The organism is Belnapia mucosa, assembly GCF_016775475.1.
GTDB classification, from domain to species: domain Bacteria; phylum Pseudomonadota; class Alphaproteobacteria; order Acetobacterales; family Acetobacteraceae; genus Belnapia; species Belnapia mucosa.
This window is the reverse complement of record NZ_JAEUXJ010000001.1, coordinates 332,819-386,860: the sequence shown is the minus strand read 5'-3', so window position 1 is coordinate 386,860 and position 54,042 is coordinate 332,819. Positions and strand designations below refer to the sequence as shown.

Below are 54,042 nucleotides of genomic sequence, written 5' to 3'. Positions count from 1 at the left end.
ACCGCCTCCAGCACCGGCACCCTGGCGAAGCCGGTGACGGCGATGAGCGAGGACCAAGCGATCAGCGTCCCGCCCCCGGTCCAGACGGCGCCCATCTGCCCGACGGCGGCGAGCGTCGTCGGGTCGATCTTCGCCACCGGGCCAAGCGCCCCGGCCAGCGCGCCGGTCAGCGGCAAGCCGGCAAAGCCGGAGCCGTCGATGCCGGTGATCATGCCGACGACCATCACCGCGAAGGCGACGGCGGTCGGGCTCGGCGGGATGAGGTGCTGGGCGGCGCCGATCACCTCGAAGAGCAGGCCGGGGCCGGCCTGGCCAGACGGCAGGCCGAGGATGGCCCCCGAGGTCTCGGCGGCGCCAAGAAAGAAGAAGCCGGCAATCGGCAGCACCGTGCCCATCGCCCGGAAGGAGAAGACCAGCCCGTCGATGATATGGTCCGCCGCCGTGTGCATGGCGCGCGGCCCGTCGGCGGCGAAGCAGGCGACGAGCATCATCAGCGCCGCCGTACCGCCGACCAGCGAGGCGGCGTCGCCGCCCTTCAGCTCTGGCAAGCCGGTGATGAATTTCGGCGCCAGCATGACGAAGACGACGAGCAGGAAGACCAGCGGCGTCACCACCGCCAGCACGCCGCCCCAGCGCGCCACCGGGACCGCCGCGGCGAGGCTGCCGCCATCGGCCAGCGCCGGTTCGCCGGGCAGGCCTTCCGCCATGCGCAATGCGACGACCGCCTTGTCGGCGGCGCCCGTCTCCTCCTGTGGCGCGGCGGGGAGGCCGAGCGTCGCCCCGGCCTGCCACAGCGCCAGATGCTGCTCGCTCGGCGCGGCGATGTCGCGGCGGATGCGGAGATAGCCGAGGCCGAGCGCGATGAAGCCCGTCACCAGCGAGAGCAGCAGCGTCTTGTCGGCGACGATGGCGGCGCTGTCGGCCATGCCGGCGGCGCGGGCGCTGATCGCAGGCGCCACGCGGATGACGTAGTCGGAGGAGAGCGCCATTCCCTGCCCGGCGACCGCGATGGCGATGGCCGCGCCCATGGCCGGCAGCCCGGCGACGATCGCCGCCGGCAGCAGCGTTGCCGCCACCAGCGGCACCGCGGGCGTCGGCCAAAAGAAGAGCGAGATCACATAGGTCATCGCCGCCAGGACCAGGTAGGCGACATGGCCGTTGGTCATGATGCCGCGGAAGGGCCGCACCATGCGCTGGTCGGCGCCGAGGCTGCGCAGCGCGTTCAGCAGCGCGGTCATGAAGGCGATGACGAGGAAGATGCTGAACAGCTCCTTCGCCGCGACGAGCGAGCCGTTGAAGACCGAGATGGTGGCCGAGAGCAGGCTGCCGGAAAAGGTCGCGGCAACGGCGAAGGTGGCGACGATCGCGGGGACGACGACATTCGCCCGGAGGATCATCGAGAGCATGATGGCGACGACGCCGAAGAGGTAGACCGTGTGGACAGTGTCGAGCTGCACACCCATGGCGACCGGCACTCCTCCTCGTGTCTCGGCCATCGTTGTATACAGCGATCGGTCGCGTCAACGTAATTTCACCGCTTTATGCCGGTTTTTCGCGCATTTTCGCGATCTGCTGTATACGGTGACATTGGGGTAAAGCTCAGCGACCCCATGCATCAGGCCAGGATGAACAAGCCCACACCCAATCCCCGCCCCGACCCGGCCCCGCTCAGCCAGCCGCGCATGCCGCTTGGCCGCCGAGCGCTCGAGGCCTTGCGAGAGGCCATCCTCACCGGCCGCCTGGCCCCCGGCGAGCGGTTGATCGAGGAACGCCTATCGGCCGATCTCGGCATGTCCCGCGTCCCCATCCGCGAGGCGATCAAGCAGCTCCTCGCCGAGGGCCTCGCCGTTCCGATCGAAGGCGCCCGCGGCGTCCAGGTCGCAACGCCCAGTGCCGATTTCGTGGCTGAGCTCATCGAGGTTCGCGCGGTGCTGGAAGGGCTGAATGCGCGTCTTGCCGCCCGCAACTGCGCTCCCGGCGTGCTCATCCAGATTCAGGCGCTGCTGGAGCGGGGCGCCGCCCTCACCCAGGCCGGCCCGCCGGAGGAACTGGCCGCGCTGAACGGCACCTATCACCGCCTGCTGGACGAGGCCGGCACCAACCGGGCGCTGCGCGAACTCATGCGGCCGCTGCGCGAGCGCACGGAGCTGGTCTTCCGCCGCAACAGCGCGGAGCGAGCCGGCCCGGACTGGCAGGAGCATGCCTTGATCCTGACCGCCATCGCGGAGGGCGATGAGGAGCTGGCGGCGCTGCTGGCAAGCCGGCACGTGCATCGGGCGGCGAGAGCGCGCCTCAAGTAGCGAGTGCGGGACTGGCGCTCCTCAAGAGGGTCGACGACCGGCCCGCTCGGCCACCAGCCGCGCGAGATAAGGCCCCGCCAGCAGCACCGCCAGGAAGCGCGCGGTCTGCACGGCCATGACGAAGGGCAGGTCCACTGGGTTGGACGCCGCGATGATGGCGATGGAGTCCACCCCGCCCGGGCTGGTGGCGAGATAGGCCGTCAGCGGGTCGACCCCGGCCACGAATACCAAACCCGCGGCGAGGCCGCCGCAGGCGAGGAGCAAGGCCAGGATCGCGCAGAAGACCCGCACCAGCGCCCGCGCCGCATGCCGCAGGATGGGGCGGGTGAAGCGCAGGCCGACGCTCCAGCCCACGACCGCAAAGCAGGTCGCCAGCAGCCAGGGCGGCAACTCGATCCGCAGCACACCGATATCCTGCAGCAGAACACCCAGCACCATCGGCACCAGCAGCGGCCCAGCGGGCACCCGCAGCCGCTGCACCAGCAGCGATCCGCCTAAGGCCAGCACCAGGGTCGCCAGCAGCGACCCCCAGGCCACGGGCGGAAAGGCCGCCGCAAGCCAGGGCGTGTGTGGCGCCTGCATGACCGGGCTGGCCACGAGATGCGCGACGCCGGAAGCCAGCGCCGCGACCATCACCACGCGCAGATACTGCATGAAGGCGACGAGCCGGGCATCCGCGCCATAGGCATCGGCCATCAGGACCATGACGGAGGCGGCGCCCGGGAAGGAACCCCAGACGGCGGTGCTGCCCGGCAGCACCTGCCTGCGGGCGAGCAGCCAGCCCAGCAGCATGCTGGCTGCCACGACCGTCGGCACGGCGACCAGCAATATCGGCCAGGAATGGAGCATTGCGGCCAGGGTCGGCGTCGTCAGGCTCCGTGCGATCATGCAGCCGATGACGCCTTGGGACGCAATGAAGGCCGGCGGCGGCACTTTGACCGGGCCATCCATCGCAGCCAGCAGAACCGCGGCCAGCATCGGCCCGAGAAGCAGCGCCGCGGAAAGCTGCACCACTTCCAGAACGAGCACCAGCAGGACGGAGAGCGCGAGAAGCAGGACCCACCGGACGCCATGGCCGAGATTGTACAGGGACGGAAGGCCGGCTCGGCGAAGCATAGGGATGGGTCAGCTCCCGAGCGGTCAGATCACGCGCTTCGCCTCAATAGCCGATGCTGCGGTCCACGACTTCCCGGAGCGGCCGGCCGTCCAAGAAACGCCCGAGATTATCCACCAGCAGTCGCGCCACCACCGCATCCCGCCGCGGATGCATGCCGCCGATATGCGGCAGCACCTGGATCCCCTCCGTCGTCCAGAAGGGGTGGTCTGTGGGCAGCGGCTCCTGCCGGAACACGTCGAGCATGGCGCCGGCGATCCGCTTCTCCTGAATGGCGGCGATGAGGTCGGCATCCACGATCAGCTGCCCACGCCCGAAATTCAGCAGCCAGGCATTCGGCTTCATCCGGACCAGCCTGGCTGCGTCGATGAAATTCTCCGTCTCGGGCGTCGCCGGCAGAAGCAGCACCAGATAGTCGGCCTGGGCCAGCACCTCCTCCGTGCGCTCCGGCGGCAGCACCTCGGCGAGGTCTGGTAGGGCGGCGCCGCCCCGGCGCGTGCCGATGACCCGCATGCCCAGCGCGGTCGCCAGCCGCGCCAGTTCCTGACCGATAGCGCCAAGCCCGAGGATGCCGAGCGTCTGCCCGTTCAGCGGCGTCGCCACCCGCCGGACCCAGCGGCTCTGCTTCTGGTCCTCGGCGATGGCGGCATAGGGCTTAGTCAGGTGGAACAGGGCGCCGAGGATGTTCTCCGGCATGGACTCGCCATGCGTGCCCCGGGCGCAGGTCAGTGTCAGGCCGGATGGCAGGTCGGGCAGCGCCAGCCAGCCCTCGACGCCGGCGGTGAGGGACTGGATCCAACGCAGCTTCGGCATCCGTGGCAGCAGCCCGGGTGGTGCGCCCCAGCCGAGAATCGCCTCGGTCTCCGCGATTTGCTCGGGCGATGGCCTCTCCGCACGCGCCAGCGCCTCGACCGCGACCCGCCCGCCGAGGCCGGCAGCGGCGATCGCCTCCTCATAGGGCTTGGCGTTGTCGGTCCATAGCAGCAGGCGCGGCGGGTTCGGCATGGCTCGGTCCTCGGACAACCGGGGCCAGCCTATGGGAGGCTGGCGGATCGGCCAAATCGCGCATTCCGGCTCGACGGCAGCCCGCCATTGCCGATACGCTGCTGGCAACGGGGGCCACACCCGTGGGACGGAGACGGGCATGCAACCGATCATCGGGCGTCGCCAGGCCATGGGCCTGGCGGCCGGGATGTTGGCTGGGGCAGCGCTGCCGGCGCGGGCCATTCCCATGGCGGATGTCCCGCCACCCCGCATCGCGCCGGAAGCGGGCGCCCGGCTGCGGGTGCTGCGGCCGGCGAAATACATCGACCCCGATGAGGCCGTCTTCAATCAGAACACCCGCCGCTTCACCGAGCAGACCGGCATCGAGGTGCGGATCGACTATGTGAACTGGCCGGACATGCCGGTCCAGGTCGCCGTCGCCTTCAATACCGGCAAGGGCGCCGATGTGCTGATCGGCTTCGGTGCCGATGCGCATATCTATGCCGACAAGCTGCTGGAGGTCTCCGACCTCGCCGAGTATCTCGGCGCGAAATACGGCGGCTGGTACGACTTGGCGAAGGTCTATGGCCAGCGCTGGCAGAGCAGTGCCTGGCTCGGCCTGCCCATGGGCGGGACCACCGGCCCCGCCGTCTATCGCCGGTCCTGGGTCAAGGAGGCCGGCTTCGACGGCATTCCGAACGATCTCGGCGAGTTCCTTCGCCTTTGCCAGCAGCTGAAGCGTATCGGCCATCCCTGCGGCTTCCCGCTGAGCCATGCACCCGGCGATGCGCCGGGCTATGCGAACTGGCTGCTCTGGTCGCATGGCGGAAAGCTGGTGGATGAGGCGGGGAAGATCGCCCTCGACACGCCGGCGACGCTGCGGGCGCTGGAGTATGCCCGCGCCATGCAGGAGACGATGATCCCGGGGACCATGGGCTGGAGCGGGGTCAGCAACAACCGCGCCTTCATCGGCGGCGAGATCGGCCTCACCCAGAACGGCGTCTCCGTCTATTATTCGCTGAAGACCTCCACCGACCCGGCGCAGAACGCCATCGCCGCCGATACCGAGCATGCCGAGATGCCGCATGGCGCGGCTGGCAAGGCGCCGGAGACGGCCCTCACCCTGGTCGGCATGGTGCCGCGCTATACCGCCGTGCCGAATGCGGCCAAGGCCTATCTCCGCTTCATGATGGAAGCGGAGCAGTACGACCCCTGGCTGACCGGTTGCCTCGGCTACTGGTCGCAGCCGCTGAAGGCCTATGGCGAAAGCGCGGTCTGGGCGTCCGACCCGAAGCTCGCCGTCTACCGCAGTGCCATGGATACGCCCTTCTATGAGGGCTATGCGGGCCCGATCACCCCGGCCGCCGGGGCCGTGGCCGAGAATTGGGTGCTGGTCGACATGTTCGCCCGGGTCGCCACCGGCGAATCCCGCCCGGCCGATAGCCTGCGCGAAGCGGTGCGCGCCGCACGCCGCTGGTATCGTTGAGGGAGGAACCGATGCTCACGGATGCCCAGAAGCGCGAATATGACGAGGTCGGTGCCATCGTCGTGCCCGATATCCTCTCGCCGGAGGAAGTCGCCGAGCTGCGCCGCGTAACGGACAGCTTCGTCGAGCGTGCCCGCGACGTCAGCACGCATGACGCGATCTACGATCTGGAGGACAGCCACACCCCGGCCATGCCTCGCGTGCGGCGCATCAAGGCGCCACATCTGCATCATCCGGCCTATGCGGCCTTGGTGCGGCACCCGCGCATCATCGCCGTGCTGCAATCGCTCTGGGGGCCGGATATCCGCTTCGATACGGCGAAGCTGAACATGAAGTCGGCCGGCTTCGGCGCCGCGGTGGAATGGCACCAGGACTGGGCCTTCTATCCGCATACCAATGACGACCTCGCCGCCGTCGGCGTGATGATGGACGATATGGAGCCGGAGAACGGTCCGCTGCTGATCGTCCCCGGCAGCCATAAGGGGCCCGTCTTCGACCACCATGCGGAGGGGCGCTTCTGCGGCGCCATGGACCCGGCCAACCATGACGTGGACTATGCGAAGGCCGTGGCCCTGACCGGCAAGGCCGGCTCGATCACCGTGCATCATGTGCGGGCGGTGCATGGCTCGGCGCCGAACACCTCGAACAAGGAACGCCGGCTGCTGCTGTTCCAGTTCCGCGCCGCCGATGCCTGGCCGCTGCTGGGCTTCCCGGAGGGGATCGAGGCCTATGATGCGCTGATGGCGGCGGGCCGGTCGAGCCTTTCGCCGCGGCTCGCCGATGTCCCGGTCCGCCTGCCGTTGCCGCCGGCCGACAAGCAGGGCTCCATCTACGAGAACCAGAAGGGGCTGAAGCGGAAATTCTTCGAGGCGGCCGAGTAGCGCCGGCATACACCACCAGGATGCAAACCTATGACTATATCGTGGTCGGCGCCGGCTCCGCCGGCGCGGTCCTCGCCAACCGGCTTTCGGCCCATGCGGCGAACCGGGTGCTGCTGCTGGAAGCCGGTCCACCGGGCCATCCCTGGACGCATGTCCCGATCGGCTATGCCCGGATGATCACCAATCCGGCGGTGAACTGGCTCTATTCCTCGGAACCCGAGCCGACGACCAATGGCCGCCGCCTCCCCGTGCCGCGCGGCCGCATGCTGGGGGGATCGAGTGCGCTCAACGGCCTCGCCTTCGTGCGCGGGCAGGCCCAGGATTTCGACAGCTGGGCGCAGATGGGCAATCCGGGCTGGAGCTATGCGGATGTCCTGCCCTTCTTCAAGCGCATGGAGCGCTACGAGGGCGGCGGCGACGACAGCTTTCGTGGCCGGGATGGCCCGCTGCGCGTCACCAATCCGCGGCCCTGCGACCCGCTCTATGCCGCCCTGATCGCCGCGGCCGAGGAGGTCGGGATTCCGCACAATCCCGACTACAACGGCGCGACCCAGGACGGGATCGCGATGAGCCAGGCGACCATCGCCTCCGGCCGCCGGATGAGCACCGCCGCCTGCTACCTGGCACCGGCGCGCCGCCGCCCCAATCTGCATATCGAAACCGGCGCGTTGGCCGAGGCGCTGCTGCTGGAGGGCCAGCGCTGCATCGGTGTCCGCTACTCGGTCGGTGGTGCGGTGCGGGAGGCGCGTGCGGGGCGCGAGGTCGTGGTCAGTGCCGGCTCCATCAACTCGCCCCAGCTTCTCGAACTCTCCGGCATCGGCCAGCCCGACCGCCTGCGTGCCCTCGGTATCGAAACTCGTCACGCGCTGCCGGGTGTCGGCGAGAACCTGCGCGACCACTACGCGCCGCGCACCCGCTGGGCGGTCGGCGCGCGGGGCTATACCTTCAACGATCTCGGCCGCGGGATGGGCCTCGCGCGCCAGGCGCTGCGCTTCGCCCTGACGCGGGAGGGCATGCTGGGCATGGTCGGGGCGCCGATGCGCGCCTTTCTCCGCTCCCGCGAGGGGCTGGAGGCGCCGGACCTGCTGCTCGGCTGGGTGCCGATGCTGATGGAGCCGGGTCCCAAGGGGCCGCGGCTCTCGAGCCAATCCGGCATGACCTGCTACGCGCATCCGATGCGGCCCGAAAGCCGCGGGCATATCCACATCACCGCGGCCGATCCCCGCCAGCCGCCGGCGATCCGGTTCAACTTCCTCTCCTCCCCCGTCGATGCCGAGCTGACGCTGCGGGCGATCCGCATCGCCCGCAGGATCATGGCCGCGCCCAGCCTGGCCCGGCTGCAGGTGGCGGAGATCGCACCGGGCGCAGACAGCACCGCCGACGACGAGATTCTGGACTGGGTGAAGCGGACGGCGGAGACGACCTACCACCCGGTCGGCACCTGCAAGATGGGGACGGACCCGATGGCAGTCGTCGATGCGCGGCTGCGGGTGCATGGCATCGCCGGGCTCCGGGTTGCCGATGCCTCGATCATGCCGACCTTGACCTCGGGCAATACCAACGCGCCCTCGATCATGATCGGCGAGAAGGCGGCCGATATGGTCCTGGCCGAGGCCGCCTGAGGGACGGCCCGGCTGCCGAAGCAGCCGGACCCCTGGTTCTCAGGCCTGGTCCAGCCGCTCCAGCACCTTGGGCGGCGACATCGGCAGGCTGTAGAAGCGCGTGCCGAGCGCGTCGTGGACGGCGTTGGAGATCGCCGCGAGCGGCGGCACGATCGGTGCCTCGCCCACGCCGCGCACGCCCTGCGGGTGCTTCGGGTTGGGGATCTCCAGCATCACCGCCTCGATCATCGGGACGTCGGAGCAGACCGGCATCCGGTAGTCGAGGAAGCCGGCATTCTCGAGGCGGCCCTGGCTGTCGTAGAGGTATTCCTCGCTCAGGGCCCAGCCGATCCCCTGTACCACACCGCCCTGGATCTGGCCCTCGACATAGCTGGGATGCAGCGCCCGGCCGACATCCTGCGCCGCGGTGTAGCGCAGCACCCGGATGATGCCGAGATCGACATCCACCTCGACATCGACGACATGGGTGGCGAAACCGGGCTCGGCGCCCGCGGTATTGAGCTGAACGCCAGCGCCGATCGGCCCGCCGGTCTCGCTCGCGCGCGCGGCGAGATCGGCCAGGGTCAGCGGCGGGAACTGGCCGGCATTCGGGCCGGCCGGCCGCGCCTCGCCATTCTCCCAGTGCACCGCCTCGGGGTCGATCTTCCAGATCTTCGCCGCGCGCTCCTTCAGCTGGCCGATCACTTTCTCGGCCGACTGCGTCACCACCATGGCGGAGGCGAAGGTGACGCGGCTGCCGCCGGTGAGGTTGCTGTAGCCGATGCTGGCCGTGTCGCCGATCAGCACCGACACTCGGCCGTGGTCTACACCCAGCAGTTCGGCGGCGACATTGGCGATCGAGGCGCGGGAGCCGCCGACATCCGGATGGCCGGTGGTGACAACCACATTGCCGTCCTCGGTGATGTTGACCTGGGCGCTGCTCTCACCGCCGGCATTGTACCAAAAGCCCGAGGCGACACCGCGGCCCCGCTTCACGCCGGGGCGGGGATTCTTGTCGAGCGGCGCCTTGTAATGCTCGTGCGTCTGGATCGACTCGATCGTCTCCTCGAAGGTCACCTTGGTGAAGGTCGCGCCATAGGCCGCCTTGGTGCCGGACCTGGCAGTGTTCTTCAGGCGGATCTCCAGCGGATCCATGCCGAGCGTCTCGGCGATCTCATCGATCACGCATTCGGCCGCATAGGCCCCGAGCGGCGCGCCCGGCGCGCGGTAGGCGGCGACCTTCGAGCGGTTGGAGACGACGTCGTAGCCGACCGAGAGCACATGCGGGATGTCGTAGGGCGCGAAGGCGCAGCCGACCGGCCCGCGCAGCGGCCCGCCCGGCAGGCAGCCCGCCTGGATGTAGAAATCCCCCTTGGCGGCAACAAAGGTACCATCCTTTTTCGCGCCGATCTTGACGGTGCTGAAGGAGCCGGAGGTCGGGCCGGTCGCCCGCATCACCTCGTCCCGCGTCATCACCATCTTCACCGGGCGGCCCGATTTCTTCGACAGCAGCAGGGCGACGGGCTCGAGATAGATGATGGTCTTGGCGCCGAAGCCGCCGCCGATCTCGGCCGGGATCGCCCGGATATTGCTCTGCGGCACGCCGGTCAGCAGCGAGGTCATGGCGCGAACCATGAACTGGCCCTGACTGCTGCTCCAGATCGTGGCGCGGCCATCCGCCGAATAGCTGACGGTGCAGGCCTGCGGCTCGATATAGCCCTGATGGATCGGCCGGGTGCGGAAGGTCCGCTCGACGACGATGTCGGCCTCGGCGAATCCAGCCTCCACATCACCCAGCTTGGCCGTCATGGTCCCCGCGATGTTGGACGGCTTGCCCTCGAACTTGGCGAAATCATGCAGGATCGGCGCGTCCGGCTTGATCGCGTCCTCGATCTCGATGACATGCGGCAGGACTTCATAATCCACCACGATCAGCGCGCAGGCGGCCGCGGCCACCTCCTCGTTGATCGCGGCGACGGCGGCGATGGGGTGGCCATGGAACAGCGCCTTCTCCCGCGCCATCACGTTGCGACACATCCAGCGCATGTCCTGGATGCCGAGCATGACCGAGGTCTCGATGGGGAAATCGACGATGTCCTTCGCCGTGACCACCGCCTTCACGCCCGGCAGCGCTTCCGCCTTCGATGTGTCTATGGAGCGGATGCGTGCATGAGCGTGCGGGCTGCGCAGCACCTTGCCCCAGATCATTCCGGGCATGGCGTTGTCGGCCGCGTAGCTGGCCCGGCCGGTCACCTTGTCCGCGCCATCCGGGCGGATGGTGCGCGTGCCGATCCACTTGTTGTCCTCAACCTGCAGCTTGTCGGTGACGACGTTCATCAGACGGTCTCCCGCATTTCGGCGGCGGCTTCCATCACCGCGCGGACGATTTTGTCGTAGCCCGTGCAGCGGCACAGGTTGCCGGCCAGGCCGAAGCGTACCTCGGTCTCGGTCGGGTTCGGGTTCTTCTCCAGCAGCGCGCGGGCCGAGATCAGCACACCCGGCGTGCAAATGCCGCATTGCAGCGCGGCCATCTCCAGGAATTTGCGTTGCAGCGGGTGCAGGGTCTCGCCCTGGGCCATGCCCTCGATGGTGGCGATTTCGGCCCCCTCGGCCTCGACCGCAAGCACCAGGCAGGAACAGACCAGGCGGCCATCAACGGTGACGCTGCAGGCGCCGCAATCGCCGGTGCCGCAGCCTTCCTTGGTGCCGGTCAGGCCCAGCGTGTTGCGCAGCACCTCGAGCAGGCTCTGGTTCGGCTCGCAGAGGAACTCCACCGGCTCGCCATTGATGCTGGTGGTGATATGGGTCTTGGCCATGGCGTCAGTTCCCCCCGGCGCGTGCGGCGGCGATGGCAACGGTGCGCTTCAGCAGCACGCCGGCGACCTTGGTGCGGTAGGCGATGGTGCCGCGCTTGTCGTTGATCGGCTTGCAGGCGGCGCGGCAGGCGGCGGCGGCCGCTTCCAGCGCGGCATCGTCCAACCGGCTGCCGATCAAGGCCTTGCCGGCTTCCTCCACCAGCAGCACGGTCGGCGCGACGGCGCCGAGGCCGATGCGGGCAGCCGTCACCACGCCGCCCTGCAAGGTCAGGTTCGCGCCGAGGCCGACCACGGCGATGTCCATCTCGGTGCGCGGGATCATGCGCAGATAGGCGTCGGAAGACCCGGCCGGGCGCGGCGGCAGGGTGAAGCTCACCAGGATCTCGCCCGGCGCCAGGCTGGTGCGGTGTGGTCCGGCCGGGACGGCTTCTACTGGCATGCTGCGGCGGCCATTCGGGCCCTGCACGGTGACCACGGCGCCGGCCGCGATCATGGCCGGGACGCTGTCGCCGGCTGGCGAGCCGTTGCAGAGATTGCCACCCGGCGATGCCCGGCCCTGCACCTGCTTGGAGCCGATCAGGTTGATCGCCTCCAGCACGCCTGGCCAAGCCTTGCCGAAGCTCCCATGCTCGGCGAGCGTCGTGCCGGAGACGGCGGCACCGATGCGGAAGCCACCCTCGGCGGTCTCCGCGATCTCGGTCATTTCGGTGATCTTCTTGATGTCGACGATGAGCCCGGGCCGCACGATGCCGGCGCGCATCTGCACCAGCAGGTCGGTGCCGCCGGCCAGGATCCGGGCGGACCCTTGCGCCGCGGCAAAGGCGCTTACCGCTTCGTCGAGCGTCTGCGGCGCCACGTATCGGATGTCCGTCATTCTCGCTCCCGTGATCGTTGCCAATCCCTGGCCTGTCCGGTCGCCACGGGGTTGCCACCCTGGCAGATGCAGGCCTTTGTAACGAGGCTACGACGGCCAGCGCGGCTGGCATAGTCCCCCGGTATGGGATCCGGATTGGGCTGGTGGAGGCAGGGCGCGATGCAAGGCCCTTCCCCAGCGACGCGACGATGGCCGATGATCTCTTGTGGAATTAGCGGCTGTCGCACAGGCCCAGGAGGAAACGGAGATGGCGACGCGGTCAGGAGCAGGACGGATCCCACGCCCCGCCCGGCAGCAGGCGCGTCGTGGGATGGCGAGGCTTCTCGCGGCTCTCGCAGGGCCATGGCTGGCCGCCACGGGTGCCCTGGCGCAACACGCCGGCCAGGATCTGCCGGAAGGGCCAGGCCGCAACACCGTCCAGGCCATTTGCGGAGGCTGCCACGAGATCGGTCGGATCCGGGCCGGCTATACGCCGGAGGGCTGGCACACGGTCATCCGCATGATGCAGAATTTCGGTGCACCAATTCCGCCGGAGGAGGTGGCTGCCGTCACCGAATACCTCACCCGCAGATTCCCGGAGCGCCCGCGGCCGCCAGCCGCATTGGTCGCGGGCCCGGTTCAGGTGGAGATCCGGGACTGGCCAGTCCCGACGCCTGACTCCCGGCCGCATGATCCGATGGCGGCGCGGGACGGGTCGATCTGGTACACTGGGCAGCTCGCCAATACCCTCGGGCGCGTGGACCCGAAGACCGGGCAGGTCCGGGAATATCCGGTGAACCCGATGACAGGCCCGCATGGCCTGATCGAGGACCGCGAGGGCCATATCTGGTTCACCGGCAATTTCTGCGGCCTGATCGGCCGGCTCGACCCGCGCACCGGCGCGGTGACCGAATACCCGCTGCCCGACCCGGAGGCTGGCGACCCGCATACCTTGGTCATGGATCATGACGGCCTCATCTGGTTCAGCGTGCAGCGCGGCAACCGGCTCGGCCGGCTCGATCCGCAAAGCGGTGAGATCCAGCTCGTCACCGCACCGACACCGAATGCGCGACCCTATGGCATGGCGATCAATTCCCGCGGCGAGATCTGGTTCGTGGAGTTCGGCGCACCGAAAATCGCAACCATTGATCGCGCGACCATGGCGATCCGCGAATTCTCCCTGCCCAATCCGGGCGCGCGGCCTCGCAGGCTGGCGATCGGGCCGGACGATGCGGTCTGGTACACGGACTATGCCCGCGGCACCCTCGGGCGGCTCGATCCGGCGACCGGCCAGGTTCAGGAATGGCCCTCACCGAGTGGAACCCGCTCGGCGCCTTACGGCATTGTCTTCACCCAGGGCGCAGCCTGGTACAGCGAGTCCGGACCAACCCCGAACACCATCATTCGCTTCGATCCGGAGACACAGGCTTTCCAAAGCTGGGCGATCCCGGGCGGCGGCGACATCGTGCACAATATGGACGTCACGCCGGATGGCAACCCGGTGACGGCGAACAGTTTGGTCAACCGGGTGGGTCTCGTCGAGATCCGCCGGGGCGCACGTTAGGTCAGCCCTCGGCCGGCCGAGCCAAGCAACATTGAAGGCAGTGTCATGTTGGCGCCTCGATCACGCGCCAACCTCCCGGACAGGCCTAATGCACCACCCGTGGGCTATACCGTCCCCGTCCAGGACCAACGAGGCTGCCCATGCCCGCCCCGCTTACCACTGACTTGTCAGCCTGACCGGCTCGCCATGGACAAATTCATGGCCCTCACCATCTTCGCCCGCGTCGTGGAGCAAGGCGGCTTCACCGCGGCGGCGAAGAAGCTCGGCCTCTCGCCCTCGGCGGTCACCAAGACCATCGCACGGCTCGAGGATCAACTCGACACCCAGCTCTTCACCCGCACAACGCGGCGGCTGCGCACCACCGATGATGGCCAGGGCTTCTACGAACGCTGCGTGCAGATTCTGGCTGAGCTCGAGGATGCCGAGGTCACGCTCGCCCGCGGCAGTGCCGTCCCACGCGGCCGCATCCGCGCCGTGCTGCCGTTGAGCTTCGGCCGGGTGACGCTGATGCCGGAATTGCCGCGCTTCACCGAACGCTACCCCGATATCGTCCTGGAGCTGCATTTTAGCGACGGCCCCGTCGATCTCATCGCCGAGGGCTTCGACTTGGCCGTCCGGACCGGCGGCATCACCGATTCCCGGCTGACGACGCGTCTCCTGACACGCGGGCCCCAGGTGACGGTCGCGGCGCCAAGCTACCTCGCCCGTCACGGTGAACCGGCGACGCCGGAGGCGCTGCGCGACCATAATTGCCTGATCAGCCGCTTCGGCCCGGAATGGAGCTTCCGCGGCCCCGACGGGCGCCCCTTCACGCTCCGGGTGCGCGGCAATGCCGTGATCAATAGCGGCGACGCCCTGCGCGAGGCGGCCGTCGCCGGCACCGGCATCGCCCAGGGCACCTGGTGGCTCTACCGCAAGGATCTGGAGCGCGGTGATGTTCGCGCCTTATTGCCCAATTATGCGCTGGAGGGTGCGCCTGTCTCGCTGCTCTACCCGGCGCAGCGTCACGTGCCAGCGAAGTTGCGGGCGCTGATCGACTTCCTCGTGCAGATCACCCGAGCGGGCTGAAACCTACGCCCAGGGCGCGGTGAAGGGCGGCGACGGCGCCACCTGGAACACATTGAGCTGCATCGCCAGCAGGCTGTAATAGCCGACCAGACCGGTGAGCTCGACGGTGCCCTTCTCGCCGAGCAGCGCCTTTGCGGCGGTATAGGCGGCCTCCCCCACCTGGCCGGTCCGCAGCAACTCGCGGACGAAGCCGACCACCACACGGTCGGGCTCGGCGTCGAAGGGAATGGCCGCGGCGCCGCTGCCGATCGCCTGGATCACCGCCTCCGGCACGCCCTGCTTCGCCGCGATCGGGGCATGCGCATACCATTCATAGGCCGCCTTCCAATGCTCACCGACACAGAGGATGGCGAGCTCGCGCAGCCGCATCGGCACGCTGCACTCGTAGCGGATGAAGACGCCCAGCTGCTCGACCCGCGAACACAGATCGGGGCTGCTGATCAACGCCGTGAAGGGTCCGCCGACGCCACCACGAGCCCCGCTGGCGATGCGGTCCCAGACCGCCTGCTGTGCCGGATCCAGCGCCTCGCGCGTCGGAGGTATCAGGCGGGCCATAGGGCGTTCCTCTCTTCCGTGACATCCAGCCAGGATCGCGACCGCTATTCGGCCGCCGCCCTCAGGCCCGTCGCAAAGGCCGGCATGACCTCGCGCGCGAAGCTGCGCAGATTGTCCACCGAGGCATTCGGATCGACCAGCAGGATATTGGTCGCGCCGACGGCTTCGAGCTGCCGCAGGCGGGCGATGATTTCCTCCGGCAGGCCGAGCAGCGGCGCCGTGTCCTCCTCCACCCGATCGGCCAGCTTGCCGCGCGCCAGATCGCCGATGACACCCACGACACGCCGGCGGGTTTCATAGGCCGCGGCGCGCTCCGCCTCCGAATGGATCATCTGCAGGGCACGCGCGGTGCCGACCATGGTCGGCTGGAATTCGCGCCCGACCTTGCCGCATTCCTCGCGATACAGCGCGATGCGCTCGCCGATCTGCTCCACCGAGGCCAGCTGGTCGAGCAGCAGGTTATAGCCCTCGCGGGCGGCACGGCGGATGCTGTCGGGGCTGCCCGCGGCTAGCCAAAGTGGCGGATGCGGCCGCTGCAGCGGCGCCGGCTCGACCAGGATGTTCTCGTAGTTCCAGCGCTTGCCATGATGGCTGAAGCGCTCCTCCGAGGTCCAGGCGCGGCGGATGACCTCGACCGCCTCGTCGAAGCGCTCGGTCGCCTCCTCGATCGGGATGCAGAAGGCGTCGAATTCCGCCCGGCGATAGCCCTTGCCGACGCCGAAATCGAAGCGCCCGCCGCTGAGCAGGTCGAGTGTCGCCGCCTGCTCGGCCACCAGCACCGGGTTGTGCCAGGGCAGGACGACCACCGCCGTACCGAGGCGGATATGCTGGGTCCGCGCTGCGAGATAGGCCAGCAGGGTCATGGAGGCTGAGACCTGCCCCTGCCCGGTCGAGTGGTGCTCGACCATGAACATGTGGCGGAAGCCCAGGCGGTCCGCCTCGATGACATAATCGATGAAGGCCTGGTAGCCCTGGCTGTCCTCGATGCCGACGCTGCGCTTGGTCCGGGCGCCCCCGAACAATCCGAAATGCATGCCTAGGCTCCCTGCCATGACCGCCGCACCCGATCATGGTGGAGAGCCGGTCCCTGGAAGGAAAGGCCTTAATCGGCAATTCACCCGTGACGCCTAGTCTGAAATCGCTCCGGCCAGATCCCGCCGGGATTTCGGACCTGCCGTCACAGATCTTGTGCTGCGCCGGGGGTAGGAAGCCCGGTCCAGCCTGCCGCATGCTCGGGTCCAAGCAAGGTAGCCCCGCAGGGAGGAGAGCGTGATGGAGTGGAAGCCGCAGCCGCTCGGCATCGAGGGCGTCACCGTCCACCGCCGGGGTCAGGGACAGCCTCTGGTCCTACTGCATTGCCTCGGCCAGAGCTGGCGCTTCTGGGATGTGCTGGAGCCGCTGGCCGATCGCTACGAGCTCATCGCCTATAGCCTGCCCGGCCACCACGACACTTCCCTCCCCGCCGGGCAGTATGACCAGGAGGCGACGACCGCGCAGCTCCACGCCCTCATGCAGCGCGAGGGCATCGGGCGGTTCCACCTCGCCGGCATCTCCATGGGCGGCAGCCTCGCCGTGCATTTCGCCGGCACCCATCCGGAGCTGGTGGACCGACTCATCCTGTGCGACTGCACGCCCCGCTATAACGAGGAGAGTCGCGCCAACTGGCCGGTGCGCGCCGGCATCGCGCGGGAGAAGGGCGTTGCGGCGCTCATCCCCACGCTGCTGCCGGTCTTCTTCACCGTCGGCAGCATCGCCGAGGATGGGCCGAATGTCCGGCATGTGCGTGAGACCTTCGCTTCCTGCAGCGGCGAAGGCTATGCGCTGGCCTGCGAATGGCTCTCCATGGTCGATGCGCGCGAGCAGGCGAAGCGCATCGCGGCGCCGACGCTGATCATGCTCGGCTCGGAAGAGCGCGAGGCCTTCAAGGAGGCGGCGCAGTGGATGCGTGCGAATATCCCCAACAGCCACGGCATCGTCGAGGTGCCGATGGCGGGGCATGCCTCGGTGCGCGAGCGGCCGGATTTTGCCGTTGCGCAATTCCGCGCCTTTCTCGGCTGAGGCGGGCGGCCATGCGGCGGCGAGCCCTGATCGGCGGCGGCCTCGTGCTGGCGGCGCCACGCATTCTCCGGGCGCAGTCGGATTGGCCGGGCAACCGCCCGGTGCGGCTGATCCAGCCGAGCCAGGCCGGCAGCCCGGCGGATGTTTATGCGCGGCTGCTGGCCGAGCATTTCGCCCGCGTCTTCGGCGGCACCTTCGTGGTGGAGAACCGGGTAGGCGGCACCGGCAGCATTGGCACGGCGGCGGTGGCGGCCGCGCCGGCGGATGGATGGACGCTGCTCTTCACCTCGAACACCTCGCATGTCGTGGCGCCGCTGGTGCTGCGCGGCCTGCCCTACGATCCGGTGAAGGATTTCGTGGCCATCGCGGGGCTCTACCACTACCCGATGCTGCTGATCGTGACCCCAACCATCCCGGCGCGCACGACAGCGGAATTCGTCGCCTGGGCGCGGGCGCGGCCGGGCGGCGTGAATATGGCGAGCGTCGGCATCGGCAGCGTCGGCCATATGATGGCCGAGCGCTTCCATCTCCGCGCCGGCTTCCGCCGGGAACACATCCCCTATCGCGGCGGACCCTCGGCCGTGCTGGCGGTGAGCCAGGGCGAGAGCGACTACATCTTCGATAATATCGGCAATTCCGGCGCGCTGCTGCGGGAGGGCCGGCTGCGTGGCCTCGCCGCCACCGGCCGCGCCCGGCCAGGCCCCATGCCGGAGGTGCCGACCCTCGCCGAGGAGGGGTATCCCGGCTTCACGGAGGATGTCTGGTTCGGCATCTGGGGTGCGGCCGGCCTGCCCCGCCCCTTCGTGGAACGCATCAACGCCGAGGCGAATCGCTGGCTCGATACGCCCGATATCCGCCGCCGCATGGCCGAGGCTGGTCATGAAAGCCTGGCGGGACCGCCTGAGGCGATGCACCAATACTGGATGGAGGACCGCCGCGGCTGGGTGGAGATCGTTCGTGAGACCGGCGTGACGGTGGAGTGATCGCGTCCGATCGCGCGGCCATGCTGATGGGAGGACCCCGATGCCCTTCTTGGACCGGCCGGATGGCAGGATCGCCTACCAGACCCATGGATCCGGCTTTCCTGTCCTGCTCTTCGCGCCGGGCGGGCTGCGGTCCCGGATGGAGATGTGGGCCTCCCCCTTCGGAAGTCCGCCCCGACCCTGGGTGGACTGGACCCAGGCGCTGCCGGCGGCAGGCTTCACGGCAATCGCCATGGACCAGCGTAATGCCGGGCGGTCCCGGACCGAGATCAGGGTCGACCATGGCTGGCACAGCTATGCCGCCGACCATCTGGCGCTGATGGACCATCTGGGCTTCGAGCGCTTCCATGTGCTTGGCGGCTGCATCGGCGGCAGCTTCTGCTTCAAGGCAGTGGAGGCGGCCCCGCATCGCGTGACCTCGGCAGTGCTGCAGAATCCGATCGGCCTGCATCCGGAGCATCCGGACTATTTTCCGGACAGCCATGCAGCCTGGGGCGAGGAACAGCGCCAGGCTCGGCCCGAGCTGGATCCGGAGGCGATCGAGGCCTTCGGCCGAGCCATGTGGGGCCGGGATTTCGTCTTCTCGGTCGATCGGGCCTTCGCCCGCGCCTGTCCGGTGCCCACCATGCTGCTGCCGGGCACCGACACGCCGCACCCGGCGGCGATCAGTGCGGAACTGGCGGAGCTCCTGCCTGGGGTGGAGGTGCTGGCGGACTGGCGCGGCCCGCAACACCTCGCGGCCCAGGAGAAAGGCGTCGTCGCCTTCCTGCGGCGCCACACGCCGGGGTAAGGGCTACCCGCCGAGTTCGCGCGAACGATCGGTGGCGGCGGCGATGGCACGGGACATCAGGGCGGGCCAGGCCTCGCTCGCCATCAGCACCGCCAGCGCCCGTTCGGTCGTGCCCTTGGGGCTGGTCACCGCCTTCCGCAGCACGGCGGCATCCTCCGTGCTCGCGGCCAGCAGCGCGCCCGATCCGGCGACGGTGGCGCGGGCCATGCGGCGGGCGAGGTCGGGCGGCAGCCCCTGCTCGATGGCCGCCGCCTCCATCACCTCGGCGAGGAGGAAGACATAGGCCGGCCCGCCGCCTGAGACGGCAGTGACCGGGTCGATCAGCCCCTCCTCCTCGACCCAGGCCACCTCGCCCACCGCAGACAGAAGCCGGTCCGCCAGCCCGCGCTGCGCCGCGCTCACGCCCGGGCCAGGGAAGGCCACGGTGAACCCGCGGCCGATGGCAGCCGGGGTATTCGGCATGGCGCGGATCACGGTCGCCGATTCGCCCAGCAGGGCCCGCATGCCGGCGGTGTTGCGCCCGGCCATGATCGAAAGGAAGAGCGTCTCCGGCCCGGCATAGCGGGCGAAGGCGGGCAGCGTCGCCGCCGCCTCCTGCGGCTTGATCGCCAGCACCACGGCGCCGGGGCGGAAATCCGCCGGCACGGCGGAGGGTTCGGCCACGACCCGCACCCGACCGGCATAGGGGGCGGCGGCCGGCGCATGCGGCTCCACCACGACGGCATCGGTGAGGCCCCGTTCCATCCAACCGGCTAGCATGGCCCCACCCATCTTGCCGCAGCCGACCAGCAGCAGCGGCGGCAGCGCATCAGCGCTCATGGCGCGACCCTCCCCCAACGAATCAGGGGCTCAGGCTGTCAGGCCTCGCCGACGCAGTCCAGCATGGCGGCCTGCAGGGCCTCGGCCGGCGCCTTGCCGCCCCAGAGGACGAATTGGAAGGCGGGGAAGAAGCGCTCGCATTCCGTCAGCGCGATATCGACCATGTCCTCCAGGCTCTCCGCGCTGGCGCCGGGGGCGCCGCGCAACAGGACGGAATGGCGGAAGACCGGCATGCCATCGTCCGAATCCAGGCCGAAATGCCCGATCCAGAGCTTCTCATTGGCCAGCGCCAGCAGCTCGTAGAGCTTGGCCCGCCCCTCCGGCGGCACCTTCATGTCGAAGGCGCAGGAGAAATGCATAGCGCTGATCTCCGACGACCAGGAGAAATAGAGCCCGTAATCGCACCATTTGCCCGGCGCCTCGGCCGCCATCTCGCCATCCGAGCGGCGCTCGAAGACCCATTCATTGGCCGAGACGATCTGTTCGAGGACATCGAGGGGGTTGGTCGCCGCTTCGCGCTCGAGGGCCAGCAGGCCAGACATCGCGCACCTCCTCTTCGGTCTGCGGCCGCCCCGATCTGCCCGATATCTTGGGTGAATCGATCGATCGGGACCACCAGGGATAGACTAGGCAGGTGCGGAACGCCGCCGCAAGGGCGACGGTTGCTCAGCCGTTTCCCGACCGCACGAAAACCTTAGAATGGAGTTGCAGAAAGGCGGCGCCGTCGGGGATGCGCCGCCGGGCGCACCCCCGAATATGGTCTCAGCCCCCGCCGATGGGCGGCGGGTTCTTCATCGTGCCCTCGATCGGCGGGGGCTCGTTCGGCTGCTGCGCCGGCGGGTCCGCCACCGGCAGCTCCGGCGTGCCGGTGCCGAGCTTCGCCTCCAGCATCGCCACCCGCGCCTCCAGCGACTCCTGCGCCTCGCGGGCACGCCGGGCCAGCTCCATCGCGGCGTCCAGCTCCTCGCGCTTCACCAGTTCCAGCCGCTGGACCATCTGGTCGATCTGGCTGCGGACCACCGCCTCCATCTCGGTCCGGACCCCGGCCAGGGCCGAGAAGGCACCGCCGGCCACCCCGGCCAGATCGTCGAACAGCCCGCCGCGCTTCCGGCCGCTGCCGCCACCACTCGTCTCGTCCATGACCTGCTCCCCTTCACAGCCTGCGTCGCCGCGGCCTATACCCCCCGCCGCCCGGCGCCACCACGCGTCGCGCCGAAACTCGGGGGTCGCGAGGATGTATCTCGTCACCGGCGGCGCCGGTTTCATCGGCTCCAACCTCGTCGCCGCGCTCTGTGACCGCGGGGCGGAGGTGATGGTGGTCGATCGCCTCCGTCAGGGGGAGAAGTGGCGGAACCTGGCGAAGCATCCGATCGCCGGGCTGATCCCGCCCGAGGCACTGGAGGAATTCTGGGCCTCCGCCCCGCCGCTGCAGGCGGTGCTGCATCTCGGCGCCATCAGTGCCACCACCGCGACCGATGGCGACCTAGTCGCCGCGACCAACCTGGCGTTGCCGCTCCGGCTCTGGTCCGGCTGCGCCGAGCGCGGCATCCCCTTCATCTACGCCTCCTCCGCCGCGACCTATGGCGACGGCGAGCAGGGTTTCGAGGACGATGCCTCACCCGAGGCCCTGGCGCGGCTGCGGCCGCTCAACCTCTATGGCTGGTCGAAGCTGGCCTTCGACCGGCGGGTCGTGGACCTGCTGCGCCGCGGGCGGCCGGCGCCGCCGCAATGGGTGGGGCTCCGCTTCTTCAACGTCTATGGCCCGAACGAGGCGCATAAGGGCCGGATGGCCAGCGTCCTGTTCCACAAATTCCAGCAGGTGATGCGCGGCGAGCCGGCGACGCTGTTCCGCTCCGACCGGGAGGGCATCGCCGATGGCGACCAGAAGCGCGACTTCGTCCATGTGGACGATTGCGTCGCGGTGATGCTCTGGCTGCTCGACAACCCGCAGGCCTCCGGCCTCTTCAACCTCGGCTCCGGCCGCGCCCGCAGCTTCCGCGACCTGGTCGGCGCCATGTTCGCCGCCATGGGCCGCGCGCCCGATATCCGCTACATCGACATGCCGCAGGATCTCCGCGGCAAATACCAGTATTTCACCGAGGCGCCGCTGGACCGGCTGCGCGCGGCAGGCTTCAACGCGCAGATGACGCCGCTCGAGGAGGGGGTCCGCCGCACCGTGCAGGATTTCCTCATGCAGGACGACCCGTACCGCTGATGCTCCTCGCCATCCCCTTCCCGGTCATCGACCCGGTGCTGGTCCAGATCGGGCCGCTCGCCATCCGCTGGTATGCGCTGGCCTATATCGCCGGCATTCTCGGCGGCTGGTGGCTTGCCCGCCGGCTGGTCGCGCTGCCGCCGCAGGTCGCCACGCGCGAGCAGATCGACGATTTCGTCACTTGGACGACGCTCGGCATCATCCTCGGCGGGCGGCTCGGCTATGTGCTGTTCTACCGGCCGATCCACTATCTCACCCATCCGCTCGAGATCTTCGAGGTCTGGCAGGGGGGGATGAGCTTCCATGGCGGCGCGCTCGGCGTCATCATCGCCATCTTCCTGTTCTGCCGGCAGCAGCGGCTCGATCCGCTGGGCTTCGCCGACCGGGTGACGGCGGTGGTGCCGATCGGGCTCTGCCTCGGCAGGCTGGCGAATTTCATCAATGGCGAGCTCTGGGGCCGGGTCAGCGACGTGCCCTGGGCCATGGTCTTCCCGACCGGCGGGCCGGAGCCGCGGCATCCGAGCCAGCTCTATCAGGCGGGGATGGAGGGCATGCTGCTCTTCATCCTGCTGCAGGTGCTGGTCCACCAGCCGGCGATCCGGGCGCGGCGCGGCTTCGTCTCCGGCGCCTTCCTGGCCGGATATGGCGTGGCGCGCTTCATCGGCGAGTTCTTCCGCCAGCCGGATGCCTTCCTCGGCTTCCTCTTCGCCGGTGCGACCATGGGGCAGTTGCTGTCGCTGCCGATGATCCTGGTCGGCGCCTGGCTGATGCTCCGCGCCAAGCCGGCGCGGGAGGCCCTGGCCTGAGCACCCCCGAGCGCCTCGACGCCTTCATGGCGCGCGCCGTGGCGGAGTATTACGCCGGGCGCGACCCCTTCGGCCGCGCGGGCGACTTCACCACCGCGCCCGAGATCTCCCAGGCTTTCGGCGAATGCCTCGGCCTCTGGGCCGCGGTCACCTGGCAGATGATGGGGGCGCCGGCGCCGCTCCGGCTGGTGGAGCTCGGCCCCGGCCGTGGCACCCTCATGGCCGATGCGCTGCGCGCCATCGCCGAGGTGATGCCCGCCTTCCGCGCCGCCATCGACCTGCATCTGGTCGAGGCCTCCCCTACCCTCCGCGCCGCCCAGGCCGCCCGCCTGCCCGGCGCCACTTGGCATGACCAGGTGGAGGAGGTGCCGCCCGGCCCCGCCATCCTCATCGCCAATGAATTCCTCGACGCCCTGCCGATCCGCCAATTCATCCACCGCGAGGGCGGCTGGCGGGAGCGCTTCGTGCAGGACGGCGCCTTCCTCGAACTCCCGCCGGAGGCCGCTCCGCCCCTTCCCGCCGAAGCGCCCGAGGGTGCGATCCATGAGCTGGCCGAGGCCGGCCTTGCCCTCACCCGGAGCCTCACTGAACGGCTCCGGAGCGGGGGCGGCGCGGCGCTGATTCTCGATTACGGCCCGGCCGAAGCCGGCTTCGGCGACAGCCTCCAGGCCCTCTCGGCGCATGGGCCGGCCGATCCGCTGGCCGCCCCCGGCAGCGTCGATGTCACCGCCCATGTCCCCTTCGCCGCCCTGGCCGAGGCGGCGCGCGGGGCCGGCGCCGCCGCGCATGGCCCGCTGCCGATGGGCCTCTTCCTCCAGCGCCTCGGCCTGATGAGCCGGGCCGCCATCCTTGCCCGCAGCAACCCCCGCCAAGCCGGGTTGATCCTCTCGGGCGCCGAGCGGCTGGTGGCGCCGGAGGGGATGGGGCGGCTGTTCAAGGCGCTCTGCCTGTGTCATCCGGGGCTCGCCATTCCTCCGGGCTTCGAGCCAGTATGAATTCTGCCGAATACCTGACCACGCCGGGCCTCGCTGAGCTGCCCGGCCTCCGCCACGGCTTCTTCACCCGCCGCGGCGGTGTTTCGGAGGGACCATGGGCGGCGCTGAACTGCTCGCTCTCCGGCCAGGACGACCGGGAGCGCGTGCGGGAGAACCGCCGCCGCGCCGCCGATGCGCTCGGTCTGCCCGCCGATGCGCTGCATGGCCTGACCCAGGTCCATGGCATCGCCGTCGCCGAGGTGGATGAGGCCGGCTGGCGCGAGGGCGAGGGCCCGCGCGCCGATGCCGCCGTCACCCGCCGCCCCGGCGTCATGCTCGGCATCGTCACCGCGGATTGCGCCCCGGTCCTCTTCGCCGATGCAGCGGCCGGCGTGATCGGTGCTGCCCATGCGGGCTGGCGCGGCGCGGTGGATGGCGTGCTGGAAGCGACCATTGCCGCCATGGCCCGGCTCGGCGCCGAGACCTCCCGCATCGCCGCCGCGGTCGGCCCCTGCATCGGCCAGGCGAGCTACGAGGTCGGGCCCGACCTGCGCGAGGCCGTGCTGGCCCGCGACCCTGCCGACGCCCGGCATTTCGGCCCCGGAAAGCGGGAGGATCGCTGGCAATTCGACCTCGCCGGCTATTGCGCCGCCCGTCTCCGCGCCGCCGGGCTGGCGCTGGTGGAGACGGCCGATACCGACACACTGGCGAATGATGACCGGTTTTTCAGCCATCGCCGGCGCACCCTGGCCGGGGGCGGCCCGATCGGGCACCAGCTCTCCGCCATCAGCATCGCGACCTGACCGATGCCCTATATGGTCCAGTTTTTCGTCCTCACCCTTCTGACGATCATGGTCGCCTGTGCGCTGCTCTAGGCTCCTGCCCCTCTTTGCCTTGCTGGCGCTCGGCGCCTGCGGCGACCTGCCGCAACCCTTCCGCGGTCGGCCCGGCGCGACCGCGCAGCGTTTGGCAATCCCGCTCGCCGTCCGCCTCGCCGTCGTACCGCCAAGCCAGGCGCTCTTGACCGATGCCGCGGCCAAGACGCTGGCCGAGCAGGTCGCCGCCGCGCTCCAGGCGCAGGACGTGCCTGCCATCGCCACGCCGGCGCCGCTGCCGCTCGATTGGCGGGTGGAGATTGTCGCCGAGCATCAGGGAGCCTCGGTTCAGCCGCGCTTCCGCCTGCTCGATGCCGATGGCCGGCAGCAGGCGGTGACGCCCGGCGCGGCGGTGCCGCTGCGCGCCTGGGGCGACCCCTCGCCCGAGCTCTTCACCGCCGTCGCGGCCGAGGCGGCGCCGAAGCTGACCCAGCTCCTGCTTCAGGTGGAGGCGGCGCGGAAATCGACCGACCCACAATCCATCGCCGCCGGTCCGCCGCGCATCCGCTTCGTCGGCGTCACCGGCGCGACCGGCGACGGCAACCAGGCCCTCGCCGCCCGCATGCGCGAATTCCTCGGCAATGAGGGTTTCGTCGTGCAGGACCTGGCCGAGGGTGCCGCCTATGCGCTGCAGGCCGATGTCGTCCTCGCCCGGGCCGGGGTGCCCGGCCAGCAGCGGGTGGAGATCCAGTGGATCGTCAGCCGGCGCGATGGCGAGGAGCTGGGCCGGGTGGTGCAGATCAACGAGATCCCGACCGGACGGCTGAACCGGCTCTGGGGCGATATCGCCTATGCAGTGGCCGAGCAGGCAGCGCCTGGCATCCGCACCGTGGTTGCCAATGCTTCCGCGCCTGCCGCCCCACCACCCTTGGCCAACCCGCTCGCCGCAACCCCGGCCGCCGCACGCTGATCAGCGGCCGGCCAGCCCCCGCACTGCATCGAAGCCGACCGAGAGTGCGCCCAGGCTGAGCTGGATGTCACCGCCCGCCGGCCGCTGTGCCGCCGTAGCGGTGGCGAGTACGGTCGCCGCCAGCGGCTGGTCCACCCCCGCCGCGTCGCGCCCGGCGATGGTGAAGCGATAGGCGCCATCGGCCTGCCGCACCCCGCTGCCGCTGCGCCCGTCCCAGCGCCAGTCCTGCGCCTTGGGACCGAGCGTGACCGTTTCCTGCCGCAGGATGCGGTTGGCGGAATCCAGCACCCGCACCACCGCCTGCCGTGCGGCACCGGCGGCCGGCAGCCGAAGCGCCGCGGCCCCGTCCTGGAGGCTCAGCTGGTCGCTCTCGACCTCCACCTGCTGGCCGATCAGCGGCGCCGCGGCGGTGAGCTGCGCGCCCTGCTGCAGGGCAATCAGCTTGGTCAGGTTGCTGTTCACCGCGATCTGCTGCTCGACCGAGGCGAAGGAGACGAGCTGGTTCGTCATCTCGTTCGTGTCCATGGCTTTGGTCGGATCCTGGTTCTTCAGCTGCGTCGTCAGCAGCGTCAGGAAAGTGTTGAAGTCGCCGGCGATGCCGCCGGGCTTGGCGGCGCTGGCGGCGGCGGGCGCCGCGCTGGCGGTGGTGGCGCTGGTGGTGGTCATGGCGGGGACTCCGTCAGACGGCGATGTCGAGCAGCGAGAGGGCGAGAAGGGGCGCAGGGCTGGGCTCCGGCGGCGCGGCCGGGCCGCGGCCGCCGGACCAGCCCTGGGCCTGCCGCCCGCCACCCTCGCCGCCCCCCGTTGCCAAACCGAATTGCAGCCCACCTTCCGGCACGCTGATCCCGGCGAGGGAGAGGCTGCGGTCCAGTTCCCGCTGGTCCCTTTGCAGAAGGGCGAGGGTCTCCGGCCGCTCGGCCAGAACCCGGACACTGGCCGGCTCGCCCTCGGCACCGCGCTCGATCCGGATTTCGACCCGGCCGAGCGCCTCCGGCTCCAGCGCCACGGTCAGGCGCGGCGCCTGGCCATTGCCGAGGGCCAGGGTGATCGTCGCCTGCGCCACCTGCCGTGCGGGTGGGAGCGGCGGTGGCGTGCTGGCGAAGGGCGCCGCCGGGGTGGCGGGCTCGGCGGCCGGGACCGGCGGCGGCGGGCTGAGGCCAGGGGCCATGGAATCGGGCGGCACGGCCGCGGCCGGCATCGGGGCGGGTACGGGTGCAGCAGATACATGCGCGCTCGCCGGGGGCGCCAGCGTCGCATCGGATGCCTCGGGCGGCGCCAGGGCGGTGGGCTCCGCCACCGGCTCCCGCATCGCTGCTATGGAGTACGGCGACGCGTCCGGTGCCGGCCGGTCTGTTCCCTGTGGCCGCATGGCCGAGGGAACGGGTGGCAGGGAAGCCGCCTGGCTAGGCGCTAGGCGCGGCGGCTCACCAACCAACAGGGTCGCGGGGCGAACTGGCGGCGGCGGGGCGGAGGCCGGCATGGCAGTCGGCGAAGGGGCCGGGTCGGGCTGGACCACGGGTATCGCCTGATCGCGAGGCGGCGCACCCTCTTCGGCCCGTTCCGGCACGTCCGGCGCATGCTTCGAAGACACCGGGTCCCCCGCACGGGACGGTTGGAACGATGGCGGCGGCGCGAGGGTCGGGGGGCCGACAACCGCTTCAGGCCGTGGTGCCAGAGACTGTGGTGCAGGCAGCGGGGATGGGGGTGCCCATGGAGCCGGGACTACCGCCGCCGCCTCCGGCTTCGGCGCAGGCTCTGCCGGGTCGGGATCGGCTTCGCTCGGCTCGGCCTCCTCGGCCGGCGGCGCGGCCTCCGGCAGCGCGGATTCAGCTGACGCCGACCCGCTCCCTCCGACCGGGGCTCCGATGGACGCGGCCATCACCGGCCCCGGCGCCACAGGCTCAGCTGCGGCAGGCACCACACTCGCCGGCAGGGCCGCCGCCACCGGCAAGCCGGGGGGCGCGACGGGCGTCGCCAGCATCGGAGTCGCGGCCGCCGGCACCGCCAGCCCGGGCGCCGCCGGCACCACGGGCCCCGCTCCCTCCCCCGCTGCCAGCAATGCCAGGGCGAAGCCGCCCACCCCGATCCCGCCCCGCCCCGCCGGGTCGGCTCCCGCGCCCGGGGCGCCCAGCAGCACGGCGGGAGAGGCGGCGGTCGGCAGGGCGGCGGCGAGGTCCATGCCGCGCCCCGCTGCGAATCGCGGGCCAGCGTCGCGCCACCCGCCGCCGGCAATGCACGCCCGCCTCCCGGCAGAAGCTGCCGCCCGGCCGGCAGGCCCGGCCATCACCGCCCCGTCCTGCCCTGGCACGCCCGCTGCCTGGGTTGCCGTGAATACCGGCCTGACGGAGCACCACGCATGTCCCTCTTCGGCTCGCTCACCGCCGCCATCAGCGGCCTGACCTCGCAAAGCCGGTCGCTCGGGAACATCTCGGACAACATCGCGAACAGCCAGACGGTCGGCTACAAGCGGGTCGATACCAATTTCGTCTCCTACATCACCTCCTCAAACCAATCGATCAACCTGCCCGGTGCCGTCATCGGCAAGCCGGCCTATACCAACACCGTCCAGGGCACGATCGAGCAGTCCGAGGATCCGCTCGCCATGGCGATCGGCGGCCAGGGCTTCTTCAGCGTGGCACTCGCCAAGGGTAGCGTCGATGGCCAGCCGGTCTTCGACGAACGGCAATTCTTCAGCCGCGCCGGCGACTTCACCCGCGATGCGGATGGCTATCTCACCAATGGCTCGGGCTACTATCTGAAGGGCTGGCCGGTCGATACGGGCGGCACTCTCGACCGCACCAAGGTCGAGCCGATCCGGGTGAACCAGCAGGTCTTCAACCCGATCCCGACCAGCCAGATCGAGCTTTCGGCCAACCTCCCCGCCGACCTCGCCGCGACGCCGAGCACGGCCCAGGCACAACTCTATGATTCGCTCGGCCGGCTGCACACGGTGAACCTCGTCTTCAGCGCCAGCCTCACCAATCACTGGAACCTCCAGGTCGAGGTGCCCGACGACGTCAACAACCCGATCCGCGGCGGCGTCGCGCTCGATTTCGGCACCGGCGCCACGCCAGCCGTCGCCGATGGCACCATCGGCACCATCGGCACCGCGACCGGCTCCGTCACCCTGCCGGCGACCAGCGCGGTCGGCGATCCCGCCGCCATCACCTTCAACGCCGATTTCGGTGAAGGGCCACAGACCGTTACCCTCTCGCTCGGTCAATTCGGCAAGGCGGTCGGCGTCACCCAGTATTCGGCCGAGTTCAGCGTCCGCAACCAGGCGCAGAACGGCGTCCCGCTCGGCGCCTTCTCCAGCCTGAGCATGGCGGCCAATGGCGATGTCGCGGTGAATTACGACAATGGCCAGAGCCGCGTCATCGCCCGCGTCCCGCTGGTCGCCTTCAACGACCCGGACAAGCTCCAACGCCTCGACGGCCAAGCCTTCATGCGCACGCCGGAAAGCGGCGAGGCGCGGGTGACGGATGCCGCCTCGAACGGCGTCGGCAAGCTCGTCATCGGCTCCGTCGAGCGGTCCAATGTCGACATCGCCTCCGAGTTCAGCAAGCTGATCGTCGCGCAGCGCGCCTATACGGCGAATACCAAGGTCGTCACCGCGACCGACGAGCTGCTGCAGGACACGATCAACATGCGGCGCTAGGCAGGGTCTTAGGCGATGAGCCTCAACCTCGCCCTCGGCATCGCCTGCAGCGGCCTCGCCGCCGTCCAGCGCAGCCTCGCCCAGACCTCGCAGAATATCGCCAATGCGGATACGCCGGGCTACACCCGGCGGACGGTGCCGCAGCAGGCGGTCGATATCGGCGAGATGCCGGCGGGGCTGCGAAGCGGTGCGGCGCAGCGCGCGGTCGATACCGCCGTGCAGCTCCAGCTCGAACGCAATCGCGGCGCGGTCGCCGCAGCGAAGGCGCGGGAAGCCCTGCTGCAGGGGATCGAGCAGGCGCATGGCGCGACGGGCGATGGCGCGACGCTCGGCGATGCGGTGGGCGCGCTGGCCGGCGCCTTCACCAGCCTCCGCGTCACCCCGGCCGATGCCGGGCAGCAGCGCGCGGTCCTCACCGCCGCCGAGACCGTGACCACGCGGCTGCACGATGTCTCCGCCGCGATCGGCGCGGCCCGGCAGCAGGCTCAGGACGGAATGGTGCAGGAGGTGGCGGCCGCCAATGCGGCGCTGCGCCGGATCGCCGGCCTCACCCTCCAGCTCCGCTCCGGCGAGAGCGGCGATGCCGCCGCGCTCGAGGATCAGCGCGACGCCGCCATCGCCAGCCTCGGCGAGAGCCTCGACATCCAGGCCATCCGCAAGCCGGGCGGCGACCTGCTTCTGGTGGCGAGCGGCGGCGTGGTGCTGCCGCTCGACCCAAGGCATGACGTGCTGGCGGTGGCGCCGGCGACCGTCACGCCCGATACCTATCATGGTCCCCCCGCCGGCACCCTGCCGGGCGTGACCCTGAACGGGATCGACGTCACGGCGCAGCTCGCGGGCGGCCGGCTCGGCGAATATGTCGCGCTGCGCGACCGCACCTTGCCGCGCTACCAAGCGGAGACGGATCTGGTCGCCGCCAATCTCGCCGATCGCTTCGGGCGGGAGGGGTTGGCGCTCTTTACCGATGCGGATGGCACGACGCTGCCGGACCCGTCGCAGCCCTATGCCGGCAGCACCCAGCCCGGCCTCGCCGCCCGGCTGCGGATCGGCGCGGCGGTTGCCGCCGATCCTGGCCTGCTGCGCGACGGCACCCATGCTGTGGCGGCCAGCCCCGGCGGGCCGGATGCCTTCACGCCCAATCCTCCGGGCGGGCCCGCCGGCTTCACCACCCTGGTCGACCGCGTGCTGAAACACAGCCTGGGGCGGGAGGCAGCGCCTGGCAGTCCCTGGCCGCCTATCGCCAGCGCCGGGCTCGGCCCGGATGGCAGCCTCGCCTCGCCCTTCGTGCCGGGCGGAACCATCGCCGACTATGCCGGCGCCGTCACCACCGCCCAGCTCGGCGACCGCGCCGCGGCGACCACGGCCAAGGACAGCGCGACAGCCCTCCAGACCGCGCTGGAGGCGCGCTTCGCTGCCCGCTCCGGCGTCGATGTGGATGCCGAGATGGCGGGGATGGTCACGCTGCAGAATGCCTATGCGGCCAATGCGCGGGTGATCGGCACGCTGCAATCCATGTGGGACGCCCTGCTGGGCGCGGTGCGCTGAGATGGCACGGATCGACCTGCTCGGCGGGCTTTCGGCCGACGCGGCGCTGCTGCGGGCGCGGATGCAATCCCTCAGCCGCCAGGTGACCACCGGGCTGAAGGCCGAGGCGCCGGGCGACCTCGCGCCGCAGCTGCCGCGTGCCCTCGACCTGCGTGCCGAGATGGCCCGGCGCACCGCCTATTCCGGCGCCATCGGCCTGACACTCCCGCGGCTGGAGGCGGCGCAGGGCGCGCTCGGCCAGCTGGCGGTCATCGCCCGGCGCTTCGGCGATGGGGTGGCGGTGAAGCTCGATTCCAAGGACCCGCAATCCCTCGCCCTGGCGGCGACTCAGGCGCGCGATGCCATGGTCCAGGTCGGCCAGTTGCTCAACACCCAGTCGGGCGGCGAATACCTGTTCGGCGGCAGCGATCTCGCCAATCCGCCGGTGCCCGACCCGGATGCGCTGCCGACCGGCGGCATGGCGAGCCAGATCGCCGCTGCCATCGGCACGCTCGGCGGCGGCAATGCGGCCACCGTCGCGGCCGCGACCCGCGCCGCTGCGCTCGATGACAGCGCCGGCACCACGCCCTTCTCCGATTTCCTCTCCGATCCCGCCCGAGGCGGGGTGGAGCCGCGGCGCAGCCTGCTTTCGGCCGATGGCACGGCGACGCCGGTCGGGCTCTTCGCCAACCGCAACGCGGCGGCACGCTCGGCCGGGGAGACCACCGGCTCCTGGGTGCGGGACCTGCTTCGGGGCCTGGCCAGCATCGCCGCCCTCACCCCGGCCCAGACCGCCTCGCCGGCCGATTTCCAGGCCATGGCAGATACCATCCGCAGCGGATTGCAGAGCGCCGCCGATGCCCTGGCCGATGAGCAGGGCGCGCTCGGCCAGACCCAGGCCCGGCTGGAGGCGCAGCAGACCCGGCATGCGGAGCTGCAGGATTCGCTCAAGGCGCAGCTGGCCGGGATCGAGGAGATCGACCTCGCCGCCGTCCTCACCCGGCTGCAATCGACCAAGACCACGCTGGAGGCGAGCTACACCGCCATCGGCGCGCTCGGCTCGCTCAGCCTCGCCGGCTATCTCCGGTGAGGCGGGGTCGGGTTTCAGCCCGCGTTAAGCGGGGCATGCGACCATCCGCGCCAACATTGCGGCGCGGGTTCGAAAGGAACAAGAATGTCCACGCTGGTCCTCGAATTGCGGCAGGGCGACCTGATGGTCGTCAATGGCGCCCCGATCCGCTTCCGCAACCGCACCCGCATCGAGCTGGCGGCCAAGGCACGGTTCCTGTTCGGCAAGCAGATCATGCCGCCGGAGGCCGCGACCACGCCGGCGCGACGGATCTATTTCGCCCTGCAGACCGCCTATATCGGCTCGGAGGAGGAGCGCGACGGCGGGATGCAGGCAGCCCGCGCCCTGATCGCCGATTTCCAGACCGCCACCACCTCGGCCCTCGCGCGGGAGATGCTGCGCCAGGCGCTCGCCTGCGCCGAGGCCGATGATTGCTACCAGGCGCTGAAGCTCGCCCGCCGCGTGATGCGGCATGAGGAGGAGGTGCTCGGCCTGCCCACGCTGGTGCCGACCCGCCTGCCCAGCCGGGCAGAGGGTGAATCGCGGACCCTTACCCTCGGGTCGGCGCAGGGGTCGGCTCTGGGTCCGCGCTAGGGCCCGGCGCCTGGCCGCTCCTGGCGGCATTGCGATAGGCGGCGAGTTCTCGCTCAGTCGGCAAGCTCGCCGCTACCTGCCCGGTGTCGTCACGGAATTCCATCACGACGATGCCGAGCGCGGGATCGATCCGCAGGCTCGGGCTGGGCGTCGCCGCGGGCGCGGGCGCTGCCGGCATGGCGGCCGGCGCCGCCACGGCGACCGGACCGGGGCCGGGCGCGTGGGTGCGGGTGGCGATCGGGGGAATGGCGTCGGATGGGATCATGGCAACCGTTTGCTCAGCTAACGCGACTGCGGTGAAGAAGGGCTTAACGCGGCCCCCGGTTTGACCGCCGACCCCGGGCGCGCGAACCTGCCTGCCTTGAGCGCCCCCGCGACCTCCCCCACCCGCATCCATCTCATCACCGGCAGCTGCGCCGCCCTGGGCGGTGGGTTCATGCACCTGCTGCATGTGCCGCTCGCCTGGATGATCGGCGCCATGGTGGCGACGGCCGCCCTGTCATGGAGCCGCCCGGTCGCCATGCCCGGCTGGGCCCGGCCGGCGGGGCTGGTCTTCCTCGGCCTCGCCCTTGGCATCACCTTTTCCGGCCCGGTGCTGGCGGCGGTGATGGGGGCGCTGCCGGTCATGCTGCTGGGCGGCGTGCTGGCCATCCTCTCGGGCTTGGTTGTCGCGCGGCTCTTTACCCGGCTGGCCGGGACGGATGGGCAGACCGCCTTCTTCTGCTCGGTGCCAGGGGGTGTGATCGTCATGGCCATGCTGGCGCAGGAGGCGCGGGCCTCGGTCGCCACCGTGACCCTGGCCCAGACCATGCGCGTGCTGGTGGTGGTGCTGACCTTCCCGCCGCTGCTCGGCTGGCTGGCGCCGCATGGCGACTATGGCGATTTCACCGCCGCCCGCGCCGCGACCTGGTGGCCGGGTCTCCTCGCCATGGCGGCGGCGGGGCTGCTGCTGGCCTGGCCGCTGCGCCGGCTCGGCATCGCCAATCCCTGGATGCTCGGGCCTTGCGCGCTCGGCATCCTGCTCGCTGCCAGCGGCCATCTTCCCTCCGGCGTGCCGGTGCCGCTGGTGGATGCGGCGCAGGTGGCGATGGGCGCGACGCTCGGCACGCGGCTGACGCGGAGCTTCCTGCTCGCCTCGCACCGGCTGGCGGTCGCGGCCCTGATCTCTTCCGCCGTGCTGTCGCTGCTGCTGACCGTGCTCGCGGTCGGTATCGGCGCGCTGGCCGGACTGCCGATGGCGGCGATGATCCTCGGCATGGCACCGGGCGGAATGCCGGAGATGGCGCTGACGGCCAAGGCGCTGGAGCTCGGCGTGCCGCTGGTGCTCGGCTTCCACCTGACCCGGACGGTGCTGTGCAACCTTCTGGTCGGGCGGATCCATACCCTCGCGGCGCGCTTCGGCCTGCTCGGTTAGCTACTCCCGCCGCAGCACGCCATCCATCAGCCGGTCCGCCCAGCCCTGGGACTGGAAGGCCTCGCGCAGCGCGGCTTCGGAGTAATCATCCCGCAGCCAGTCGAGGAAGGGCTTGCCGGTCCCCCGATGCGCCGCGGCATAGCTGAGGAAGAAGGCGTCGAGGATGCCGGTGCGGCTCTGCCGCAAGTGTCCATGGCGGAGCGAGAGCTGGGCCAGCGCCTCCTCCGGCGGCCGGCCCTGCAGCAGCAGCCAGAGCCCGGCGGCGAGGCCGGTGCGGTCGGCGCCCGATTTGCAGTGCAGCAACGCCGGCTCCCGCATTGTCCCGAAGATGTTGGCGAGCCGCAGGATGCGGTCCTTATGCGGCGCGCCCCGGCTCTCGAAGGGCGCATCGATATGGTCGAGGCCGAGTTCTGCCGCCGCCGCCCTGCCGAGCCGGTCGGAGCCGCAGCCGGTCCGCTCACCCCGCAGGTTGATCACCGTCCTCAGGCCGAAGCGCCGCGCCGCCGCCCGGAGCTGCCAGGGCATCGGGTGGTTCGAACGATAGAGCCGCCCCGGTGCCACCACCCCCCAATTGCGCCAGCCGAGGCGCAACAGGGCATGGTCCACGAACAGGCTATTGAGCCAAAGCGGGGCGGTGCTGGGGGTGGGCATGGCGGGCGGTATGCGGCGGGGCGCCGTGGATTACCAGGGGCAGGCGGCGGAACGCCCCGCGCCGGGGCGGCGTTGATCCCATCCATCACCACCCAACGGGGAACGCCATGTCATCCAAGGCCCATCTGCCGCCGGTCCCGCCGGCCAATCGCAGCCCGCACGGCCCCGGGGCCCAGAGCCCCGAAGGCGATATGAGCGCCCAGGAGGCCGAGGCCGTGAAGTCCAGCCGCGACCGCAACCTCGGCGAACAGGGGCGCCAGGGCGACATCAAGCAGAACACCACGAACCAGGGCTACCAGCAGGACCGGTAGCCCGGCCGGGGCATCAGTCCATCTTGGCGCCGGAGATGCGGACCATCTCCTTCAGCATCGGCCGCTGGCTGGCCGCATGCTTCACCGCATCCTCCGGCGTGCTCCAGACGCAGCGGGCGCCGGTCTGCTCGAAGCGCCGCTGCATGGCCGGGTCCTCGGCGATCTCCTTCATCGCCGCATTCACCCGGTCCACGATCGGGCGCGGAATCCCCGCCGGCCCGACCCAGGCGCACCAGGAGGTCACGACGAAATCCGGGATGCCGGCCTGGCCCATGGTCGGGATATTCGGCAGGGAGGGCCAGCGCTCCGGGCTCGTCACCGCGAAGGCCTTCATCCGGCCTTCCTGGATCACCGGGATGTAGCTGGCGAGGTTGTCGAGGGCGAAGGTCAGGTCGCCCGCCAGTATGGCCGGGATGATCTGTGCCGCGCCGCGGAAGGGCACGTGCTGGCCATCGATCTTCTGCCGGTCGCAGAACATGCTGCCGCAGAGATGCGCCGTGGTCCCGACACCCGGGCTGCCGAAGGAGACGCCGTTCGGCCGCGACCGCGCCCATTCGATGAACTCGCGCGCATTGTTGGCCGGGCAGAATTGCGCCGGCGCCACCAGCACATTCGGCAGCTCCCAATGCATCGAGATCACCGAGAAATCCTTCTCGGGGTCGAAGGGCAGCCGCGCATAGAGGAATTGCGCGATGGAGAGGTTGGCGATGGTCGCCGGGCCCTGGGTATAGCCATCGGCCGGCGACTTCGCGATCACCTCCATGCCGATATTGCCGCCCGCACCCGGCCGGTTCTCCAGGATGAAATTCTGCCCGAGCTTGGTGCCGAGCTGTTCGCAGACCAGCCGCGCCAGCACATCGGTCGAGCCGCCGGGCGGCCAGGGGATCACGACACGGACCGGGCGGTTCGGCCAGTCGCCGAGGGATTGGGCCAGGGCGGGGGCGGCGAGCAGGCTCGGTGCGCCCGCGATCAGGGCGCGGCGACGGATCATGGCGGTTCTCTCCCGGTTTCGGTCTGGTAAGGGGAGGATGACCGCAGAGCCGCCGCCGGGAAAGGTGCCGCATGCTGATCTTCGAGACCGTCATCGGGCTCCTGCTCGCCGGCGCCCTGCTGGCCGTCCTGGCGAAGCGACTTCAGGCACCCTATCCGGCGCTCCTGGCCCTGGCCGGCACGGCCGGGGCGCTGGTGCCGGGCCTGCCGCAGATCAATCTCGACCCCGACCTGGCGCTCGCCCTGTTTGTCGCGCCCACCCTGCTGGACGCTGCGTACGACGCCTCGCCGCGCGACCTTCGGGCGAATTGGCTGCCGGTCACCGGGCTGGTCCTGGTCTGCGTGCTCTGCACCGCCTTCGCCGTCGCCGCGGTGGCGCGGTGGGTGGAGCCGGGCCTGCCCTGGGCCGCCGCCATCGCGCTCGGCGCGATCGTCGCCCCGCCCGATGCCTCGGCCGCCGCCGCGGTGCTGCGCCAGCTCCGCCCGCCGCACCGGGTGCTGGTGATCCTGGAAGGCGAGAGCCTGCTGAACGACGCGACCGCGCTGCTGCTGTTCCGCGTCGCGGTCGGCGCCGCCATGGGCGCGGCAGTCAGCGGCTGGGAGGTGGTGCCGATGCTGCTGCTGACCTGCGGCGGCGGCGCGCTGCTCGGCATCGGCGCCGCCTGGCTCTGGTTCAAGCTGGAGGCGAATCGGCAGGACATCTCGATCGCGGTGCTGGTGCAGTTCCTCGGCACCTTCGCGGTCTGGCTGCTGGCTGAGCGTCTCGGTGTATCCGCCATCATCACCATGGTCGCCTATGCCATGACCATTGCCCGCTTTGCCCCGCTGCGGATGGATGGGCGGGCGCGGATCGCCAGCTATGCGGTGTGGGACGTGGCGGTCTTCGTCCTCAACATCCTCGCCTTCATCCTGATCGGCCTCCAGCTCCGCGGCATCCTCGAGCGGCTCGATGGCGGCGGCTGGCGCGATGCCGGCTTCGCCGCCGCGGCCTGCGCCGTGGTCATCCTGGTCCGCTTCGCTTGGGTGATGGGCTATGCGGTGGTGGCGCGGATCGGCCGCAAGCCCGGCGAGGGGCCGAGCCTGCGCGGCAGCCTGGTCGTCGGCTGGTGCGGCATGCGCGGCATCGTCACCCTGGCCGCGGCGCTGGCCCTGCCGGCCGAATTCCCCTTCCGCGACCTGATCCTGCTGACCGCCTTCGCCGTGACGCTGGTGACCCTGGTCCTGCAGGGCCTCACCCTGCGCTGGCTGCTGGAACGGCTGCGCCTGCCGGATGACGGCGATGTGGAGCGCGAAGTGGCACTGGCCCGCCGCGCCACCGCCGAGGCGGCGCTTGCCACGCTACGGCAGGCCCCGCCCGGCCGCGCCGCCGCGGTGCTGGAGCGGGACTATGTCGCCCGGCTGCGCCCGGCAGAGGGCGGCGCCGAGGATCTGGCCGTACTGCAGCGCCGGGCGGTGGCGGCGCAGCGCCGGGTGCTGGCCTCGCTTCGCTCCCACGGGACCATCGGCGACGACGCCTTCCATGTGATCGAGGAGGAGATCGACCTCCTCGACCTCACCGCCGATCCGCGCATCCGCGCCCTGAAGGCGTCGGCGGATTAGCCGGCCTGCGGCCCGTAGGCCTCAGCAGTCGAGGACCAGGTTGCCGATATAGGCGCCGCGCTCCACCGCATCATGCGCCGCGGCGCATTCCGCCAGCGGCGCATGGGCCGCGACCGCATGCTGCAGCAGGCCGCGTTCCAGCCAGGGCGTCAGCGCGCCGATTGCCCTGGCGCGGTCGGCCGACGTCAGCTCGTAGACGATGAAGAGGCGGAGCGCGATGCCCTTCAGGATGGCGGCGCCGAAGGTCACCGTCGCCTCCGGCCCGTTCGAGCCATAGGCGGCGCAGACCCCGCCCGGCGCCATCAGCCGCGGCAGCAGCGGCGCGCCGCTGGTCAGGTCCACCTCGACCACGCGGTCCACCCCCGCCCCGCCGGTCAGCGCCAGGACCCGGTCGGCGACATCCTCGCTGCGGTAATTCACCGTTTGGTCGGCCCCGGCCGTCATGGCATGCGCCGCCTTGGCCTCGCCGCTGACGGTGGCTATGACCTGAGCCGCGCCGAGCAGCCGGGCGAATTGGATGGCGTAATGCCCGACCGCCCCGGCCCCGCCGGTGACCAGCACCCGCTGCCCGGTGACGCCGCCATCGGTCAGGACGGCATGCAGCGCGGTCAGCGCCGGAATGCCGAGGCAGGCGCCCTCGGCGAAGCCGACATTCTCCGGCAGCGGCACCGCCTGCTCCGAGGGGAGCGCGATATATTCCGCCGCGGTGCCGAAGGGCCGCTTCCACTGGCCGTTCCAGGTCCAGACCCGCTGGCCAATCCGCTGCCGCGGCACCCCCTCGCCTACCGCCTCGATATGGCCGGCGCCGTCGCTATGGGGGATGACGCGGGGGAAGGTCATGGGCCGGCCGCGCCCGCTGCGGCTCTTCCAGTCCGAGGGATTGACGCCGGAGGTGGCGAGGCGGACCAGCACCTCGCCCGGTCCCGGGCTCGGCGTCGGCAGCTCGCCATAGGTCAGGACCTCGCCGGCTGGTCCCTGCCGGTCGTACCAGACTGCGCGCATCGGGCGTCTCCTTCAGCTTTGGCGGCCAGCCTGGACCGAAGCCCAGGGCCGGACAATGCGCCCGTTCAGGGCCATTTCGCTTCCGGCGGCAGGGACATCAGGATCGCCTCGACATTGCCGCCGGTCTTCAGGCCGAAGAGCGTGCCCCGGTCATGCAGCAGGTTGAACTCCACATAGCGGCCGCGGCGGACCAGCTGGTGCTCCCGCTCGGCGGGCGTCCAGGCCTCCCGCATCCGGTCGTGGATGATAGACGGGTAGGCTTCGAGGAAGGCGAGGCCGACATCCCGGACGAAGGCGAAATCGGCATCCTCGCCATGGCCCGGGGTGCGGTCGCCCAGCCAGTCGAAGAAGATGCCGCCGAGGCCGCGGGCCTCGTTCCGGTGCGGCAGCCAGAAATACTCGTCGCACCACTGCTTGAAGCGCGGATAGTAGGCTGGATCGTGGCGGTCGCAGGCGGCCTGGAAGGCGGCGTGGAAGCGGGCGGCATCGGTTTTGGACTCGGGCGAATCGAGCGCCATCGGGGTGATGTCGCCGCCGCCGCCGAACCAGGCCCGGCGGGTCACCAGGAAGCGGGTGTTGAAATGCGCCGCCGGCACCCGCGGGCTGCGCAGATGCGCCACCAATGAGATGCCGGTGGCGAAGAAGCGCGGGTCTTCCTCGGCGCCCGGGATCTGCTTGCGGAATTCAGGCGAGAATTCGCCATGCACGGTCGAGCAATTGACCCCGACCTTTTCGAAGACCCGGCCCTTCATGAGGGACATGACCCCGCCGCCGCCGCCCTCCCGCGTCCATTCGCTGCGCTGGAAGCGGCCAGGCGGCAGGCCGGCATGCGGGCCGGTGTCGCATTCTTTCTCCAGCGACTCGAAGGCGGCGCAGATGCGGTCGCGCAGGCTCTCGAACCAGGCGCGGGCGGGGCCGGCCAGGCGATGCTCGGTCAAGGGAAGGTTCGGGGCCTCGGTCACGGTCTCGCTCCTGGCTGTGGCCGGCGGGTCCGGCATCGGTTTGGCGGCAGATAGGGGGGCGATGTCGCCCCCGGCGCATTGCCACCCTGCCAAGCCTACCTTTATATGCGGCGCAGCGCGCCTGGGGGACGCGGGGTCCGGGCATCCGGAGCCCGGAAACCCGGCCGCTCCGAAGCATTCCGGCCGCATCCCCTCCCCTGTCGGGACCGGGGTCCGGCCGCGACCAGGGACGATGAGGCATGGCCGAAACTCTGGCGCACCCGGCGCCGCATGACGGCGAGACCCGCCGGGACTTCCTGCAACTCGTGGCGGGCTCCTTCGCGGCGGTGGGCGTCGGGGCCATCGCCTGGCCCTTCATCAGCTCGATGAACCCGGCCCGCGACACGCTCGCCGTCTCCACCACCGATGTGGACCTGAAGCCGATCGCCGCCGGCGCCGCCATCACCGTGGTCTGGCGCGGCAAGCCTGTCTTCGTCCGCCACCGGACGGAGGAGGAGGTCAAGGCTGCCCGCGCCGTGCCGATCTCCGAGCTGAAGGATCCGCAACCCGACCAGGCACGGGTCAAGAAGGACCAATGGTTGGTGGTGATCGGGATCTGCACGCATCTGGGCTGCATCCCGCTCGGCCAGAAGCCGACCGACCAGCGCGGGCCCTATGGCGGCTGGTTCTGCCCCTGCCATGGCAGCGCCTATGACACCTCCGGACGCATCCGCCTGGGACCGGCGCCGCTGAACCTCCCCGTCCCTTCCTACGCCTTCACCTCCGATACGCAGATCCGGATCGGCTGAGGAGCCTGCCCATCATGGCCACTGGCCTTCACAAGAGCGACTTCGCGAACCCGGTCATCCGCTGGGTCGATGCCCGGCTGCCCGTCTTCACCATGATGCAGAAGGAGTACGGGACGTTTCCCACGCCCCGTAACTTCAACTACCTCTGGAATTTCGGCGCGTTGGCCATGGTCAACCTGTTGATCATGATCGTCACCGGCATCTTCCTGGCGATGAACTACACCGCCCATACCAGCATGGCCTTCGACAGCGTCGAGCGCATCATGCGGGATGTGAATTACGGCTGGCTGCTGCGCTACGCGCATGCCAACGGCGCGTCGATGTTCTTCATCGTGGTCTATATCCACATCTTCCGCGGCCTCTACTACGGCTCCTACAAGGCGCCGCGTGAACTGCTGTGGATGATCGGCGTGGTCATCTTCCTGCTGATGATGGCGACGGCCTTCATGGGTTACGTGCTGCCCTGGGGCCAGATGTCCTTCTGGGGCGCGACCGTCATCACCAACCTCTTCAGCGCCTTCCCGCTGGTCGGCGAGAGCATCGTCACTTGGCTCTGGGGCGGGTTCTCGGTCGACAACCCGACGCTGAACCGCTTCTTCAGCCTCCACTACCTGATGCCCTTCGTGATTTTCGGCGTGGTCTTCCTGCATGTGGCCGCGCTGCACATCACCGGGTCCAACAACCCGCTCGGCATTGACCCGAAGGGCCCGCAGGACACCGTCCCCTTCCACCCGTACTACACGGCGAAGGACAGCGTCGGCCTGGTGGTCTACTTCATCGTCTTCGCCGTGCTGGTCTTCTTCTTCCCGAACATGCTGGGCCACGCGGACAACTACATCCCGGCCAACCCGCTGGTGACGCCGCCGCATATCGTGCCGGAATGGTACTTCCTGCCCTTCTACGCGATCCTGCGCGCGGTGCCGGACAAGCTCGGCGGCGTGCTGCTGATGTTCGGCTCGATCGCCATCCTCTTCGTGCTGCCCTGGCTCGACACCTCGCCGGTGCGCTCGATGCGGTTCCGCCCGCTGGCGCGGCCCTTCTTCGCCGTCTGGTGCGTGACCTTCCTGGTGCTGCTCTATTGCGGCGGCAAGCCGCCGGAGGAGCCCTTCGTCACCATCGCCCGGGTCTGCACCGCCTACTACTTCCTCTATTTCTTGGTGATCTTGCCGCTGCTGGGGCGGCTGGAACGGCCGCTGCCGCTGCCCGAGAGCATCGCCCGCCCGGTGCTGCGCGGCGGTGGGCCGCTGCCGGCCGGCGCCATGGGCAAGCCGATGGAGAAGGCCTGAATGTCCGGTTTCCCCACCCTCCGGGCGCTCGCCCTCGGGCTCGGCCTGATCGCCGCCGGCCCGGCCTTCGCGGCCGGCGAGGAGGTCGAGCTGCCGAACACCCGCTTCTCCTTCGAGGGGCTGTTCGGCCATTTCGACCGCGCCTCGGCACAGCGCGGCTTCCAGGTCTATAAGGAAGTCTGCGCCTCCTGCCACTCGATGCATCTGATGTCCTACCGCAACCTGCGGCAGATCGGCCTCTCAGAGGCCGAGGTGGCGGCGATCGCGGCGACCGTGCAGGTGACCGACGGGCCGAATGACGACGGCCAGATGATCGAGCGGCCGGGCCGTGCCTCGGATCGCTTCAAGAGCCCCTTCGCCAACGAACAGGCGGCGCGCGCGGCGAACAACAACGCCTATCCGCCGGACCTCTCGGTCATCACCAAGGCTCGGGAAGGCGGTGCGGATTACATCCACGCCCTGCTGCTCGGCTATGGCGACCCGCCGGCCGGCGTCCAGGTCGCCGAGGGCCTGCACTACAACAAGTATTTCGCCGGCCACCAGATCGCCATGCCGCAGCCCCTGAGCGAGGGCCAGGTGGAATACCATGACGGCACCAAGGCGACGCTGGAGCAGATGGCGACCGACGTCACCCAGTTCCTCACCTGGGCGGCCGAGCCGGAGATGGAGGAGCGCAAGGCGCTCGGGGTGAAGATGATCATCTTCCTCACTATCCTCGGCGGCCTGGCCTATGCGGTGAAGCGCAAGGTGTGGCACGACGTCCACTGAACCCGGCTCCCCGCCGGATACGGAAAGGGCCGCCCTCGGGCGGCCCTTTGCAATTCAGCGGATTGCCGGCGCCGCCAGCCCCGGTGGCGGCAGGGCTGTGCCGCGGTCGATGCGGCTGCTCTCCACCGGCGCGACGGTCGGGCTGCAGGCGCCGAGCAGCAGCAGCAGGGCGAGAAGGCGGGCGGTCATGGCGGACTCCGGTCGGGGATCGGCGCCAGCATGGCCCGCCCCGTCCGGCCCGGCCATGGCCCCCGGTTGATCCGCCCGCCGGCGTGGCCCAAAAGCCGCTCGACAGACAGGATGCATCGCATGACCGAGCAGATCGAACCCGTCATCGGCCTCATCGGCGGCTCCGGCCTCTATGACATCGATGGGCTGGAGGAGCGCGAATGGCGCCGGGTGGAGACGCCCTGGGGTGAGCCCTCGGATGCGCTGCTCTTCGGCCGGCTCGCCGGCGTGCGCTGCGTCTTCCTGCCCCGCCATGGCCGCGGCCATCCGACCCCGCCCTCGGCGCTGAACTACCGCGCCAATATCGATGCGCTGAAGCGCTCGGGCGTCACCGAGATCCTTTCCCTCTCCGCCGTCGGCTCCCTGCGGGAGGATCTGCCGCCCGGGCATTTCGTCATCGTCGACCAGTTCATCGACCGCACCTTCGCGCGCGAGAAGAGCTTCTTCGGCATCGGCTGCGTCGCCCATGTCTCGGTCGCCCATCCGGTCTGCCCCCGGCTCGGCGATGCGCTGGAGGCGGCGGCGCGGGGGCTCGACCTGCCGGTGACCCGCGGCGGGACCTACCTTGTGATGGAAGGCCCGCAATTCAGCACCAAGGCCGAGAGCGAGCTCTACCGGAGCTGGGGCTGCAGCGTGATCGGCATGACCAACATGCCGGAGGCGAAGCTCGCCCGCGAGGCGGAGCTTTGCTACGCGACCGTCGCCATGGTGACGGACTTCGATTGCTGGCACCCGGACCATGACCATGTGACGGTGGACCAAGTGGTGAAGGTCCTGTTCGCCAATGCCGACAAGGCGCGGGCGCTGGTGAAGGCGGTGGTGCCGCAGCTCGGCCAGCGCCGCGGTCCCTGCCCCGCCGGCTGCGACCGGGCGCTGGACCACGCATTGATCACTGCACCCGAGATGCGGGACCCGGCCATGCTGGCAAAGCTGGAGGCGGTGGCGGGGCGGGTTCTCCGCGCCGCCTGACTCGGAGGATGCCGGCCATGCCCACTTCGCGCCAATCGCCGGCTGGTCGCCCAAATGGCGGCGATCGCGGCCGAGAAGGGCTGCAGCCCGGCTCAGCTCACCCTCGCCTAGCTGCTGGCCCAGGGCGAGGATGTGGTCGCCATCCCCGGACCCGCTTCCTGCCGCGAGTCGAGGAGAATCTGGGCGCCCTCTCGGTGCGGCTGACGCCGGAGGGTGTGGCCCGGATCTCCGCCGCCGTCCCGGCCGGCGGCATGAAGGCCGTGTACCTGTAGGCTGCACACAACCCCGCGCGGCCTCGCATCCGTGATGCCCGGTCGCGCGGGCACTGCGGCAGCTTGCGCCGCATGCTCCGCGATCTCGCTACCCCGGCTCCCGCCGTCTCCATCCTGATGCCCGCCTATGACGTTGCCCGCTATGTCGGGGCAGCGGTGGACAGCGTGCTCGCCCAGTCCTTTTCGGACTGGGAGCTGCTGGTGGTGGATGACGGCAGCCGCGACGGCACCGCCGAGGTGGTCGCCGCCCGGCCCGATCCACGCATCCGCCTGATCCGACAGGAGAATGCCGGAGTCTCCACCGCCCGCAGCCGTGCCATGGCGGAAGCCCGGGGCGAGTCCGTGCTGTTCCTCGATGCCGATGACTGGCTGGCGCCGGATGCGCTGGAGCGGTTGCTGGCGGCGCTGGAAACGGTCCCCGCCGCCGTCGCCGCCCATGGCGGCTATGCCGTCATGGCCGAGGAGGCCAAGCCCGGCGACCTGCCGCTGCGGCTGAAATCCGGCCCCTTCCTCGCCGGCGACCTGCTGGACCGGCTGCTGGTGCAGAACCTCTTCGTCAATGGCGGCCATCTGCTGATCCGGCGCGAGGCGATCCGCCTCGCCGGCCCCTTCCTGTCCCATCTCCGCTATGGCGAGGATTGGGAATACTGGATCCGCCTTGCCCTCCAGGGCCCCTTCGTCGCGGTGGAGGGTCCGGAGCCGCTGCTCTTCGTGCGCGAGCGCCAGGGCAGCGCCTATCGCCGCATGGCACATGACCCGGCCGCCTTCGCCCCTGCCATGGCGGCGATCTACAGCAACCCGGCGCTGATCGAGCGGCTGGGCCAAGCCGGGGTGGAACGGGTGCGCCGCCGGGCCGAGGCGGAGAATGCCTGGATCATGGGGCGGGAGTTGATCCGCCATGGCGACCGCGCCGGCGGGCTGGAGCGGCTGCGCGCCTCGGTCGCCGCCGCACCCTCGCCGAAGCGGGCGCTGCTGCTGGCTGCTGCCCATGCCCTGCCGCTACTGCCACGGCCGCTACACGGGCCGTTTGTCGCCTATCCGGGCTAGCCAGGCCGCGACGCCCACCAGCAGCATCCCCAGCCCGGCGGTCACTGCCACCGCCGGCTGCGGCCCGCCGAGATTGCTGACGATCACCGCCGCCAACGCCCAAAGCAGCGCCGCGGCATACCAGAGATCGCCCCGCACCCGCCGCAGCACCGCCGCGCCGATCCAGGCAGCCAGCAGCACCAGCCCCATCGCTACCAGCCCGGGATCGGTGCCGAACCAGTCGAAGCCCGTGGTCGCCGCCGCGCCCGAGAGGTTCACCACGCTCGCTGCCGAGACCCAGCCGGCGAGCAGGCCGAACAGCGGCCGCACCACCCAGCGCCAGGCCCCGCCCACGGCCGGCTGCCGCACCGCCCGGACCAGGGCCACCAGCGCCGCCACCAGCAGGGCGAGGATGATCGCCAGCAGGTGCCAGCCATTCGGCGTGAGTTGCGCCACCGCCATCCAGAGCAGCATCAGCGCAAAAGCCGCCGCCGCCGGCCCACGCAGCCGCGCGACGCGCGGATCGGCCCGTTGCGCCGGCCGCGCCTGCCAGAAGCCCCAGGCGAGGGCGAGGGCGAAGATCACGCCCCAGATCGAGAAGGCATAGGGCGCCGGGACCACCGGCGTGCGGATGCTCTGCATCGCCCAGAGCGGATGGCCGAAGCCGATCAGGCTGGCGAGCACCGCGACCGGCGGCAGCAGGGCAGGCAGGAGGAGGTTCAGCAGCGGGCGGAATCCGGTCATGCTCGCCAGTCTGGCAGGGAGCGGGAGCGGATGCAGCAGGCGGCGGGACCGGACCCCTTCCTCGCGCAGCGGCCGCGGCTGTTGGCCCTCGCCTATCGGATGCTCGGGGCGACCGGCGAGGCCGAGGAGATGGTGCAGGAAACCTGGCTGCGCTGGCAGGGCGCCGAGCAAGCCGGCATCGCCGACCCCGCGGCATGGCTGGCAGTGGTGACGACGCGGCTCTGCCTCGACCGGCTGCGGCGCCAGCAGGCGGCCCGCCAGGCCTATCCCGGCCCCTGGCTGCCCGAACCCTGGCTGGAGGAAGTTCCGGCACCGGCCGAGGCCGCACCCGACCATCGGCTGGACCGGGCGGCCGACCTTTCCATCGCCTTCCTGCTGCTGCTGGAACGGCTCTCGGCACCGGAACGGGCGGCGCTGCTGCTGCGCGATGCCTTCGGCGCGGACTATGCCGCGATTGCCGCCGCGCTCGGGCGGACCGAAGCCTCCTGCCGCCAGCTCCTCCACCGCGCGCGGGAGCGGCTGCGGGAGGCAGGGCCGGCACGCCGGCCGGCGAGCCCGGCGGCGCATCGGCGGCTGCTCGGGGCCTTCCTGGCGGCGGCGCGCTCGGGCGATGCGGCGCGGCTGACGCGGCTGCTGGCCGAGGATGCACGGCTGCTGACCGATGGCGGTGGCAAGGCGCAGGCGGCGCTCAACCCGATCTTCGGGGCCCAGCGGGTGCTGCGCTTCGCCCTCGGCGTGCGGCGGCGCCTGCCGCCCGATCTCGAGGCCCGGCCCCTCGCCTTCAATGGCCAGCCGGGCCTTGCCCTCTTCCTTGGCGGCACGCCCTGGGGCGTGCTGGGCGCCGAGGTCACGGAGGGCCGCATCCAGGCCCTCTACCTGGTCCGCAATCCCGACAAGCTGCACGGAATTCTCCCGGCCGCCGTCACAGGCGGCGGGGGCGGTGCGTCCTTGGGGCAGCGGGCGGCCTTGCCGCCTGCACCACCGAAGGAACGGACCGATGAGCCAGAGACTGAACCCGCCTGAAGCGAATCCCGCCCTCTACAAGGCGCTGATCGCGCTGGAGATGCAGATCCGCAACAGCGGGCTGCCGCATGACCTGATGGAACTGGTGAAGACCCGCGCCTCGCAGATCAATGGCTGCGCCTTCTGCATCCATATGCACAGCACGGATGCGATGAAGGCCGGAGAGACGCCGCAGCGCCTGCTGCTGCTCTCGGCCTGGCGGGAATCTCCGCTCTATACGCCGAAGGAGCGGGTGGCGCTGGCCTGGACGGAGGCGCTGACCCTGCTGCCGCAGAGCGGCGCGCCGGATGCGGACTATGCCGCGGCGGCGGAGCATTTCGCGCCGGCGGAGCTGGTCGCGCTGACCACGCTGATCGGGATGATCAATCTGTGGAACCGGCTGGGCGTCGGCTTCCGGCTGCAGCACCCCAAGGGCTGATGCAGAAAGGGCCGGGTCTTGCGACCCGGCCCATCTGGATCACCGCGAGTAGAACAAGCGTCTTACCGCGAGTAGAACTCGACGACCAGGTTCGGCTCCATCTGCACCGGATAGGGCACATCGGAGAGCTTCGGCGCCCGGACGAACCGGCCGCGCATCGCGCGATGGTCGATCTCCAGATACTCCGGCACGTCGCGCTCGCCATTCTGGGTGGCGTCGAGCACGGCGGTGAGCTGCTTCGACCGCTCCTTCACCTCGATCAGGTCGTTGTCCTTGACCTGGTAGGAGGGAATGTTGAGCCGCTTGCCGTTCACGGTGACATGGCCGTGGTTGACGAACTGCCGCGCTGCGAAGGGCGTGACGGCCAGCTTCATGCGGTAGATCACGCAGTCCAGCCGGCGCTCCAGAAGGGCGATCAGGTTCTCGGAGGTGTCGCCCTTGCGGCGCACGGCCTCCTCGTAATACTTGCGGAACTGCTTCTCGCCGATGTTGCCGTAATAGCCCTTCAGCTTCTGCTTCGCCATCAGCTGCACGCCGAAGTCGGTCGGCTTCTGCTTGCGGCGGGCGCCATGCTGGCCGGGGATGGTCTCGCGCTTGTTGATCGGGCTCTTGGCCCGGCCCCAGAGATTGACCCCGAGGCGGCGGTTGATCTTGTACTTGGCTTCGACGCGCTTCGTCATAGGCTCATGCGTTCCGCTCCGGTTCCCGGATGCGGCCTTCCGCTAGCGATGTTGTCCCGGTAGGCCCAGGCCCGGTGTGGGCAAGGGCGGGCGCACGGTCCGAAACCGCGTCCACGTTCCCAGGAAGAGGCGCGCCTATAGAAGGGCCGGCCCCGGCTTGTCAAACCCCGAAGCCGGCGCCTATTCCCCTGCCCATGGTGACACGCGCGGAAATCCTCATCCTCGGCCTGACCGCCGGCGTGGTCGGCAGCCTCGTCGGCGGGCTGATGCTCGGCATCGGCCTCGGCCTCGTCGTGCAGAGCGTCCATATCGGCTGGCTGCTGGTGCTGCCGGCGGCCCCGGTGGCGGGGCTGCTGGGCTATGCCCTGGCGCGGCGGCTGGCGAACCGCCTGCCCAACCCGCAGTGACCGGCGGCGCTCAGGTCAGGGCGCCATAGACCATCTGCCGCATGGCATAGCGGTATTGCAGCCGGTCCGCCGGGCCCTGCAGCATCAGCACGGCATAGAGCTCCTCCTTCGGGTCCACCCAGAAATAGGTCCCGTAGGCGCCGGCCCAGAAATAGTCGCCGACATTGCCCGGCATCGGGCTGCGTCCCTCCGCGGTGCGGACCGCGAAGCCCAGGCCGAAGCCGTAGCCCGCCGCCGGGGCGGGGGCGAGGCCACCGAACAGCGCATAGAGCCCCGGCCCATACTGCGTGCCGGGCGGCAGGTGGTCGGCGGTCATCAGGGCAATGGTGCGCCGCGCGGCCAGCTCCACCTCGCCCAGCCGGCCGCCATTCAGCAGCATCTGGCAGAAGCGGGCATAGTCCTCGGCGGTCGAGACCATGCCGCCGCCGCCTGAGAACCAGCGCGGCTTCTGCAATGGGTTGGGGACCGCCTGCTTGCGGCCGGTGGCAGGATCGGCCTGCGGCAGGGCGATTCGGTCGGACGCCTCCGCCGGCGCCCAGAAGCCGGTATCCTTGAGGCCGAGCGGCCCGGCAATCCGCGCCCGGATGAAGGCGTCGAGGTCCTGGCCCGCGACCACCTCGACGATGCGCCCGACGACATCGGTGGAGTGGCTGTATTCCCAATGCGTCCCCGGCTGGTAGATCAGCGGCTGCGCCGCCAGCCGGGCTATGAAGGAGCCGATATCCTGGTCCGGATCGGCGACCTTGGCCTCGGCATAGGCCTGCTGCACCGGGTTGGCGCCCGGCCCGCCCGGCACCGGCAGCGCGCCATAGGTGAGGCCAGAGGTGTGTCGCAGCAGGTCCTGCACCGTCATCTCGCGCTCCGCCGGGGCGCGTTCCGGGCCGACCTTGGCATCCTTGAATTCGGGGATGTAGCGGCTGACCGGATGCCAGAGCATCACCCGCCCTTCCTCGGCCAGCATCATCAGGGCGAGCGAGGCGAAGGGCTTGGTCATGGAGGCGATGCGGAACACCGCATTGGCCGGCATCGGTGCCCGCGCCTCGCGGTCGCGGAAGCCGAAGGCCTCCAGATAGGCGAGCTTGCCGCCGCGGCCGATGGCGACGACGGCGCCCGGGATGCGGCCCGCCTCGACCTCGCCCCGCATCCAGCCGCCGAGGCGGCCCAGCCGGTCAGCCGAAAAGCCCGCCTCCTCCGGCCGGCCGACGCGCGGCAGGGCCGGCGCATCGGTGGCGGCCCGCGCCGGGCGGGCGCCGCCGGGAAGTCCGGCCGCGAGCGCGGTGCTGGCGACGAGCGACAGGGCGGCACGGCGATGCAGCATGGGCGTCTTCCTCCAGGGGCTTTTGCTTGCCCCCAGCCTGCGCCCGTTCTGCGCCGTCAGTCCAGATCCGGCCGCCCGCGCCGCATGCGGCCCTGGGAGAGTTCGGTCACCACACCATGCAGGGTGCGGAGCTCCTGCTCGGTCACCTCGCCGCGCTCGAACCAGTGGCGGAGGTTGCGGACCATATTGGCCCGCTTCTTCTCCGGCTCGAGGAAGCCGGAGGCGTCGAGCTCGCTGATCAGCCGGTCGAGGAAGGATTCCAGCAGGCCCTTGCTGGCGACCGGCGTGCCGTTGGTGACGAGCTTGCGGGGCGCGGTCGGCTCCGTCGCCGTCCACCATTCATAGGCGAAGATCATCACCGCCTGGGCCAGGTTCAGCGACATATGCGCCGGGTTCAGCGGGTAGCGGACCAGCGTATCGGCATAGGCCATGTCATCCGCTTCCAGCCCGGCGCGCTCCGGGCCGAACAGCACGGCACAGCGGAGGCCGCGGCCATTGATCTCCCGCGCATCCTCGGCCGCGGCGCGGGCGGTGCGGAGCGGCTTGATCATATGGCGCGGCCGCGGGCAGGTAGCGAAGACGCGGTGGCAGTCGGCCAGCGCGCTCGGCACGTCCGGAAAGACCGTCGCCGCTTCCAGGATGGCATCGGCGCCGGAGGCGGTGCGCCAGGCGCGGTCCTGCGGCCAGCCATCGCGCGGCGCCACCAGCCGCAGATGGAACAGCCCGCCATTCGCCATGGCGCGGGCGGTGGTGCCGATATTCTCCGCCAGCTGCGGCCGCACCAGCACGACGACGGGGCTCTCGCCCGGCGCCGGATGCAGGTCGGCCGCCGGCTTGCCGCCGCGGGTCCAGGCCTCCGGCAGCACCCGATGCGCACCGAGCGCGAAGGCGAGCGGCGGCTGCAGCCGCCAGCCCCCCTCCCCTACCGGTTCGGCCAGCAGCGCCAGCGGCTCCTCCGGCAGATCGGCATCGAGGGCCACGGCCAGTTCCGCCGCCAGCGCCCGGTAGCTGGCGATGGGCTGGCCGGCCGCCGCTTCCAGTGCGGTCTCGGTGGCAGTGCAGCTAGGCGCGTCGAGATGCGCCCGGAACCAGGCGCGCTTCGGGTCGGTCAGGGCGATGCGCTTCAGCGCATCCATCCAGTCCTCCGGCGAGTGGCTCACGCTCGCCGCCAGCTCGTGCCCTGTGACCCGTCCTCCAGGACGATGCCCTTCGCCTTCAACTCGTCGCGGATGCGATCGGCCTCGGCGAAGTTGCGGGCCTTGCGCGCCGCCAGCCGGTCGGCGATGGCCTGCTCGACCCAGCCGGTCTCCTCGCCGCCGCGCAGCCATTGCGCCGGGTCGGAGGGATGCAGGCCGAGCACCCCCGCCGCCTCGCGGAAGGCCGCCGCCGCCAGCCCGGCCACCACCGGCCAGGGCTTGCCGATCCGGTGCAGCACCGCGGTCGCGCTGCCGCCGACGCTGGCAACATTCTCCAAGGTGCGCAGGTCGCGCAACCGCGCCAGCGCCAGCGGGGTGTTGAGGTCGTCGAGCAGCGGCTCCAGCGCCCAGTCCACCATGGCGTCGCGGGTCAGCTCATGCCCATCCGCCGGCTCCACCGCGCGGGCCAGCATGGCATAGCCGTCATCCAGCTCCGCCTTTGCCTCCTCCAGCCCGGCGAAGGTGAAGTCGAGATCGGCGCGGTAATGGGTGCGCAGCAGCAGCAGGCGGAAGGCCTCGCCGGCCCAGGCGCCGCGCGCCAGGATGTCCCGCACAGTCAGGAAATTGCCGAGCGACTTCGACATCTTCTCGCCATCGACGCGCAGCATGCCGTTGTGCAGCCAGACATTCGCCATGCGCGGCGTGCCGAAGGCGCAGCGACTCTGCGCCACCTCGTTCTCGTGGTGCGGGAAGAGCAGGTCATGCCCGCCGCCATGGATGTCGAAGACCTCGCCGAGCGCCTCCCAGGACATGGCGGAGCATTCGATATGCCAGCCCGGCCGGCCGCGGCCCCAGGGGCTGTCCCAACCGGGCGTCGCATCGTCCGAGGGCTTCCACAGCACGAAATCGCCCGCATCGCGCTTGTAGGGCGCGACGTCAATCCGGGCGCCGGCGACCAGTTCGTCCGGGCTGCGGCCGGACAGCGCGCCGTATTCGGGGAAGGAGGGCACGCTGAACAGCACATGGCCCTCGGCGGCATAGGCATGGCCGCGGGCGATCAGCCGCTCGATCAGGGCGATCATCGGCGCGATGGACTGCGTCGCGCGTGGCTCCTGGTTCGGCGGCAGGGCGCCGAGCGCAGCCATATCGGCATGGAAATCGGCGGTGGTGCGGGCGGTGATCGCCCCGATCGGCTCGCCGCTCTCGGCCGAGCGCGCATTGATCTTGTCGTCCACATCGGTGATGTTGCGGACATAGGTGACGCGCGGGAAGAGCCGCCGCAGCAGCCGGGTCAGAGCGTCAAAGACCACCACCGGTCGCGCATTGCCGAGATGCGCCAGGTCATAGACGGTCGGGCCGCAGACATAGACCCGCACATGGCCGGGATCGATCGGCGCGAATTCCTCCTTCGCGCGCGTCAGGCTGTTGTGCAGGAAAAGCTGGGTCATCGGGGCATCCATCGTCGCAAGAGGCACACGGCTGAGCGCGCGGGCCAAGCCCGCGGGCGGGAGAAGGTCAGCAGCGGCAGCGACAGGCCTGGAGCATGGGTAACATTCTAGGCCGCCAGCCCTTGGGCTTTCAACCCTCCGCCGCCAGCCGCAGCCGCAACGCCGCCCGCTCCCGCCCGATCAGCGGCAGGAGGACCTTGAGGTCCGGCCCGTGGTCCTCCCCGGTCAGGGCAAGGCGGAGCGGCAGGAACAGCACCTTCCCCTTCCGCCCGGTCGTGCCCTTCAGCGCCTCGGTCCAGGTGCCCCAGGTCCCGCCATCCCAGGGCTCGGCCGGCAGGGCAGCCAAGGCGGCGCGGAGGAACTCCGCCTCCTCCGGCTGGCCGGGCGGGACAATGCTGCCCCGCACCACCTCGAACCAGGACTTGGCCTCGCCCAGCAGGTCGAGATTGCCGCGCACCGCCAGCCAGAATTCCTCATCCGCCCCGGCCGGAAGCTGCGCCCGCACCGCCTCGAAGGGCAGGCTGTGCAGGTGGCGCCGGTTCAGCGCCAGCAACTGCTGCACATCGAACCGTGCCGAGGAGCGGGAGATGGCGGTCAGGTCGAAGCCCGCGACCAGCGCCGCCGGCATCCCCGGCACCGGGTCGCCCGAAGTGCCGAGCGCGGTGAGGTAGCCAGCCAGCGCCGCCGGCTCCACCCCGTCCCGCCGGAGCTGCCGCAGGGCCAGGCTGCCGAGCCGCTTCGAGAGCGGCCCGCCATCGGAATCGGTCAGCAGCGGCAGATGCGCGAAATGCAGCGCCTCAGCCCGCCCGCCCAGCGCCTCCCAGAGGTCGAGCTGGATGCCGGTATTGGTCACATGGTCCTCGCCCCGGACCACATGCGTGATCCCGCTATCGAGGTCATCGACCACCGAGGTGAAGGTATAGAGCGGCGAGCCATCCGCCCGGATCAGCACCGGGTCCGAGAGGCTCGACAGCTTCACCGCCCGCCGCCCGAGCACGCCATCGGCCCATTCGCGGTTCAGCCCGGTCAGCCGGAAGCGCCAATAGGGCTGCTTGCCATTGGCCAGCGCCCGCTCGTACTGCTCGGGCGTCATCTTGAGGGCGCCGCGGTCGTAGATCGGCGGCCTTCCCTGCTTCAGCCGCAGCTCCCGCTTGTAGCGGAGCTCCTCCTCGGATTCGAAGCAGGGATAGAGCCGGCCGGAGGCCTTCAGCCGCTCGGCCGCAGCGGCATAGAGCGGCAGTCGGTCCTGCTGCCGGAAGGTCTCATCCCAGTCGAGGCCGAGCCAGCGGAGATCCTCCGCCAGTGCCTCGGCATATTCGGCGCGCGAGCGGCCCAGATCGGTATCGTCCAGCCGCAGCAGAAGCCTGGCGCCCTGCTGCCGGGCGAACAGCCAATTGGCGAGGGCGATGCGGGCATTGCCGACATGGAGGTATCCCGTCGGCGAGGGGGCGAAGCGGAGCTTCACGTCATTCCGCCTCGTCTTCGTCGTCTTCCGCATCGCGGCGCGGGTCGAGGGCGCGCCAATTGCGGTCCTCGACATCGCGCACCGGGCGGGCGGCGAAATCGGCCAGCTCGGTCGCACTGGTCCAGGCCTGGTCACCGGCGCCCTGCACCTCGGCATCCTCGCCGAAGGCGAACCAGCTCGCCATCACCTCATCCGCGCTCATCCCGGCCATGCGGGACCGCTCGACGCTGTCCCGTACATAGCGGCGGGCGAAGGCATTGGCGTGCTCCAGGGTGCGGAAGCCGGTCACGGTCTCGACCGGGTCGGAGCCATTGGCGCCCGAGAGGTCCATGATCCGCACCGCCAGCCCCTGCTGCAGGAAGGGGTTGGGCTTGAGGATCGGATCGTCGTCTTGATTCATGGCCGGAAGCTAGGGATCGGCCCAGCCAGGGTCAACGTGCCGCTGCTGGACCGGCCGCCGCGCCGCGTGATACCCGGCGGGCATGAGCACGCAGCTAGACTATGTCCAGAGCTATGCCGAGATGGTGCGGGCCTATCTGGCTGCCTATCCCGAGGATGAGGCGGTGGCCCGGGCGGTCGGCGGCGCCTTCGAGCATTTCGGCATTCTGGAGCACAGCCTGCTTCGGCAATTCGGCCTGAA

General features: G+C 70.4%; 56 protein-coding genes (2 of these 56 only partly in view). 30 read left to right on the top strand and 26 right to left on the bottom strand.

What is annotated here, in order from left to right:
* Positions 1 to 1,496 carry the 5' portion of a hypothetical protein gene (locus JMJ55_RS01835; RefSeq protein WP_236033313.1) on the bottom strand. Its footprint begins 70 nt before the window's first position, so only the first 1,496 of its 1,566 coding nucleotides appear in the window; the start codon lies at positions 1,494 to 1,496; the stop codon falls past the left edge of the window.
* 129 nt (positions 1,497 to 1,625) lie between these two features.
* Here JMJ55_RS01835 and JMJ55_RS01830 point away from each other — a divergent pair, with 129 nt between their 5' ends.
* Entirely contained in the window at positions 1,626 to 2,300 is a 675-nt protein-coding gene (locus JMJ55_RS01830) for a GntR family transcriptional regulator (protein WP_202823777.1), read from the top strand.
* Between the two features lie 21 nt (positions 2,301 to 2,321).
* Here JMJ55_RS01830 and JMJ55_RS01825 read toward each other — a convergent pair whose 3' ends face one another.
* On the bottom strand, positions 2,322 to 3,416 hold the full coding sequence (locus JMJ55_RS01825; RefSeq protein ID WP_202823776.1) for an AbrB family transcriptional regulator: 1,095 nt from the start codon (positions 3,414 to 3,416) through the stop codon (positions 2,322 to 2,324).
* A gap of 43 nt (positions 3,417 to 3,459) precedes the next feature.
* Positions 3,460 to 4,419: a D-2-hydroxyacid dehydrogenase gene (locus JMJ55_RS01820; RefSeq protein WP_202823775.1), complete on the bottom strand. Its 960-nt coding sequence runs from the start codon at positions 4,417 to 4,419 to the stop codon at positions 3,460 to 3,462.
* A gap of 139 nt (positions 4,420 to 4,558) precedes the next feature.
* Between JMJ55_RS01820 and JMJ55_RS01815 the strand changes: the two genes are divergently transcribed.
* Genes JMJ55_RS01815 through JMJ55_RS01805 form a run of 3 tightly spaced genes read left to right on the top strand, consistent with a single transcriptional unit; the run spans position 4,559 to position 8,387 of the window.
* The gene (locus JMJ55_RS01815; RefSeq protein ID WP_202823774.1) at positions 4,559 to 5,884 is read left to right on the top strand and encodes an ABC transporter substrate-binding protein; all 1,326 of its coding nucleotides are present in this window, start codon (positions 4,559 to 4,561) and stop codon (positions 5,882 to 5,884) included.
* Positions 5,885 to 5,895: 11 nt separating this feature from the next.
* A complete protein-coding gene (locus JMJ55_RS01810) occupies positions 5,896 to 6,765 on the top strand; it encodes a phytanoyl-CoA dioxygenase family protein (protein WP_202823773.1) in 870 nt (289 codons plus the stop codon).
* Positions 6,766 to 6,785: 20 nt separating this feature from the next.
* Entirely contained in the window at positions 6,786 to 8,387 is a 1,602-nt protein-coding gene (locus tag JMJ55_RS01805) for a GMC family oxidoreductase (RefSeq protein WP_202823772.1), read from the top strand.
* A gap of 39 nt (positions 8,388 to 8,426) precedes the next feature.
* On the opposite strand, the gene JMJ55_RS01800 is transcribed toward JMJ55_RS01805, so the two are convergent.
* Genes JMJ55_RS01800 through JMJ55_RS01790 form a run of 3 tightly spaced genes read right to left on the bottom strand, consistent with a single transcriptional unit; the run spans position 8,427 to position 12,056 of the window.
* On the bottom strand, positions 8,427 to 10,703 hold the full coding sequence (locus JMJ55_RS01800) for a xanthine dehydrogenase family protein molybdopterin-binding subunit (RefSeq protein ID WP_202823771.1): 2,277 nt from the start codon (positions 10,701 to 10,703) through the stop codon (positions 8,427 to 8,429).
* On the bottom strand, positions 10,703 to 11,182 hold the full coding sequence (locus JMJ55_RS01795; protein ID WP_202823770.1) for a (2Fe-2S)-binding protein: 480 nt from the start codon (positions 11,180 to 11,182) through the stop codon (positions 10,703 to 10,705). Before JMJ55_RS01795 ends, JMJ55_RS01800 begins: the two co-directional genes overlap by 1 nt.
* A gap of 4 nt (positions 11,183 to 11,186) precedes the next feature.
* The gene (locus tag JMJ55_RS01790; RefSeq protein ID WP_202823769.1) at positions 11,187 to 12,056 is read right to left on the bottom strand and encodes an FAD binding domain-containing protein; all 870 of its coding nucleotides are present in this window, start codon (positions 12,054 to 12,056) and stop codon (positions 11,187 to 11,189) included.
* Positions 12,057 to 12,366: 310 nt separating this feature from the next.
* On the opposite strand from JMJ55_RS01790, the gene JMJ55_RS01785 reads away from it, so the two are divergent.
* On the top strand, positions 12,367 to 13,599 hold the full coding sequence (locus tag JMJ55_RS01785; protein ID WP_202823768.1) for a virginiamycin B lyase family protein: 1,233 nt from the start codon (positions 12,367 to 12,369) through the stop codon (positions 13,597 to 13,599).
* Positions 13,600 to 13,797: 198 nt separating this feature from the next.
* Complete coding sequence (locus tag JMJ55_RS01780) at positions 13,798 to 14,667, top strand: LysR family transcriptional regulator (RefSeq protein ID WP_202823767.1); 870 nt, start codon at positions 13,798 to 13,800, stop codon at positions 14,665 to 14,667.
* 3 nt (positions 14,668 to 14,670) lie between these two features.
* On the opposite strand, the gene JMJ55_RS01775 is transcribed toward JMJ55_RS01780, so the two are convergent.
* Positions 14,671 to 15,222: a carboxymuconolactone decarboxylase family protein gene (locus tag JMJ55_RS01775; RefSeq protein WP_202823766.1), complete on the bottom strand. Its 552-nt coding sequence runs from the start codon at positions 15,220 to 15,222 to the stop codon at positions 14,671 to 14,673.
* A gap of 44 nt (positions 15,223 to 15,266) precedes the next feature.
* The gene (locus JMJ55_RS01770; RefSeq protein ID WP_202823765.1) at positions 15,267 to 16,256 is read right to left on the bottom strand and encodes an LLM class flavin-dependent oxidoreductase; all 990 of its coding nucleotides are present in this window, start codon (positions 16,254 to 16,256) and stop codon (positions 15,267 to 15,269) included.
* Positions 16,257 to 16,494: 238 nt separating this feature from the next.
* Here JMJ55_RS01770 and JMJ55_RS01765 point away from each other — a divergent pair, with 238 nt between their 5' ends.
* The 3 genes from JMJ55_RS01765 to JMJ55_RS01755 are packed head-to-tail and all read left to right on the top strand — an operon-like array spanning position 16,495 to position 19,053.
* Positions 16,495 to 17,280 (top strand): alpha/beta fold hydrolase, encoded by a 786-nt coding sequence (locus JMJ55_RS01765; RefSeq protein ID WP_202823764.1) that lies wholly within the window; start codon positions 16,495 to 16,497, stop codon positions 17,278 to 17,280.
* A gap of 11 nt (positions 17,281 to 17,291) precedes the next feature.
* A complete protein-coding gene (locus JMJ55_RS01760; protein WP_202823763.1) occupies positions 17,292 to 18,263 on the top strand; it encodes a Bug family tripartite tricarboxylate transporter substrate binding protein in 972 nt (323 codons plus the stop codon).
* Between the two features lie 40 nt (positions 18,264 to 18,303).
* Positions 18,304 to 19,053 (top strand): alpha/beta fold hydrolase, encoded by a 750-nt coding sequence (locus tag JMJ55_RS01755; protein ID WP_202823762.1) that lies wholly within the window; start codon positions 18,304 to 18,306, stop codon positions 19,051 to 19,053.
* Between the two features lie 3 nt (positions 19,054 to 19,056).
* Here JMJ55_RS01755 and proC read toward each other — a convergent pair whose 3' ends face one another.
* The 3 genes from proC to JMJ55_RS01740 form a co-directional block, all read right to left on the bottom strand.
* On the bottom strand, positions 19,057 to 19,872 hold the full coding sequence (gene proC / locus JMJ55_RS01750) for a pyrroline-5-carboxylate reductase (protein ID WP_202823761.1): 816 nt from the start codon (positions 19,870 to 19,872) through the stop codon (positions 19,057 to 19,059).
* 38 nt (positions 19,873 to 19,910) lie between these two features.
* Positions 19,911 to 20,414 carry a type III secretion system chaperone family protein gene (locus JMJ55_RS01745; protein ID WP_202823760.1) on the bottom strand — a complete coding sequence of 168 codons (504 nt, stop codon included), beginning with the start codon at positions 20,412 to 20,414 and terminating at the stop codon, positions 19,911 to 19,913.
* 220 nt (positions 20,415 to 20,634) lie between these two features.
* Positions 20,635 to 21,012, bottom strand: coding sequence for an accessory factor UbiK family protein (locus JMJ55_RS01740; RefSeq protein WP_202823759.1), 378 nt, complete (start codon positions 21,010 to 21,012; stop codon positions 20,635 to 20,637).
* Between the two features lie 94 nt (positions 21,013 to 21,106).
* Between JMJ55_RS01740 and rfaD the strand changes: the two genes are divergently transcribed.
* The 5 genes from rfaD to JMJ55_RS01715 are packed head-to-tail and all read left to right on the top strand — an operon-like array spanning position 21,107 to position 25,652.
* Positions 21,107 to 22,087, top strand: a complete 981-nt coding sequence (gene rfaD / locus JMJ55_RS01735) for an ADP-glyceromanno-heptose 6-epimerase (protein ID WP_202823758.1) — start codon at positions 21,107 to 21,109, stop codon at positions 22,085 to 22,087.
* A complete protein-coding gene (gene lgt, locus JMJ55_RS01730) occupies positions 22,087 to 22,893 on the top strand; it encodes a prolipoprotein diacylglyceryl transferase (protein WP_202823757.1) in 807 nt (268 codons plus the stop codon). The genes rfaD and lgt overlap by 1 nt, the downstream gene beginning before the upstream one ends.
* 26 nt (positions 22,894 to 22,919) lie before the next feature.
* Positions 22,920 to 23,888 (top strand): class I SAM-dependent methyltransferase, encoded by a 969-nt coding sequence (locus JMJ55_RS01725; protein WP_202823756.1) that lies wholly within the window; start codon positions 22,920 to 22,922, stop codon positions 23,886 to 23,888.
* Positions 23,885 to 24,670 carry a peptidoglycan editing factor PgeF gene (gene pgeF, locus JMJ55_RS01720; RefSeq protein ID WP_202823755.1) on the top strand — a complete coding sequence of 262 codons (786 nt, stop codon included), beginning with the start codon at positions 23,885 to 23,887 and terminating at the stop codon, positions 24,668 to 24,670. Before JMJ55_RS01725 ends, pgeF begins: the two co-directional genes overlap by 4 nt.
* 58 nt (positions 24,671 to 24,728) lie before the next feature.
* Positions 24,729 to 25,652 carry a hypothetical protein gene (locus JMJ55_RS01715; protein ID WP_202823754.1) on the top strand — a complete coding sequence of 308 codons (924 nt, stop codon included), beginning with the start codon at positions 24,729 to 24,731 and terminating at the stop codon, positions 25,650 to 25,652.
* On the opposite strand, the gene JMJ55_RS01710 is transcribed toward JMJ55_RS01715, so the two are convergent.
* A complete protein-coding gene (locus JMJ55_RS01710; protein ID WP_202823753.1) occupies positions 25,653 to 26,318 on the bottom strand; it encodes a flagellar hook assembly protein FlgD in 666 nt (221 codons plus the stop codon).
* Between the two features lie 13 nt (positions 26,319 to 26,331).
* Positions 26,332 to 26,949, bottom strand: coding sequence for a flagellar hook-length control protein FliK (locus tag JMJ55_RS01705; RefSeq protein WP_202823752.1), 618 nt, complete (start codon positions 26,947 to 26,949; stop codon positions 26,332 to 26,334).
* Positions 26,950 to 28,008: 1,059 nt separating this feature from the next.
* On the opposite strand from JMJ55_RS01705, the gene flgE reads away from it, so the two are divergent.
* The 4 genes from flgE to JMJ55_RS01685 all read left to right on the top strand — a co-directional run bounded on the left by flgE (position 28,009) and on the right by JMJ55_RS01685 (position 32,497).
* Entirely contained in the window at positions 28,009 to 29,310 is a 1,302-nt protein-coding gene (flgE, locus tag JMJ55_RS01700; RefSeq protein ID WP_202823751.1) for a flagellar hook protein FlgE, read from the top strand.
* Positions 29,311 to 29,325: 15 nt separating this feature from the next.
* Positions 29,326 to 30,855, top strand: a complete 1,530-nt coding sequence (locus JMJ55_RS01695) for a flagellar hook-associated protein FlgK (protein ID WP_202824315.1) — start codon at positions 29,326 to 29,328, stop codon at positions 30,853 to 30,855.
* Position 30,856: 1 nt separating this feature from the next.
* On the top strand, positions 30,857 to 31,924 hold the full coding sequence (locus tag JMJ55_RS01690; protein WP_202823750.1) for a flagellin N-terminal helical domain-containing protein: 1,068 nt from the start codon (positions 30,857 to 30,859) through the stop codon (positions 31,922 to 31,924).
* Positions 31,925 to 32,008: 84 nt separating this feature from the next.
* Positions 32,009 to 32,497 carry a flagellar biosynthesis repressor FlbT gene (locus JMJ55_RS01685; protein WP_202823749.1) on the top strand — a complete coding sequence of 163 codons (489 nt, stop codon included), beginning with the start codon at positions 32,009 to 32,011 and terminating at the stop codon, positions 32,495 to 32,497.
* Here JMJ55_RS01685 and JMJ55_RS01680 read toward each other — a convergent pair.
* Positions 32,454 to 32,762, bottom strand: coding sequence for a hypothetical protein (locus JMJ55_RS01680; protein ID WP_202823748.1), 309 nt, complete (start codon positions 32,760 to 32,762; stop codon positions 32,454 to 32,456). The genes JMJ55_RS01685 and JMJ55_RS01680 overlap by 44 nt on opposite strands.
* A 96-nt stretch (positions 32,763 to 32,858) precedes the next feature.
* Here JMJ55_RS01680 and JMJ55_RS01675 point away from each other — a divergent pair, with 96 nt between their 5' ends.
* Positions 32,859 to 33,911: an AbrB family transcriptional regulator gene (locus JMJ55_RS01675; RefSeq protein WP_202823747.1), complete on the top strand. Its 1,053-nt coding sequence runs from the start codon at positions 32,859 to 32,861 to the stop codon at positions 33,909 to 33,911.
* Here the strand turns inward: JMJ55_RS01675 and JMJ55_RS01670 are convergent, their stop codons facing one another.
* Entirely contained in the window at positions 33,912 to 34,562 is a 651-nt protein-coding gene (locus tag JMJ55_RS01670) for a tyrosine-protein phosphatase (RefSeq protein WP_202823746.1), read from the bottom strand.
* A 107-nt stretch (positions 34,563 to 34,669) separates the two neighbouring features.
* Here JMJ55_RS01670 and JMJ55_RS01665 point away from each other — a divergent pair, with 107 nt between their 5' ends.
* Positions 34,670 to 34,873: a hypothetical protein gene (locus JMJ55_RS01665; RefSeq protein ID WP_202823745.1), complete on the top strand. Its 204-nt coding sequence runs from the start codon at positions 34,670 to 34,672 to the stop codon at positions 34,871 to 34,873.
* A 13-nt stretch (positions 34,874 to 34,886) separates the two neighbouring features.
* Here JMJ55_RS01665 and JMJ55_RS01660 read toward each other — a convergent pair whose 3' ends face one another.
* Complete coding sequence (locus JMJ55_RS01660) at positions 34,887 to 35,864, bottom strand: Bug family tripartite tricarboxylate transporter substrate binding protein (RefSeq protein ID WP_202823744.1); 978 nt, start codon at positions 35,862 to 35,864, stop codon at positions 34,887 to 34,889.
* A gap of 71 nt (positions 35,865 to 35,935) precedes the next feature.
* Between JMJ55_RS01660 and JMJ55_RS01655 the strand changes: the two genes are divergently transcribed.
* The gene (locus JMJ55_RS01655) at positions 35,936 to 37,462 is read left to right on the top strand and encodes a cation:proton antiporter (protein ID WP_202823743.1); all 1,527 of its coding nucleotides are present in this window, start codon (positions 35,936 to 35,938) and stop codon (positions 37,460 to 37,462) included.
* Between the two features lie 21 nt (positions 37,463 to 37,483).
* On the opposite strand, the gene JMJ55_RS01650 is transcribed toward JMJ55_RS01655, so the two are convergent.
* Together JMJ55_RS01650 and hemF are read right to left on the bottom strand one after the other, a co-directional pair.
* Complete coding sequence (locus JMJ55_RS01650; protein WP_202823742.1) at positions 37,484 to 38,464, bottom strand: NADPH:quinone reductase; 981 nt, start codon at positions 38,462 to 38,464, stop codon at positions 37,484 to 37,486.
* Between the two features lie 65 nt (positions 38,465 to 38,529).
* Positions 38,530 to 39,426, bottom strand: a complete 897-nt coding sequence (gene hemF, locus JMJ55_RS01645; protein ID WP_407927516.1) for an oxygen-dependent coproporphyrinogen oxidase — start codon at positions 39,424 to 39,426, stop codon at positions 38,530 to 38,532.
* Positions 39,427 to 39,665: 239 nt separating this feature from the next.
* On the opposite strand from hemF, the gene petA reads away from it, so the two are divergent.
* Genes petA through JMJ55_RS01630 form a run of 3 tightly spaced genes read left to right on the top strand, consistent with a single transcriptional unit; the run spans position 39,666 to position 42,268 of the window.
* Positions 39,666 to 40,214 carry a ubiquinol-cytochrome c reductase iron-sulfur subunit gene (gene petA / locus JMJ55_RS01640; RefSeq protein ID WP_202823740.1) on the top strand — a complete coding sequence of 183 codons (549 nt, stop codon included), beginning with the start codon at positions 39,666 to 39,668 and terminating at the stop codon, positions 40,212 to 40,214.
* Between the two features lie 14 nt (positions 40,215 to 40,228).
* Complete coding sequence (locus JMJ55_RS01635; protein WP_202823739.1) at positions 40,229 to 41,500, top strand: cytochrome b; 1,272 nt, start codon at positions 40,229 to 40,231, stop codon at positions 41,498 to 41,500.
* Entirely contained in the window at positions 41,501 to 42,268 is a 768-nt protein-coding gene (locus JMJ55_RS01630) for a cytochrome c1 (RefSeq protein ID WP_202823738.1), read from the top strand.
* Positions 42,269 to 42,322: 54 nt separating this feature from the next.
* Here the strand turns inward: JMJ55_RS01630 and JMJ55_RS31495 are convergent, their stop codons facing one another.
* Positions 42,323 to 42,457, bottom strand: coding sequence for a hypothetical protein (locus tag JMJ55_RS31495; RefSeq protein WP_268885219.1), 135 nt, complete (start codon positions 42,455 to 42,457; stop codon positions 42,323 to 42,325).
* Positions 42,458 to 42,577: 120 nt separating this feature from the next.
* On the opposite strand from JMJ55_RS31495, the gene JMJ55_RS01625 reads away from it, so the two are divergent.
* Together JMJ55_RS01625 and JMJ55_RS01620 are read left to right on the top strand one after the other, a co-directional pair.
* A complete protein-coding gene (locus tag JMJ55_RS01625) occupies positions 42,578 to 43,465 on the top strand; it encodes an S-methyl-5'-thioadenosine phosphorylase (protein WP_202823737.1) in 888 nt (295 codons plus the stop codon).
* Between the two features lie 344 nt (positions 43,466 to 43,809).
* Positions 43,810 to 44,784 (top strand): glycosyltransferase family 2 protein, encoded by a 975-nt coding sequence (locus JMJ55_RS01620; protein WP_202823736.1) that lies wholly within the window; start codon positions 43,810 to 43,812, stop codon positions 44,782 to 44,784.
* Here JMJ55_RS01620 and JMJ55_RS01615 read toward each other — a convergent pair.
* Complete coding sequence (locus JMJ55_RS01615; protein WP_202823735.1) at positions 44,752 to 45,507, bottom strand: hypothetical protein; 756 nt, start codon at positions 45,505 to 45,507, stop codon at positions 44,752 to 44,754. The two genes, JMJ55_RS01620 and JMJ55_RS01615, sit on opposite strands and share 33 nt — an antisense overlap.
* Positions 45,508 to 45,537: 30 nt before the next feature.
* On the opposite strand from JMJ55_RS01615, the gene sigJ reads away from it, so the two are divergent.
* Positions 45,538 to 46,530, top strand: coding sequence for an RNA polymerase sigma factor SigJ (gene sigJ, locus JMJ55_RS01610; protein WP_202823734.1), 993 nt, complete (start codon positions 45,538 to 45,540; stop codon positions 46,528 to 46,530).
* The gene (locus JMJ55_RS01605; RefSeq protein WP_202823733.1) at positions 46,505 to 46,948 is read left to right on the top strand and encodes a carboxymuconolactone decarboxylase family protein; all 444 of its coding nucleotides are present in this window, start codon (positions 46,505 to 46,507) and stop codon (positions 46,946 to 46,948) included. The genes sigJ and JMJ55_RS01605 overlap by 26 nt, the downstream gene beginning before the upstream one ends.
* A gap of 62 nt (positions 46,949 to 47,010) precedes the next feature.
* Here the strand turns inward: JMJ55_RS01605 and rpsD are convergent, their stop codons facing one another.
* Entirely contained in the window at positions 47,011 to 47,628 is a 618-nt protein-coding gene (rpsD, locus tag JMJ55_RS01600; protein WP_202823732.1) for a 30S ribosomal protein S4, read from the bottom strand.
* Between the two features lie 194 nt (positions 47,629 to 47,822).
* Here rpsD and JMJ55_RS01595 point away from each other — a divergent pair, with 194 nt between their 5' ends.
* Positions 47,823 to 48,035 carry a hypothetical protein gene (locus JMJ55_RS01595; RefSeq protein WP_202823731.1) on the top strand — a complete coding sequence of 71 codons (213 nt, stop codon included), beginning with the start codon at positions 47,823 to 47,825 and terminating at the stop codon, positions 48,033 to 48,035.
* Between the two features lie 10 nt (positions 48,036 to 48,045).
* Here the strand turns inward: JMJ55_RS01595 and JMJ55_RS01590 are convergent, their stop codons facing one another.
* The 5 genes from JMJ55_RS01590 to JMJ55_RS01570 form a co-directional block, all read right to left on the bottom strand.
* Complete coding sequence (locus tag JMJ55_RS01590) at positions 48,046 to 49,353, bottom strand: serine hydrolase domain-containing protein (RefSeq protein WP_202823730.1); 1,308 nt, start codon at positions 49,351 to 49,353, stop codon at positions 48,046 to 48,048.
* A 56-nt stretch (positions 49,354 to 49,409) separates the two neighbouring features.
* On the bottom strand, positions 49,410 to 50,216 hold the full coding sequence (locus JMJ55_RS01585; RefSeq protein WP_407927523.1) for an RNA methyltransferase: 807 nt from the start codon (positions 50,214 to 50,216) through the stop codon (positions 49,410 to 49,412).
* A 293-nt stretch (positions 50,217 to 50,509) separates the two neighbouring features.
* A complete protein-coding gene (gene cysS, locus JMJ55_RS01580; RefSeq protein ID WP_202823729.1) occupies positions 50,510 to 51,937 on the bottom strand; it encodes a cysteine--tRNA ligase in 1,428 nt (475 codons plus the stop codon).
* Between the two features lie 130 nt (positions 51,938 to 52,067).
* A complete protein-coding gene (gene gltX, locus JMJ55_RS01575; RefSeq protein WP_202823728.1) occupies positions 52,068 to 53,402 on the bottom strand; it encodes a glutamate--tRNA ligase in 1,335 nt (444 codons plus the stop codon).
* A 1-nt stretch (position 53,403) separates the two neighbouring features.
* Positions 53,404 to 53,802 carry a hypothetical protein gene (locus JMJ55_RS01570; RefSeq protein ID WP_202823727.1) on the bottom strand — a complete coding sequence of 133 codons (399 nt, stop codon included), beginning with the start codon at positions 53,800 to 53,802 and terminating at the stop codon, positions 53,404 to 53,406.
* Between the two features lie 82 nt (positions 53,803 to 53,884).
* Between JMJ55_RS01570 and JMJ55_RS01565 the strand changes: the two genes are divergently transcribed.
* A protein-coding gene (locus JMJ55_RS01565) for a class I SAM-dependent methyltransferase (protein ID WP_202823726.1) crosses the window boundary here: on the top strand, positions 53,885 to 54,042 show its beginning. The gene runs 583 nt beyond the window's last position; only the first 158 of its 741 coding nucleotides appear in the window; the start codon lies at positions 53,885 to 53,887; its stop codon lies beyond the right edge, outside the window.

Coding starts and splice junctions, on each gene's coding strand:
- JMJ55_RS01790 (WP_202823769.1), bottom strand. CDS start 12,056: ATGACGGACATCCGATACGTGGCGCCGCAGACGCTCGACGAAGCGGTA.
- JMJ55_RS01690 (WP_202823750.1), top strand. CDS start 30,857: ATGGCACGGATCGACCTGCTCGGCGGGCTTTCGGCCGACGCGGCGCTG.
- JMJ55_RS01755 (WP_202823762.1), top strand. CDS start 18,304: ATGCCCTTCTTGGACCGGCCGGATGGCAGGATCGCCTACCAGACCCAT.
- JMJ55_RS01685 (WP_202823749.1), top strand. CDS start 32,009: ATGTCCACGCTGGTCCTCGAATTGCGGCAGGGCGACCTGATGGTCGTC.
- JMJ55_RS01780 (WP_202823767.1), top strand. CDS start 13,798: ATGGCCCTCACCATCTTCGCCCGCGTCGTGGAGCAAGGCGGCTTCACC.
- proC (WP_202823761.1), bottom strand. CDS start 19,872: ATGAGCGCTGATGCGCTGCCGCCGCTGCTGCTGGTCGGCTGCGGCAAG.
- JMJ55_RS01595 (WP_202823731.1), top strand. CDS start 47,823: ATGGTGACACGCGCGGAAATCCTCATCCTCGGCCTGACCGCCGGCGTG.
- JMJ55_RS01745 (WP_202823760.1), bottom strand. CDS start 20,414: ATGTCTGGCCTGCTGGCCCTCGAGCGCGAAGCGGCGACCAACCCCCTC.
- rfaD (WP_202823758.1), top strand. CDS start 21,107: ATGTATCTCGTCACCGGCGGCGCCGGTTTCATCGGCTCCAACCTCGTC.
- JMJ55_RS01785 (WP_202823768.1), top strand. CDS start 12,367: ATGGCGAGGCTTCTCGCGGCTCTCGCAGGGCCATGGCTGGCCGCCACG.
- JMJ55_RS01725 (WP_202823756.1), top strand. CDS start 22,920: ATGGCGCGCGCCGTGGCGGAGTATTACGCCGGGCGCGACCCCTTCGGC.
- JMJ55_RS01830 (WP_202823777.1), top strand. CDS start 1,626: ATGAACAAGCCCACACCCAATCCCCGCCCCGACCCGGCCCCGCTCAGC.
- sigJ (WP_202823734.1), top strand. CDS start 45,538: ATGCAGCAGGCGGCGGGACCGGACCCCTTCCTCGCGCAGCGGCCGCGG.
- cysS (WP_202823729.1), bottom strand. CDS start 51,937: ATGACCCAGCTTTTCCTGCACAACAGCCTGACGCGCGCGAAGGAGGAA.
- JMJ55_RS01710 (WP_202823753.1), bottom strand. CDS start 26,318: ATGACCACCACCAGCGCCACCACCGCCAGCGCGGCGCCCGCCGCCGCC.
- JMJ55_RS01775 (WP_202823766.1), bottom strand. CDS start 15,222: ATGGCCCGCCTGATACCTCCGACGCGCGAGGCGCTGGATCCGGCACAG.
- JMJ55_RS01805 (WP_202823772.1), top strand. CDS start 6,786: ATGCAAACCTATGACTATATCGTGGTCGGCGCCGGCTCCGCCGGCGCG.
- rpsD (WP_202823732.1), bottom strand. CDS start 47,628: ATGACGAAGCGCGTCGAAGCCAAGTACAAGATCAACCGCCGCCTCGGG.
- JMJ55_RS01765 (WP_202823764.1), top strand. CDS start 16,495: ATGGAGTGGAAGCCGCAGCCGCTCGGCATCGAGGGCGTCACCGTCCAC.
- JMJ55_RS01650 (WP_202823742.1), bottom strand. CDS start 38,464: ATGCGCGCAGTCTGGTACGACCGGCAGGGACCAGCCGGCGAGGTCCTG.
- JMJ55_RS01615 (WP_202823735.1), bottom strand. CDS start 45,507: ATGACCGGATTCCGCCCGCTGCTGAACCTCCTCCTGCCTGCCCTGCTG.
- JMJ55_RS01570 (WP_202823727.1), bottom strand. CDS start 53,802: ATGAATCAAGACGACGATCCGATCCTCAAGCCCAACCCCTTCCTGCAG.
- JMJ55_RS01630 (WP_202823738.1), top strand. CDS start 41,501: ATGTCCGGTTTCCCCACCCTCCGGGCGCTCGCCCTCGGGCTCGGCCTG.
- JMJ55_RS01740 (WP_202823759.1), bottom strand. CDS start 21,012: ATGGACGAGACGAGTGGTGGCGGCAGCGGCCGGAAGCGCGGCGGGCTG.
- JMJ55_RS01825 (WP_202823776.1), bottom strand. CDS start 3,416: ATGCTTCGCCGAGCCGGCCTTCCGTCCCTGTACAATCTCGGCCATGGC.
- JMJ55_RS01605 (WP_202823733.1), top strand. CDS start 46,505: ATGAGCCAGAGACTGAACCCGCCTGAAGCGAATCCCGCCCTCTACAAG.
- JMJ55_RS31495 (WP_268885219.1), bottom strand. CDS start 42,457: ATGACCGCCCGCCTTCTCGCCCTGCTGCTGCTGCTCGGCGCCTGCAGC.
- JMJ55_RS01695 (WP_202824315.1), top strand. CDS start 29,326: ATGAGCCTCAACCTCGCCCTCGGCATCGCCTGCAGCGGCCTCGCCGCC.
- JMJ55_RS01815 (WP_202823774.1), top strand. CDS start 4,559: ATGCAACCGATCATCGGGCGTCGCCAGGCCATGGGCCTGGCGGCCGGG.
- JMJ55_RS01635 (WP_202823739.1), top strand. CDS start 40,229: ATGGCCACTGGCCTTCACAAGAGCGACTTCGCGAACCCGGTCATCCGC.
- JMJ55_RS01820 (WP_202823775.1), bottom strand. CDS start 4,419: ATGCCGAACCCGCCGCGCCTGCTGCTATGGACCGACAACGCCAAGCCC.
- JMJ55_RS01795 (WP_202823770.1), bottom strand. CDS start 11,182: ATGGCCAAGACCCATATCACCACCAGCATCAATGGCGAGCCGGTGGAG.
- petA (WP_202823740.1), top strand. CDS start 39,666: ATGGCCGAAACTCTGGCGCACCCGGCGCCGCATGACGGCGAGACCCGC.
- JMJ55_RS01680 (WP_202823748.1), bottom strand. CDS start 32,762: ATGATCCCATCCGACGCCATTCCCCCGATCGCCACCCGCACCCACGCG.
- lgt (WP_202823757.1), top strand. CDS start 22,087: ATGCTCCTCGCCATCCCCTTCCCGGTCATCGACCCGGTGCTGGTCCAG.
- JMJ55_RS01655 (WP_202823743.1), top strand. CDS start 35,936: ATGCTGATCTTCGAGACCGTCATCGGGCTCCTGCTCGCCGGCGCCCTG.
- JMJ55_RS01660 (WP_202823744.1), bottom strand. CDS start 35,864: ATGATCCGTCGCCGCGCCCTGATCGCGGGCGCACCGAGCCTGCTCGCC.
- JMJ55_RS01665 (WP_202823745.1), top strand. CDS start 34,670: ATGTCATCCAAGGCCCATCTGCCGCCGGTCCCGCCGGCCAATCGCAGC.
- JMJ55_RS01590 (WP_202823730.1), bottom strand. CDS start 49,353: ATGCTGCATCGCCGTGCCGCCCTGTCGCTCGTCGCCAGCACCGCGCTC.
- pgeF (WP_202823755.1), top strand. CDS start 23,885: ATGAATTCTGCCGAATACCTGACCACGCCGGGCCTCGCTGAGCTGCCC.
- JMJ55_RS01620 (WP_202823736.1), top strand. CDS start 43,810: ATGCTCCGCGATCTCGCTACCCCGGCTCCCGCCGTCTCCATCCTGATG.
- JMJ55_RS01670 (WP_202823746.1), bottom strand. CDS start 34,562: ATGCCCACCCCCAGCACCGCCCCGCTTTGGCTCAATAGCCTGTTCGTG.
- flgE (WP_202823751.1), top strand. CDS start 28,009: ATGTCCCTCTTCGGCTCGCTCACCGCCGCCATCAGCGGCCTGACCTCG.
- JMJ55_RS01770 (WP_202823765.1), bottom strand. CDS start 16,256: ATGCATTTCGGATTGTTCGGGGGCGCCCGGACCAAGCGCAGCGTCGGC.
- JMJ55_RS01800 (WP_202823771.1), bottom strand. CDS start 10,703: ATGAACGTCGTCACCGACAAGCTGCAGGTTGAGGACAACAAGTGGATC.
- JMJ55_RS01625 (WP_202823737.1), top strand. CDS start 42,578: ATGACCGAGCAGATCGAACCCGTCATCGGCCTCATCGGCGGCTCCGGC.
- JMJ55_RS01760 (WP_202823763.1), top strand. CDS start 17,292: ATGCGGCGGCGAGCCCTGATCGGCGGCGGCCTCGTGCTGGCGGCGCCA.
- JMJ55_RS01810 (WP_202823773.1), top strand. CDS start 5,896: ATGCTCACGGATGCCCAGAAGCGCGAATATGACGAGGTCGGTGCCATC.